Here is a 57,671-nt window from a genome sequence, read left to right as displayed (position 1 = left end):
GCTGATCCACTGTCAGGTCAAAGGGGCGGGTAAAGCGATAAATCTGCAGGTTTTTAAACCACATGGCGTCCTCGGTCTCATAGATTGTCCGGCGGGCATTGTACTAGAGAGGCGCTTTGTGATCAGCCAATCATTCTCGTAAAAAAAGGACGATCGAGTTCACAGGGAGTCATGTTCGTCCCCAACCCTGTCATCAAAGTCCCCTAGACTGCGGGTGTTCAGATTGTTAACAAGGATGCAAATATGTTGAGGCCGAGTCAGTCAGAGGACATGGAAGAGATCGTCGAAATCTGGTTGCTGGCCTCCCTGCAGGCTCACGATTTCGTCGATGCCTCCTGCTGGTGGCAGGCCCAGGAAGATCTGCGCACCCGCTATCTCGACCACGCCCGCATCTGGGTATTTGAGGAGCGCGGCGAGCTGCTCGGCTTCATGGCACTGGTGGATGACTATCTTGCCGCCCTGTTCGTGCGCCCCGACCGGCAGGGACGCGGCGTGGGCCATGCCCTGCTGCAGGAGGCCAAGTTGCAGGGGGCCAGGCTGCATGCGCGGGTGTTCGTGGAAAACGATCAGGCGGTGCGCTTCTACCGCCGCCACGGCTTCGTGATCCAGGGGGAGGAGTTCGATCCCCTCACCGGCCATCCCCAGTACAAGATGTGTTGCGAGCCCGCCTGAATCTGACGCCACCGGCCTGTTTTGCTTGAAAAAAGGGTGGCGTATCCTCATCTTGTCTGCATTGGGTGCCGTGGGCACCGCTCCTCCATTTCGAGCCGTTTTCTCATGAAGATCCTGCACACAGCCGACTGGCACCTTGGCCATCAACTCCATGGCCATGAACGCCGTTTCGAACACGACGCCTTTCTCGACTGGTTGACCGACACCATCAAGCAGCGGCAGATCGACGCCCTGCTGGTGGCGGGCGATCTGTTCGACACCGCCAACCCTCCCGCCAGCGCCTGGCAGCAGCTCTATCGCTTCCTGGCCAGGCTGCGGGCCGAGATGCCCCACCTCAACATGGTGCTGATCGGCGGCAACCACGACTCCCCCTCCAAGCTGGATGCCCCTCACGAACTGCTGCGCGCCTTTGATCTGCATCTGGTGGGCAGCATCAGCCGTGACAGTGAGGGCAAGCTTGAGACCGACCGCCTACTGGTGCCGCTGCAAGACAGGGAAGGCAAGGTGGCCGCCTGGTGCGCTGCCGTCCCCTTCCTGCGCAGCAGCGACCTGAGGGTTGAACAGCTTGAAGAGGGTCAGGATCGGCTGATTGAAGGGGTACGGCGGGTCTATGAAGAGGTATTGGCACAAGGTCGCGCGCGCTGCGAACCCGAGCAGGCACTGATCGCTATGGGCCACGCCTATCTGGCGGCAGGTCAGCTCTCCGAGCTTTCAGAGCGGCGGGTACTCGGCGGCAACCAGCATGCCCTGCCTGCCAATATTTTTGCCAGCGCCGACTACACGGCGCTCGGTCACCTCCATCTGGCCCAGAGCCCGGCCGAGGGTGTTCACTACAGCGGCTCGCCTTTGCCGCTCTCGTTGGCCGAGGCCAACTACAACCATCAGGTGCTGGAAGTGACGTTTGAGGGGGCCAAATTGGTGGGTCTGGAGCGGATCCCTGTGCCCCGCGCGGTGGAGATGATCCGCCTGCCCGAGAGCGAACTGGAAGGGGCGCTCAAGGCTATAGAGGCCTTGTCCCTGCCAGCGCTGCCCAGCGAGGCTCAACCCTTCCTCGAAGTACGACTGCTGCTGCCCAGACCCGAGGCCCGCATCCGCGAGCGCATCTTGGCGGCGCTAGCGGGCAAGCCGGTACGCCTGGCCCGTATCAGTACCCGCTATCTGGGCTCTGGCCAGGGGCTGGCCGATGGCCAGAACCAGCGCAGGCTGGATGAGCTCTCCCCCACTGAGGTGTTCAGGCTCTGCTATCAGCGCCAGTTTGACGGTGAACCCGAGGCCGAACTGGTCGCCTCGTTTGAAGAGATATTGCAACAGGTGAAGGAGTCCGGCGCATGAAGATCCTGTCCCTCAGCGGTGAGAACCTGGCCAGCCTGACCGGGGCCTTCACCATCGACTTTACCAAGGGGGCGCTCGGCGCCGCAGGGCTGTTTGCCATCACGGGCAACACGGGTGCCGGCAAGAGCACATTGCTCGATGCCATCTGTCTGGCGCTGTACGACGAGATGCCGCGCTTCATCGCCAATCGCAAGCACGTGGCCGAGGTGGGCCGAGCGGATGACGAGGAGAAGCTCAAAGCCAACGACGTGCGGGGCATCCTCAGTCGCGGCCACGCCAGCGGCTGTGCCGAGGTACGGTTTCGCGGCTGCGATGGCCGTATCTGGCTGGCCCGCTGGGCGGTGCGCCGGGCGCGCAACCGTTCCGAGGGGCGTTTTCAGGCCCAGGAGCGCAGCCTGACCGACGTGGCGTCGGGTCAGGTCTTCTCCGGCAGCAAGCGGGAGCTGCAGGATCGCATCGATGAACTGGTGGGGCTCTCCTGGGAGCAGTTTCGCCGCGCCGTTATCCTGCCCCAGGGGGAGTTTGCCGCGTTTCTCAAATCGAGTGCCGACGAGCGCTCCGCCCTGCTCGAACGGATGACAGGCACCGAGCTCTATTCCGCCATCTCTATCCAGACCCATGAACGGGCGCGGGAGGAGCAGCACAAATTGGCCGCCATCGGGCAACGGCTCGGCGACGTGGCGCTGATGGACGAGGCGACCCGCGAGCAGTGGGTCGCCCAGCAGTTGGCACTCTCCACCAGCCTCAAGCACGAGCAGCAGCAGCGCCAGCTGTTGCAGGACTTGCGGGACCTCAACGATCGCATCGCCGCCCAGTTGCTGGCCTGCGAGGAGGGGCAGACGGCACTGGCCGCTGCAGAAGCGGCTCATGCCCAGGGGGCTCCCGAACGGGAGGAGTTTGGCCGCGCTGAGCAGGCCCAGGTGGCCCGCGCCGATCACGATGAACTTGCTCGCCTCACCCTGGAAGTGCAGCAGCAAGAGCAGCTCATTGGCCAGCTGGGCCCCGAGCTCGAACAGGTCGAGCAGACCCAGCAGCAGGCCGCGCTGCGCGAGCAACAACTGCTTGCCGACAAGATAGCCGCCGAGCGCGAATGGGGGGCGCTGCAACCCGAACTCAAGCGGGCGCAGGAGCTCGATACCCGCATCAGGGAGAAGAGCAGCCAGTTGCAGGAAGTTCAGCAGCAGGGGGCGCAGGCCCGCGCGCTGCAAGTCGCTCTGCAACAGGAGTGGCAACAGCAGGCGAGCCGGGTGCAGGCGCTCGAGGTGCGGCGTCAGCAATGGGCGCTCTGGCTCGAGGAGCGCAAGACGCTGGCCCCCCTGGCACGCCAGTGGCAACCCCTGCTGGCGGCCATGCAGGATTGGGCCGAGGGTCGGGATCAACTGCAACATCTGCTGCAAAGCCGTGAGCACAAGAGCCATGCCCTGCGGGATCTCAACAGCCGGCTGGAGCAGGGACAGCAGGAGCGGGACTACTGGCAGCAGGAGCGCGCCCGGCTGCAACAGCAGCACGACCAGTTGCAGGCGCAGGAGTGGGATGGTCAGGTCGCCAAGGCGCAGGAGCAGCGTCAGACCCAGACCGAACAGCTGGCACGGGTGCGCCAATTGCTGGAGCTGGCGGAGGCAGGCCGTAATCACAGCGAGCAACAGGAGCGCTTGTTGCAAGAGATGGCACTGCTCGAGCAACATCTGCACCGATTGGCCATCCAGCACGAGGAGCTGGTACCTGCGCTGGAGCGACTCGGGCTTCAGCGTGACGAGGCGCGTCATGCGCTGGATCAGGCCCGTGCCGTCGCCAGCTTCGAGCAGTATCGCCACGTGCTCAGCGATGGCATGCCTTGCCCGCTGTGTGGCGCAGAGGAGCATCCCTATCGCCAGAGTCAGCCGCAGGTGGCCGGTATCCTGGCCCAGCTGGCCGAGCGTGCCCGCCAGCTGGAGCTGGAGTGGGAGCGGCTCAATCATCAACATATTCAGGGAGAGAGCGAGCGCGTCGAGCTGACTCGTCAGCTGGTTGCCCGCCAGCAACACCAACCCGAGCTGGAGGCAAGAGCCGAACAGCTGACCCAGCGCTGGTTGCAGTGGGGTGGTGAGACCTTGTTGGGCCACGGTCTGCCCTTGCGGCAAAGCCCCGCGGAGTGGGCAGATCTGCTGGCGCATCTCTTGGCACAGGGGGAGGCGCTGGAGCTGGGTCTGGTGGCCGGACAGCGACAGCTGCAACAGGCCCAGCAAGGTCAGCAGATGCTGATGGGGCTGCGCAATCAGCTGACTCAGCTCACAACCCGTCATCAGCAGTTTGAGCAGCAGTGGCAGGAGGCCGAGCGGCAGAAGATAGAGTGGGAGGCCGAGCTCAAAGCGCTGGCCGAGCAGGAAGTCACGCTGCGCCAGCGCCTGGTTCAGGGTGAAACCCGGCTCGATGAACAGATGGGGGCCGAACCCTGGCGTCAATGGCTCGGCAGTCGGCAGTGGCTCGAATGGCAGCAGACCTGTGAGGCCTATCTGCACGGACAGCGCGAGTGGGAGCAGCTGGGCAGCGAACTTGCCAGCCTGACCCCGGCGCTCAGTGCGCAGGAGGCAAGGGTTCAGAGCCAGAATGAACAGCTGCACAAGCTGGAGCGCGACTACAAGGAGGCCGAGCAACAGCGCCAGGGACTGCTGGTCAGCCGCGAGGCGTGTCTTGGGGGACGTGCCATCGCCGAGGTCGAGGGCGAGTGGCAGCAGCGACTTTCACGGGGAGCCAATCAACTCGAAGAGGCGGTGGGCGCACTGCGGGCCGCAAGGGAGCGACAGACAGAGCTCAAGACACGGTTGACCCATCTTGAGCAGGACAAACAGGTGAGCAGTCGCCGCCGCCGCGAGGTACTGGGGCGCTGGGCTGCCCATGCTACCAGGCTCGGGATTGCCGAATATGATCTGCGCCGATTGCTGGCCATCCATCCGGAGGAGCTCAAGGCCCGCCGCACAGCCCTGCAGGGGCTGGATGATGCCCTAGCCGAGGCGCGCACCCGGCTGGCCGAACGCCAACGGGCGCTGGCGCTGGAGGAGGTGAAACGGGAGCGTTATCGTGAGCATCACGGTGACCTGACGGCGCTCTCCACCGAGGCCCTTGCCGAGCGTCTTGGCGCTTGCGAGGCCCATTGTCGCGAGCTGGAGGAGCAGCTATTCCAGTGCAAGAGTACCTTGGCCCAGGCCGAGGCGGCGGCCCTCAAGGCTGGCTCCTTGCAAGAGGAGCTGAGTCGCCAGCAGGCGGTGACGGATCACTGGCAGCAGCTGTCCGAGCTTATCGGTTCCGCCAGCGGCGCCAAGCTGCGCACCTTCGCCCAGAGCCTCACCCTGGAGCGTCTGCTGTTGGAGGCCAATGCCCAGCTCGGCGAGCTATCGCCGCGCTATCGACTGGAGCGGGTACCCGGCACGGATCTGGCGCTGCAGGTGGTGGATCTCGACATGGGGGACGAGGTGCGCTCTGTGGACTCCCTCTCCGGCGGCGAGAGCTTCCTGGTATCGCTGGCGCTGGCGCTAGCGCTCTCCAGCCTATCGTCGCGCCAGACCCAGGTCGAGTCGCTGTTTATCGATGAGGGCTTCGGCACCCTGGATCCGGACAGCCTAGATCTCGCGCTCTCCAGCCTCGACTCCCTGCAGGCGGCCGGCCGCCAGATAGGCATCATCTCCCATGTGCAGACCCTGGTGGAGCGGATCGGTGTGCAAATTCGGGTCGAGGCCCTCGGTGGTGGTGAGAGTCGGGTGGTGTTGCCCTGATGGTGGCGTTTCAGCCATGGCAAAAGGCCCCTGTCAAAGGGGCCTTTTTGTTGGCGTGTTCAAGGCGGGTGCTTATTTTCGCTCGGGCAACATATTGGTCAAGGTGTTGTCCTTGAGCACATGATGGTGATAGATGGCTGCCGCCGCATGCAGGGCGATCAGCGCATAGCCTATGTTGGCCAGCGTTTCGTGCAGATCCTTGATCGTCCCCTTCAGACCATCATCCGGCGCGAGCAGGGCGGGCAGCTCAAATCCGAAGAAGGGGATGGGCTTGCCGCCTGCGCTGAGGAGCAACCAACCCAGCAGCGGAGCAAGGATGAGAAAACCGTACAGTGCCAGATGAGCGAGGTGACCCAGTGTTCGCATCAGGGGTGACAGGGTGGGCACTATGCGGGGTGACGGGCTGCTAAAGCGCACCAGCAGCCGTACGACGACCAGCGCCAGGATCAACAAGCCCACCATGAAGTGCCACTCCTTCATCAGGTCACGACCGGCCGAGCCCTTGGGGAAAATATCCCTGAACTCCATCAATGCGTAGACGGCCATCATCAATAGCAGGGTTAACCAGTGCAGCCCGATACTCAGGCTGCCATAACGCTGTTCGGTATTTTTCAACATGCTCGTGTCCTTCTCGGGGCGCTCATTGCATCACGTTTATCTCGTTGGGCGGGCTTGGGATGGCCGGACCTTGGTGTATCCCTTTCCATGTTACTAGGCTTGTCCGGGTAAATATTGATCCAGATAACCTTTTAACAATGAATGCTCATTTCTCTAGCTATCGTCTCACCTTTCATCACGGGGCTATGCTTTTTGTAACGCAGCCATTGTGGTGGTGTCGAGAAGGGTGAACTCATGAAAAATCTTGGTTTTGGGGCTGTACTCCTGTTCATGCTGGGGACCACGCTGTTGGGTATGACAGGGGTCGGCAATACGCGTCTTGCTGCGGCAGAGCCTGAGCACACTGCCCGCTTCTCGGCATATCTTGGCCTGTTGCCGGGTCTTATTGATTCCAACGGGACCGGTCCTTTCGTCGATCTGGTCAAGGCTATCGCCGATCTGGATGACGGGGTCGAGGTGAGTGTGGAGGTATATCCCATGCCCCGGGCGACCCGCAGCGTGGTGGTGGGGGAAGCGGACTTCAATCTGCCCGCACTGCGTAACCCCTATATTGATGAATCCATGCTCCCCTATCGCTTCAGTTCTGTGACTTTTGGCAAGGTAACTCATGTGCTCTACAGCAGCAGTGCTACGCCCGTTACACCCGCTATGGTGTTCGGTTATGAGTACACCAAGCGCGATCTGCTCATCGAGGGGGTGAGCGACTTCTGGCCCTTCTCGGTCAAGCGTTCCCTCTCAATCGAGCAGTCCCTTGGCAAACTGAGCAGGGGCCGTATCGACGCCTTTCTCTGGGCGCAGGAGGAGGCCGATTTTGCATTGAGGAAGATGGGGCTGACCAATATCCACCGCGTCTATTTCGGCGAGTTCGACGATGTGTTTATTATCCCGAAAGGAGAGAAGGGGGATAGGGTGGACCGTTTCCTGACACAGTCCATCGGCAAGCTCAAGGCCTCCGGTCAGCTGGACAAGATCTACTCTGCCATCCACGGCCCCTATCAGGAGTGGCAACCGGGAGAGAACACTGCGACCAAGGTGGTCCGAGAGGCTCAATAAGCGGATTTACCCAGCCTGCGGACTCACTTACTGTTGAGCGAAATATTGGTAAGGGAAATACCTTGAACATATCCGAGTCAGCGATATTGAGCGAACTGCAGCAGATCCTGTTTCGATCCTTTGATGTGATCCCGATACCGATCCTCATTTCAGAGGCGGTCTGTGGTGATACTCTTGGCACAATACCAACAACCCTGTCGAACATTCCCATCAGGCACCATAGATTCGTGAATCAGGCCTTCTCGGCGCAGCTGGGTTACACCCTGGCCGATTTGCCGGATATGACAGCCTGGTTCGCGACTGTCTATCACGATGAGCAGACCAGAACTCAAGCCATCCAGGACTGGAATCAGGTTGTCATGACCAGTCTGGCCAACGGCTCTGCCGTGGCGGAGATGTCTACCCGGATCTACTGCAAGAATGGCCAGCGCCGCTGGTTTACCATCACAGCCCAATTGACGGCCGATGCCATGCCAGGCTGGCACATAGTGACGTTTCGCGACATTCACGATCTGCACTGCATGATAGAGGAGATCAGTCGCCTCTCCTGTACCGACCCACTGACAGAACTCAGCAACCGGCGCGGAGCCGAGCAGCAGCTGCAGGCGCACTGGCTGCAGGGGCGACCTTTGTCAGTGATTCTATGCGATGTTGATCACTTCAAGCAGGTCAACGATCGATATGGTCATCCCGCCGGGGATGCGGCCTTGTGTGGGGTTGCCCGCATCATGGAGGAGCAGTTGCAGGGAAAGGAGTGTCTGGCGCGCTGGGGAGGGGAGGAGTTCCTGCTGATCCTGCCGGGAGCGGATGCCTCCCGGGCGGTCTCGCTAGCCGAGCAACTGCGACAGCAGTTGTCTGCCAGTCAGATCAATTGGCACCATCACCATTTCTCACTAACGATGAGTTTTGGCTGCGCCACGCTGACGACGGGACAAAGCCTCGACAACCTGTTGCTGGTGGCGGACAGGGCGCTGTATCAGGCGAAGGCGCAGGGGCGAAACCGGGTGTTGTTTGGCAAGGAGTAGTCGGTATTCACTGCCATTTTTTCATAAAAAAACCGAAGCACATGGCTTCGGTTTTTCGTTGCAGCGACTGGCTTGAGCCAGCCGTGCATTATTTTTTGATGCGGATCACCGGGGTCTCGCCCACAGTCACGGCACCTGTCATCTTGATCAGTTCTTTGATCTCATCCATGTTGGAGATGACAACCGGCGTCAGGGTAGACTTGGCTTTCGCTTCCAGAATGGCCAGATCGAACTCGATGATAGTGTCGCCGCGCTTGACCTTTTGACCTTCCTGAGCGATGCGGGTGAAGCCTTCGCCTTTCAGTTCAACGGTATCGATACCGAAGTGAACGAACAGCTCGATACCAGAGTCGGATTCCAGCGAGAACGCGTGGTTGGTCTCGAAGATCTTGCCGATGGTACCATCGCACGGTGCAACCATCTTGTTGCCAGCCGGCTTGATGGCGATACCGTCGCCGACGATCTTCTCGGCGAAGACAACGTCAGGCACATCTTCGATCGGTACGATTTCACCTGACAGCGGGGCAAAAATTTCGATGCCACCTGTATCAGAGCTATCGTCGGAAACCAGTTTCTTCAGTTTATCAAACAGACCCATAGTAAAAGCTCCTAGAGATGATTGTCGCTGTTTGCAGCCGATCTTAGCAGACTGCCTTCTGCTTAATAAAGTTATCTACACAGGCTTCGATTTCGGCGGCGGTTGCATAGCTCAGAGCCTGGTCAGCCATTGCCTTCACATCTTCGAAGTTGGTGTTGCGGATAAGCTTCTTGATACGCGGTACAGAGATGGAGCTCATGGAGAACTCATCCAGACCCATACCCAGCAGCAGCAGTGTGGCGCGTTCGTCACCAGCCAGCTCACCACACATACCGGTCCACTTGCCATTGTCATGGGAAGCGTCGATAACCATCTTGATCAGCGTCAGGACGGAGGGTGACAGCGGGTTGTACATGGCGGAGATCATCTCGTTACCACGGTCGACTGCCAGGGTGTACTGGGTCAGGTCGTTGGTACCGATACTGAAGAAATCCACTTCTTTAGCCAGATGATGAGCCATCACGGCCGCAGCCGGAGTCTCGATCATGATACCCACTTCGATGGATTCATCAAAGGCTTTGCCTTCGGTGCGCAGTTCGGCTTTCAGCGTCTCTACGGTGGCCTTGAGGCTGCGGAACTCTTCGACGGAGATGATCATCGGGAACATGATGCGCAGTTTGCCAAAGGCAGAGGCACGCAAAATGGCCCGCAGCTGGGCATGCATGATGTCTTCGCGATCGAAGAAAATACGCACGGCACGCCAGCCCAGGAAGGGGTTCATCTCTTTCGGGAAATTCATGTACGGCAGTTCTTTGTCGCCGCCAATGTCCATGGTACGGACAATGATCGGCTGATCCGGCATGGCCTCTGCCACTTCTTTGTAGGCCTTGAACTGCTCGTCTTCGGTCGGCAGCGCATCGCGATCCATGAACAGGAACTCGGTACGGTACAGACCCACGCCTTCGGCGCCATTGCGGATGGCACCTTCGGTATCCTTGACGGTACCTATGTTGGCGCAGACTTCGACCTGGTGACCATCCAGGGTGATGGCAGGCAGGTCTTTCAGCTTGGCCAGCTCATCTTTCTCAGCCTGGAACTGGGCCTGGAATTGCTTGGCTTCGTTCAGCTGTTCAGCGGTCGGGTTGATGATGATCTGGTTGTTGATCGCATCCAGTATCAGCATCTCGCCATTGTTGACGCGCTCTGTGATGTCGTTGGTGCCCACTATGGCCGGCAGCTCCAGGGAGCGCGCCATGATGGAGGTGTGAGAGGTACGGCCACCGATATCGGTAACGAAACCCAACACATATTTCAGGTTGATCTGGGCAGTTTCGGACGGAGTCAGGTCTTTGGCGACCAGGATGACTTCTTCGTCTATGGTGCTCAGATTGACAACGGCGATGCCCAGCACGTTCTTCACCAGACGGGTGCCGATGTCACGGAAGTCGGTGGCGCGCTCGCGCAGGTAGGGATCGTCCAGATCGGCCATCATCTTGGCGTATTGCTCGATGACCTCGTAGACGGCCTTATCAGCGGTGGCCTTGTTGTCTTTGATGAAGGATCTGATATCCCCTTCCAGCTCCTCATCTTCGAGCAGCATGATGTGGCCTTCGAAGATGGCCTCTTTTTCCTCACCGAAGGTGCGACCAGCCATGGCTTTGATGGCTTCCAGCTGTGCAGCTGACTTGGTGCGGGCTTCGAGGAAGCGGTTGATCTCGGCGTCAATCTGGTCAGCAGAAATCTTGCCCTGATTGATAACGATTTCATCTTCTTTAAGAAGAAGCGCCTTACCGAATGCGATACCGGGGGACGCAAGAATGCCAGATATCATAATCCTTCCTATTAAAACGACTGTGGGGGAGGAATAAAGCTGGATTACTCCAGCTCGTCCATCAGGGCAACCAGCTTCTCAACGGCTTTCTGAGCGTCCGGGCCGTCGGCCTGGATGGTCACGTTGGTGCCTTTGGTCAGGCCCAGGGTCTGCAGCTTGAACAGGCTCTTGGCGCTGGCGGATTTGCCACCGGAGACCACAGTGATCTCGCTTTGGAATTCTTTGGCTTCTTTCACGAACTGAGCTGCCGGACGGGTGTGCAGGCCGTTTTCAGCAGTGATAACAACAGACTTCTCGTACATGGTTTCACCCCATATTATTGATATTTTTTGGAGAGATGGATGCTTTTGACGCTTCCTTGTCTCACCGTGTCAGTATGGATATGTTGTAAAGTAACGAAATCAGACCTGCAATGGTTTAATCCAGGTCAATTTTCTGTGCAGTATTCGGTGTTTGCCGCTACTCTTTTCCGTTATCGCGCTACAAGCCGCAGAAATACTGGCTTGAAATTATTTTATAACGAAAAATAACACTTTGTTACTTTGTGATACCTAGTCGGCAAACACCTCGTGACGCCGCACAGGATATGAAATTTATCACAGGATGTCTGCTTTTTTTGTCACTCGTTTGTTTGTTATTTTACCCCAAAAAATAAGGGGCCGAGTGGCGCTGCCAAGTGCTCAGTTTAGCTCATAAAGAAACGGCGCTCCTGGGAGCGCCGTTGTTTTGAAATTATCCGATCACTTACTGCTGCAACTCCTGCTCGCTGAACACGCCGGCAAACAGCGCGCTGGAGAGATAACGCTCGGCGGCGCTCGGCAGTATGACGACGATTGTCTTGTCGGCAAATTCCGGCAGCTCGGCCAGACGGGCGGCAGCCACGACGGCTGCCCCGGAGCTGATACCGGCCAGAATGCCTTCCTCTTCCATCAGACGGCGCGCCATCTCGATGGCATCATCGCTGCTCACCTGTTCGACGCGGTCCAGCAGGGTCAGGTCCAGGTTGCCCGGGATGAAGCCGGCACCAATGCCCTGGATCTTGTGGGGACCCGGTTTGATTTCGAGACCGGCCAGACGCTGGCTGATCACCGGTGATTCGCTTGGCTCGACGGCCACCGAGATCACGGCCTTGCCTTTGGTCTGCTTCAGGTAGCGGGAGACACCGGTAATGGTGCCACCTGTACCTACACCAGCCACGAATACATCTACCTGACCGTCGGTGGCATCCCAAATCTCGGGGCCAGTGGTCTTCTCGTGGATTTCCGGGTTGGCGGGGTTTTCAAACTGTTGCAGCAAAACATATCTGCCCGGCTCGGATTCGAGGATCTCGTTGGCCTTGGCGATAGCGCCTTTCATGCCAAGAGGGCCTTCGGTCAGCACCAGATTGGCACCGAGCGCCTTGAGCAGCTTGCGGCGCTCCAGGCTCATGGTGGCCGGCATGGTCAGGGTGATGGGATAGCCACGGGCGGCGGCCACAAATGCCAGAGCAATACCTGTGTTACCACTGGTGGGCTCGATGATCTCCTTGCCCTGGGTCAGTACGCCGCGCTTCTCGGCATCCCAGATCAGGTTGGCACCGATTCGGCACTTGACGCTGAAGCTCGGGTTGCGGCTTTCAATCTTGGCCAGTACGCGGCCCTTGGTAACACGGTTGAGTCGAACCAGCGGGGTGTGACCTATGGTCTGGCTGTTGTCCTCAAAAATTTTGCTCATGGTGCTATCCCTGTTTGTTACGGCGATGAAACAAGATTACCCTGTGGTTTCTGAATGAGAAGTGACGATTTGTTATAACAATATGTTATTACAAGATATAGAGCTTATTCTTTCTTACTGAGGCCTCGATCTCAAAAAGGTCTCTTATCGTCAAAGGAATGGACGTTATGGGATTTGCAGGAAGCGATCGCTATCTCGCCTCAGAGGCGCTGAAGATGGCGGTCAATGCGGCTATAGTGCTGGAAAAACCTTTACTTATCAAAGGTGAACCTGGCACTGGCAAGACAGAGCTGGCCGAGGCCGTGGCCAGTTCACTCGGCACTCACCTCATTGCCTGGCACATTAAATCCACCACCAAAGCCCAGCAGGGGCTCTACGAATATGATGCAGTGGCCCGGCTGCGCGATTCCCAGCTAGGGGATCCGCGAGTGGGAGATATCAGTCATTACATTCGCCAGGGCAAGCTGTGGCAGGCTTTTACCGCTGATGAGCGGCCCGTACTGCTTATCGACGAGATAGACAAGGCGGACATCGAATTCCCCAACGACCTGCTGCTGGAGCTGGATCGGATGGAGTTTGACGTCTACGAGACCGGCGAGCGGATCAAGGCCCGCCGGCGCCCCGTTGTCATCATCACCTCCAACAACGAAAAAGAGCTGCCGGATGCCTTCTTGCGTCGCTGCTTTTTTCACTACATTCGCTTTCCCGACAAGGCCGAGATGCAGGCCATCGTCAACCTGCACTATCCGAACCTGAAAGCGGCGTTGCTGGATGAGGCCATGACGCTTTTCTTCGAACTGCGGGAAGTGGAAGGGCTGCGCAAGAAGCCCTCTACCTCGGAGCTGCTGGACTGGATCCGGCTGCTGCTGGCCGATGATATCTCTCCCGAGGCAATGCGCACCCGCGAACCGGGCAAGCTGGTCCCGGCGCTATACGGCGCCCTGCTGAAGACGGAGCAGGACTTGCACCTGTTCGAGAAGCTGGCCTTCCTGGCCCGTCGCGGCAACTGACACCATGCTGATCGACTTTTTCAGCCAGCTGCGTCGCCACAAGATCCCCTGCAGTTTGCGCGAATTGCTGGACTTGCACGCCGCGCTGGCAGCCCGGCTGGTCAGTGTCGACATGGACGACTTCTATCAGCTCTCCCGCTGCCTGCTGGTCAAGGACGAGGCTCATTTTGATCGCTTCGACCGCGCCTTTGCCGAGTATTACGACGGTCTGCAGGCCAGCCCCTTGCTGCCCGACGCCTTACCTGATGAGTGGCTACGCAAGGAGTTCGAACGCTTGTTAAGTGCCGAAGAAAAAGCGCTGCTGCACTCTCTGGGTGGGCTCGACAAGCTGCTTGAGACCCTCAACCAGCGATTGGCGGAACAAAAAGAGCGCCATGCCGGCGGCAACAAGTGGGTGGGAACTGGCGGCAGCAGTCCGTTCGGTCACGGCGGATTTCATCCGGAAGGGATCCGCATGGGAGGAGAGGGCCAGCATGGCAAGGCGGTCAAGGTGTGGGAAGCCCGCCACTATCGCAACTTCAGCGACGACTCGCCCCTGGGCCAGCGTGCCATCCAGTTGGCCCTGCGCAAACTCAGACGCTGGGTGCGCAAGGGTAATCCTGACGAGCTGGATCTCGACGACACCATCAAGAGCACAGCTCGTCAGGGCTGGCTGGATGTGAAGCTGAGGCCCGAGCGCCACAATGGTGTCAAACTGCTGGTCTTCTTCGATGTGGGTGGCTCCATGGATGCCCACGTGGCCGAGGTGCAGCGGCTCTTCTCGGCGCTACGCCACGAGTTCAAGCATCTGGAGTATTTCTACTTTCACAACTGTCTCTACGACTTCGTCTGGCAAGACAACGCCCGTCGCTTCGAGGAGCGGTTCGACACCCTGAGATTGTTGCGCACCTACGGCAGCGACTACAGGGTGATTTTTGTGGGGGACGCCAAGATGGGTCCCTACGAGATCAGCTGGCCCGGCGGTGCCGTTGAGTACTGGAACGAGGAGGCGGGTCAGGTATGGCTCGCTCGCCTGCAGCAACACTTTCCCAGACTGGTGTGGATCAATCCCATCCCCAGGCGCGAGTGGCTCTGGCATCCCTCCATCAAGTTGATGAATGACGTGGTTGGCGGGCATATGCATCCGCTGACGCTGGCTGGTCTCGCCGCGGCGATCGATCAGTTGTAATGACCTCTCTACCCAAATAAACCAACAAGCCGGGATTGCACCCGGCCAGGAGCAAAGATGACTTCTATCGTGATCAGTGGATCAGGCCTCTATACCCCGCCTTTTGCCGTCAGCAATGAAGCGTTGGTGACCGCCTTCAACCAGTATGTGGACCTCTACAACGAGGAAAATGCCTCCGCCATCGATGCGGGTCAGCTGTCCGCCAAGCAGCACTCGAGCTGCGAATTCATCGAGAAGGCGTCCGGCATCAAGAGTCGCTATCTGGTGAGCAAGGAGGGGGTGCTGGACCCTGACATCATGCAGCCCTTGCTTCCCGAGCGGGCCGACGATCAGCCCTCCATCATGGTGGAGATGGCGGTCGCTGCCGCCGAGCAGGCGCTGATTGCCGCCGGCCGGGAGCCGGGTGAGATTGATCTGGTGATAGTGGCGGCTTCCAACATGCCAAGGCCCTATCCGGCGCTCTCCATCGAGTTGCAACACTATCTGGGGGCGAGCGGCATGGCCTTTGACATGAACGTGGCCTGCTCATCCGCTACCTTTGGCATCAAGACGGCGGCGGACATGCTGGCGGCAGGCACCGCCAAACTGGCGCTGGTAGTGAACCCGGAGATCTGCTCCGGGCACCTCAACTTTCGTGACAGGGACAGCCACTTCATCTTCGGCGATGCCTGTACCGCCGTGCTGCTGGAGCGGGAGGCCGATTGCAAGGTGGCCAACCCCTGGCAACTGGTGGCCAGCAAGCTGGTGACCCAGTACTCCAACAATATCCGCAACAACTTCGGCTTTTTGAACCGGCTCAGTCCGCGTACCCGTCATGGGGATGACAAACTGTTTCGCCAGCAGGGGCGCAAGGTGTTCAAGGAGGTGCTGCCGCTGGTGTGCGATCAGATTGTCAGTCAGCTGGATGAGCAGGGCTGGACGGCGGACTCCTTGAGCCGACTCTGGCTGCATCAGGCCAACCTCACCATGAACCAGTTTATCGGCCGCAAGCTGTTGGGCCACGATGCCAGCCAGCAGGAGGCGCCGGTCATTCTTGATAGCTATGGTAATACCAGCTCGGCGGGTTCCATCATCGCGTTTCATCTGTACAATCGCGACCTTCCTGCGGGGGCCCGTGGTGTACTCTGCTCGTTTGGCGCTGGCTATTCGATAGGGAGTCTGCTGCTGCGGCGCCGGTGAGGGGCGGGGGCATATCCCCTCCGTCATAACAATAAACAGCGGTCAGGGTGAAATCATGCAGAAAATCACGGGGCGCTGCGCCCTGCATTACGGGGTGACACTGTCACTCTTTTGCCTCTATGGGTGGCAGGTCTGTCCGTTTCTGGAAAGCCTGACCCTGCCTCGGCTGCTGGGGCCTGCCTTGCTGGTCTTCGCCATCATGTTCGCCGTGCGCGATCGGGTGTTGCACCGGCTGGCCCTGCCTGGCAGCGGGCTTGGCAGCTTCGGGCTGGAAGTGGGCTTCTACCTGCTTGGGGCGTTGCTGCTCTCGGGCTACAACGGCTTCATGCATGACTTCCCGCTGGAGAGTCACCTCAAGATCCTGTTGGGGATGACCACCCTGGGCTTTCTGGTGGCGGCGGACTTGTCGCTGGTGCGGGACTGGAACCTGGCCAAACTACGGGAGTATCAGGGCTCGCTGGTGCTGACCCGGCCGCTGGCCATGCCGGTTTCCCGCAAGTTCACTCTGTTTACTTTCACCACGCTCGCACTGTTGGGGGGTGTCTTTTTCCTACTGTTCAACAAGGACCTGGAGTGGTTGGCGACGGTGGACAGAGGCATGTCGCGGCTCGATGCCCAACACTACATATTGCTGGAAATCGCCTTCGTGATGGCGGTGACCTTCGGTTACCTCTGGCTGATTATTCGTGGCTATGGCCGTAATCTGACCCTCTCCCTGATGCACCAGACGCGCGCCATGGCGCAGGTGCAGTGTGGCGATCTGGATGCGCGGGTGCCGGTGACCCGGGATGATGAATTCGGCCTGATTGCCGCCAGCACCAACCAGATGATCGGCGAGCTGAAAGCACGCAGCGATGAGCTCAACCTGACCCGGGATGTGGCTATCCTCGGCCTTGCCTCGCTGGCAGAGACCCGGGACAACGAGACGGGCGCCCACATCATCCGTACCCAGCACTACGTCAAGGTGCTGGCCGAGTACCTGAGTCGCCACGACGGAGAGCGTTATCCACTGGATGACACCACCATAGACCTGCTATTCAAGTCGGCGCCGTTGCACGATGTGGGAAAGGTAGGCATTCCAGATGCCATCCTGCTCAAGCCGGGCAAGCTGACCGATGAAGAGTTCGCCATCATGAAGCGCCATCCCCAGATAGGGGCGGATGCGCTGGCCAGCGCCGAGGCTCAGCTTGGTTCTAACTCCTTTCTGCGGCTGGCGCGCGAAATTTCCCTCACCCACCACGAGAAGTGGGATGGCAGCGGTTACCCGGCCGGCCTGGCCGGAGAGCTTATCCCGCTATCTGGCCGCTTGATGGCGGTGGCGGATGTCTACGATGCCCTCATCTCGAAACGGGTCTACAAGCCCGCCTTCACCCATGAAGAGGCGAAAGCCATCATAGTGCAAGGGCGCGACAGCCATTTTGATCCTGGTATGGTCGATGCCTTCCTTGCCTGCGAGGGAGCCTTCAGGCAGATCGCCGCCGAACACAGGGATCAAGAGTGACAAAAAACACATCAGGGTGTTTTTTACTCAAATAGCGCCGAGATCAAGCAAATTCTATGGCGAGCACCTGGCAGCCGGGCTCTGTGATGCGAAAGCGTACGTTGAGATCAAACAGCCTGACGCCGTACTCCTTTTCGTCCGGCTTGCCTTTCTTGTAGGCGGGGCGAGGGTCCTGTGCCAGCACTTCGCTCACCAGCAGACGAAGCTCGGGGTGAGCCTTGAGCCAGGGTTGCAGCTGCAGCTCCGCTTCGGGGGTGAAGCTGACCACGAGAGGCGGGGTGGGGGCTTCGGGGGCAAAGCCGCCACGGGCGTCCGGCAGACTGTCGGCATAGGGAATATAGGGCTTGATATCGACGACAGGAGTGCCATCCAACAGATCCACGGCGCCGAGTTCCAGCCACAGTTTGCCACGCTCGCGACCAACGCCGTGCAGCTCGACTACTGAGAGACCCAGCGGGTTGGGGCGGAAGGTGGAGCGGGTGGCAAAGACTCCGACCCGTTCGTTGCCGCCCAGGCGCGGCGGACGTACCGTCGGGTGCCAGCCCTGATCCATGGTCTGGTGAAACACGAAGCTGAGCCACAGATGGGAGAACTGCTCTATGCCGCGCAGCACGTCCGGCTGATCGTAAGGAGGCAGCAGTTCGAGGCGGGCGCGGGCCGATTTGACCAGACCGGGCTGGCGGGGGATGGCGAACTTCTCCTTGTAGGGAGAGTGGATGATCCCGAGGGTGTCGATTTCGAACTTCATGGCGGATCCTGACTGAAAACTTCGGCAATTTAGCACAGGCAGCCTCAAAACGCAGGTTCTGCCTCGCTACGCTCATTTCCCGCGTCCTGTCGTGATCCCCGTCCCATACCGGCACTCTGGGAGCTGTACCCCGGCACCAACTTGCGTAGGGTGAGGGCAGATGGAGCAGGGGATGGTATTCGCGCTCTGCTCTGTGGCGAAGGCGTTCAGATGGCGCCGGATTGGAGATACATGGATGAAATTGCTGATTATCGGTGGCACCGGCTTTCTGGGCCGCCACCTCACCACGCTGGCGTTGGACTGGGGGCACGAGGTGACGCTATTTAACCGGGGCCGGTATCAGTACCCGGACTGGCGTGACCTGGTTCAGCTCAACGGGGACAGGGACAAGGATCTGAGCCCCCTGCAAAGCCAAGGGGGGCGCTGGGATCTGGTCATAGACACCTGCTGCTACCGTCCCGAGCAGGCGGTGAGCCTCTCGGCAGCCCTGCTCGGGCGCTGCGAGCGGCTGATCTTCATTTCCACCATCAGCGTCTATCGCGACTTCGCCAGCCGGGGCATGGATGAATCGGCGCCGTTGCACGAGATTGCCGAGGGGGAATTGCCCACCGATTACGGTCCGTTGAAGGTGTTGTGCGAAGCTGCGTATCGGGATCATTGGGGCGAGCGGCTCTGCATCCTGCGTCCCGGAGTCCTGTGCGGTCCCCATGATCACACGGGTCGTTTGGCCTGGTGGGTGAAACGGGTGCAGCAAGGGGGGCCCTGGTTGCTGCCGGGGGACGGGCAGGATCGACTGCAATACCTGGATGTGCGCGACTGCGCCGAATTTGTGCTGCGCGCTGCCGAGCAGCAGCTGGGTGGCTGTTTCAATCTGCTCAAACCAGGTATTGCGCTGGTGGACTGGCTGGATCGCATCACCGCCAGGCTGGCGCCCGCCACACAATGGCAAGCACAGTGGCGCCCCTGGCCCGAGTTGCTGGCGGCCGGTGTCGAGCCCTGGCAGAGCTACCCGACCCTGTTGCCCAACGAGTTGGCTGAGTATGCCGGCTATGGCCGCATCAGTGCCGAGGCTGCAATAGTGAAGGGGCTCAACTTTCGGCCGCTGGAGGAGACGGTCGCCGATCTGATGCAATGGTTGATGGACAACGAGGGAGCCGTGGTGGCTGGTATGACTGCGGAGCAGGAGGCTGCGCTGCGTCGGCGCCTGCTGGTTGGCAGCCTGCAGTAGGGCTTATCCTGTCTGAATGGTGATTGAAGTGAAAGAGGGCGTCCGTCGGGACGCCCTCTTTCACTATCCAGCGGTGCCCTCTAGCGTAACTTGGCGCCGCAATTGACCAGCAGCTCTTGCAATATGCTGCGATGACAGCGAGACGCCTGCTCGCAGTAACAGCCCACCGACAGATTGGTGGTATGGGAGAGGGCAGCCAGCAGCGCCAGATCGTGGCGGGCACAGGGGGTGGCCATCTCGGCCTTGTACTGCTTGCAGAAAACGGCCCAGAGGGCAGGCGTATCGGCGGCCTGGCCCAGCTTCATGGTGTCGCTGCTGGGCGCCAGATTGGGAAACCAGACGTCATACCAATCCTGACTGGCAAATGCGTGCTTGGGCACACCACGGGGCGGGCGCCGCACTGTGCCGATGCGCAACCCTTCACCTTCAAGACGAGGACTGCCGAGCCGGACTATGGCCAGGGCCATGGGGTGTCCTTACTTCTCTTGCGCCACTTTGAGCGCCTGCCCGTAGCAGATCACCTGTTTCAGGCAGCCCGGGGTGTCACTGAACTCGGCGCATTTGTCGAAGGTGACGCCATTGCCACCCATGTCGGCCACGCGGCGACGCGCCAGGGTACGAGCCTCACCTGCGTTGGGTACCGGCTGCTTGGCATCGCTCTGGCAAGATTCCCCCTCGACGGTGCCGAGGTAGAGGTAGTTGAGGTCAGCCAGCTGGTTCTGTTCATAGATCTGAACGCCGCCCGGCTTGAAATACTCGTCGAAGTTTTCCTTGTCCAGATTGCTGTTGAAGGAGAAGTCGGCGCAACCGGAGGCAATCAGGGGCATCATCAGGATCAGGCGTTTCATATCAGCATCTTTTTGAACTGTGAGGGCGGACATTATAGGGGCCAGTCGCTGCCTGCGACCAGCCCCAATTTTAGCTGTGAAGACGAGGTGTGACGGGGAGCAGACAGGCTTCGCCGGCCTGTCTTAAAGGAGGGAGGTGTCCGCAGGCGTATCCTCCCTCTTTCATTCTCAAGCCGGTGTCAGCCGCTCATAGAGGCTGCGATAGTAGTCGTCAGCCAGCAGATCATGATGAGGCGCACACAGCCGGATCTGCCCCTCTTCCATCAGGGCAATACGGTCCATCTGCTCCAGCCCCAGCAAGCGGTGGGAGATGAGCAGCAGGGTGCGATCCGCCCCCAGCTTGAACAGCAGATCCATGATCTCCCGCTCGGTCTGGCTGTCGAGGCCCTCGGTCGGTTCATCCAGCAGCCAGAGCGGTGCATCGTGCAACAGGGCGCGGGCGATACCGATACGGCGTCGTTCGCCACCCGAGAGGGGGCGACCGCCATCTCCGAGCCAGGCATTCAACCCGGTATCACTGTGGCCCGCCTCATCCTCCAGCAGATGTGCCAGACCGACCTGACTCAGCACCTCGGTCAGCTGCGCATCGCCGGCCCCGGGGGCGGCCAGTTTCAGGTTGTCGCGCAAGGTGGCGGCAAACAGATGAACCCGCTGGCTCACCACAGAGAGAGACGCGCGCAGCGCCCCTTCGCTGTAGTCCGTCAACGGCTTGCCATCGAGCAGTATCTTGCCCGCCTGCGGGCTCCATTCACGGGTCAGCAATCCCATCAGGGTGGACTTGCCGCAGCCGGTCTGGCCCAGAAGAGTCAGTTTTTCACCCGCCTGCAGTTGCAGGGTACAGCCACGCAGCACGGGATGCGGGTTGCCGGGATAGCCGAAATAGAGATCGCTTATCTGCAAGACGCCCTCTTTGGCATGCTGCTGTTCGTTCCCCCACTCGGGGGCCTTGGCCTCCTGCAGGATCTCGTTGAGGCGGCGAGCCGAAGTGAGGCTGGTGGAGAGGTGCTGGAAAGCCCCCGCCAGCGGCAGCAGGGCCTCGAAACTCGCCAGGGTGGCGAACACCATCAGCGCGGTAATGGGGTCAGGTGCCGCACCCGCCACGCCGTGACCGGCCAGCCAGAGCATCAGGGTGAGTGTCCAGCCGCTCAAGAGCTGCACGCTGGCATTGGCCAGTCCGCTCACCCTGGCCATACGGGCCTGGGCCGTCAGCAGGGCCTGTTCCGCCTGTTGCAGCTCGCTGAGCGCCTTGGGGGCTGCGGCAAACATCTGCAGTTCGGCCTGACCGTCCAGATAGTCCACCATGCGGGTGCGCATGGACGATTTCTCGGCGATAAGCCGACGACCGGGCTGGCGACCGAGGTAGTAGAAGACCAGCGGCAGGGCAATCATGCCAAACAGCAGTATGGCGCCCAGCGTCAGGGCGAGGCCGCCATCGAAGAAGGAGAGGAATATGACCAGTCCGGTGCAGCTGAGCAGGGCTGCGCCTATGGGAGTGACCAGCCGCAGATAGACGTGATCCATCGCATCGATGTCGGCCACCAGCCGGTTGAGCAGATCCGCCTGACGAAAACCGGCCAGGGTGCCGGTGGAGAGTGGCGAGAGCTTTTGCCAGAACCAGACTCGCAGCCGGGTCAGTACCCGGAAGGTAGCGTCATGGCTCACCACCCGCTCACCCCAACGACCTGCGGTGCGGATGATGGAGAAGAAACGCACCCCGCCAGCCGGTGTCATGTAGTTGAAGGTATCGCGGCTGGCGACCGCCATTCCCGCCACTGCCGCGGCGGAAAGGAACCAGCCGGAGAGGGACAAGAGCCCCATCCCCGCCACCAGAGTGACCAGTGCCAGCAGCAGGCCCAGCGAGAGACTCAGCCAGTGCTGACGATAGAGGCGCAGAAACGGCAATAGATCAGTCATCGAGAGAACTCCCGGAACGATGGGACAACAGATGGGTGAAAGCCCCCCGGGCCTGGCTCAGTTGCTGGAAGCTGCCTTGCTCCACCAGTTGGCCACGGGCCAGCACCAAGATGTTATCCATCTTGGTGAGTTCATCCAGGCGGTGAGTGATCATCAGCAGGGTTTGACCTGCCGTCGCCTGTTCCAGCGTGGTCATGATGGCGCGCTCCGAGTGGCGATCCAGGCTGGCGGTGGGTTCATCCAGTACCATCAGCTGGGTCGATTTGAGCAGGGTGCGAGCCAGGGCGAGACGCTGTGCCTGACCGACCGAGAGACCGCCGGCCTGATCACCGACCGGATAGTCGAGTCCCTTCTCCATGGCAAACTCCCAGGCCTGAGCCCGCTTGAGGGCATCTTCCAGCTCGGCGTCGCTGGCAGATGGCTTGGCCAGCAGCAGGTTGTCGCGCAAGGAGGCGTGAAACAGCTGGGGATTCTGGGAGAGCCAGCCCAGTTGCAGTCGCCACTGACTCATGTCGAGACTGGCAAGCTCCTGCCCGTTGACCTTGAGCTCACCACGATAGGGAGCAAAGCCGAGCAGGGCATTGACCAGCGAGCTCTTGCCCGCGCCGCTGATCCCGATCAGTGCCGTGCGTGAACCGGCTGCCAGCGTGAAGTCGATGGGGCCGACCAGCACCTTGCCTTCGGCGCTCAGCACCTCCAGGGCACGGGCTTCTACCTTGACGGGGCTGTCGGCATGAAAGGAGGCATTGCCGGAGGCGGGCTCGCTGACCTCGGCTTCGAGGAACTCCAGCAACTGTTCGGCCGCACCTATGGCTTGCGCCTTGGCATGGTAGTGAGCGCCCAGCTCGCGCAGCGGAGCATAGAACTCGGGGGCGAGGAACAGCACGAACAGGCCGGTAAACAGGGTGACCTTGGTGCCATAGTGGCCAAAATTCAGATGATCTATGTAGGAAAAGCCAAAATAGACCGCGACCAGCGCCACCGAGAGGGCGGCGAAGAACTCCAGTACGGCGGTACTCAGAAACGCCAGACGGAGCACCTCCATGGTTCGCTCGCGAAAATCTTCCGACGCGTCGCGAATGGCGTCACCCTCAGCTCGGGTGCGCATGAAAAGTTGCAGGGTACGCAAGCCCTTGAGGCGATCGAGAAAGTGGCCGGAGAGGCGAGCCAGTGCCTGGAAGTTGCGGCGGTTGGCATCGGCGGCGCCCACACCCACCAGGATCATGAAGAAGGGAATGAGGGGGGCTGTGCCCAGCAGGATCAGGCCAGCCGCCCAGTTGACCGGGAACACGGCCACCAGGATCACCAGCGGAATAAAGACGGCAATGGCCATCTGCGGCAGATAGCGGGAGAAGAAATCCTGCATATTTTCAATCTGTTCCAGCAAGAGGCTGGCCCAGCTACCGGCAGGGCGGCGCTGTATATAGGCAGGACCGAGACGGCTGAGGCGAGTGAGCACCAGCTCGCGAATGGCCTGGCGCACAGCGCTGCCCGCCTTGAAACTGGCAACCTCGCGGCCATAGGCCAAAGCGGCCTTGATCAGGGTGACCAGCAGCAGGGTAATAAAGAGAGGAATGGATTGCTCCGGGGTTGCCCCCTCGATGATGAAGCCATGCAACAGGGTCGCCAGCAGCCAGGCCTGGGCGACCATCAAGATGCCCTGACCAAGGCCAAAGCCGATGGAGAGACCGATCCAGCGTCGGCCGTGGCTCGATTGGTTGCGCAACCAGCCATAAAGACGTTTTTGAGTTTTTTTATCCATTACCACCATCCTCGCGTCGAGTGGCGCAAGACTATCCTCGCCCCTCAGGCTTGGCAACCTTGTAAATTTCTGGTGTTGAAAATGTTTGATTGAAAAAACACCTTGCTGCTCATTAGTTGGTCGAACAGCTTGATTTATGGTAAAAAACACCATTGCGGTGATTGCGCTCAGCGGCAAAATGCATATAGTAGAGGCCCTGACGCGGGTGTAGTTCAATGGTAGAACGGTAGCTTCCCAAGCTGCATACGTGGGTTCGATTCCCATCACCCGCTCCAAATTCAGATGCAAAGCCTGCATCAATGCGGTAACTGCACAAGCCCACAGGCTGATTGCAAGGGGTTGAACTCCTGTTTCGCACTTGATTTTGATGTCCTGCGGGCATCGTATAATGGCTATTACCTCAGCCTTCCAAGCTGATGATGCGGGTTCGATTCCCGCTGCCCGCTCCAACTTTCATGCAAAAAGCCCACTCCTGCGAGTGGGCTTTTTGTTTTGTGTTTGCGCTGGATGATGGCAAACATCAGGCAGAGAAAAGGCGCCATGGGCGCCTCGTAAACTCACTCTGCAATGACGAAACGGGCTTATTCCTGCTCCAGCTCGCCACAGAAACGGTAGCCTTCGCCATGGATGGTGGCGATGATTTCAGGTGTGTCGTTGACGCTCTCGAAGTGCTTGCGAATGCGGCGGATGGTGACATCCACAGTGCGGTCATGGGGCTTGAGCTCACGGCCTGTCATCTTCTTGAGCAGTTCTGCACGGGTCTGGATCTGGCCCGGGTTTTCGCAGAAGTGCAGCATGGCACGGAATTCTGAACGGGGCAGCTTGAACATGTCGCCAGCCGGGCTGACCAGTGCGCGGCTGTTGATGTCCAGTGCCCAGCCGTTGAACAGGTAGCGCTCAACCAGCTTCTTCTCTTCGCCGCCAGCGGCCACATTCATGGTGCGGCTCAGCAGGTTGCGGGCACGAATGGTCAATTCACGGGGATTGAACGGCTTGGTGATGTAATCATCGGCGCCGATTTCCAGACCCAGGATCTTGTCCACTTCATTGTCACGACCGGTCAGGAACATCAGGGCGATGTTGTCATCTTCACGCAGCTCGCGCGCCAGCAGCAGGCCATTTTTGCCTGGCAGGTTGATGTCCATGATCACCAGATTGATGGTGTGGGCAGTGAGGGCTTGATGCATCTCGTCGCCATTATTGGCCTCGAGTACAACGTAGCCTTCGGCCTCGAAGATGCTTTTCAGGGTATTGCGGGTGACCAGTTCGTCTTCGACGATCAGAATGTGTGGTGTTTGCATGAGTATTCCCAGATTCTTATCAGTTAGTTATCTAAATTTTAACACTCTTTGGCGTTACCCGACCGGTCCTGAAAATTTATTACGTCATCCTGGGTATGAATGTCAGGTCGGATTATCGCGAATTTGGCATCAGCGTCGGCAAACATCCCTGTGCCACACGTGGGCTCTCAACAAGTCTGATCGAGAGAAGCCTGGAAAGGTAGTCCATTACAAAAGTGGCTGCATTTTATCAGTTAACAGGCGCATAACAACACTCTTTGCCGTCAGATAGCAACTTTTTAACTCTGGATTGATATAGGTCAAACCCTGAGTTCACAGCATGATACTTGGGGTTACCCCCATTTTCGCCCTTATAAAATGTAATGGAATGTAACATGTGGTTGACATGATTTTGTGGGAAAACTACAAAAAAATTTGTTTTATTGCACCATTTTTGGCACCTCAATGGCCTGTTTACGCCATTGTGACGGCCTGGAATCCTGCCAGCCGCGAGGTAGGAATGCGTCGCAATACCCACCGTCAGCGCGCCCTGTGGCGGGCCATCGCCGCGTCTCCCACCATGATGGCGCTGGGGCCATTGTGGGGCAGTGCTCCTGATGCAAGTTGGCGTGAATCATCGCTGGCGCTGGCTTCTTCTCTTGGTGAGGCCATCGATTTGGCAGCTCGTTTCGGCCAGAACGCCATCTATTGGGTGGAGCAGGGCGAGCTCTGGTTGCAGCCCGTGCTGATGAAAGGCGAACCACTCCATTTGGGCAAAATTGAATCCCACTGGATTGTCAGATCAACGGCTTGATGAAAGAATGAGCGAATTCATGTCCATGGAAGGAAGCTTATGATGCTGGATCTACTACCCGACCTCTGCGATCAACACGGTGATGCCCTGCAAGTCGCCGATCCACTGTTTCACGATTTTGGTGGCAAGCCGCTGTTTTATGGCCAGGCGGTCACGCTTTCCTGTTATGAAGACAACAGCCTGGTGCGAGAGCTGGTCAACCGTCCCGGTCAGGGGAGGGTGATGGTGATTGATGGCGGCGGCTCGTTGCGCCGTGCTTTGCTCGGCGATCAGCTGGCCATCAAGGCGGCGGAGCAGGGTTGGGAGGGAATAGTGATCTTTGGCGCTGTGCGCGATGTGGGGACACTGGCAACCCTGGCGCTGGGAGTCAAGGCGTTGGCAGCTTGCCCGGTCAAAACAGAGAAGCTGGGTCAGGGAGAGCTGGATGCCGTGGTGTCGTTTGCCGGTGTGACCATACATCCGGGTGACTATGTTTACGCCGACCTCAACGGCGTACTGGTCAGTGCCGCCCGGCTTATTTGAGCGGTCAGAAGTTGAAGCCTACGCCCAGACTGAGGGAGTGCTCAGTACTGAATGCACTCACGCCGTAGTTGGCCGTGATGGCAAGCTGCGGTGTGAGCAGCAGGCTGGTGTTGAGCTCCAGCAGTGTGCTGGCCTTGTGCACTTCCAGCTGTTTGAGCTGGCTGCCGATGTTCAATGTGGGGGAGAACTGGTAGCGCACCCCCGAGCTCAGGTTGTAGCCGGACTGTTCGCTGTGCGGGCCTATGGCCGGGCCTGCTTCCATGTAGAGACTGACGTCATCCATGATCGGATATTGATAGCCGGTGTTGATGAGCCAGAGGTCGAAACTGTCGCTGTGATGAGTCTGGCTGTCGAGCAGCACGCCTGAGTAGCTTTTGACGTAGAGCTGGCTGTCAGCCTCGCTCTTGAGGAAATCCCAGTCGGCGGCCTGAGCGCTGAGGCTTAAGCATGAAACCAGTGTGACGATGAGTGATTTAACCATTCTTTTCCCCTCCCTGGGTCCGGAACAGGAATACAAGCATGGCACATGCCAGTTGGTAGTAAAGGGAACGGAGATCACAATAAAAGAGTTTTAATCTGCCTCGGTCTCGTGATAAACAGGCCACCATCATCACGTTCCTTCCCCTATTTCGCTTATATCAAGAGGTGAACCCATGAACAAGAAACTGACCCTGCTGGCCGCATTGGCTCTGGGAGGCTGCGCCATGACCACTGGTTCCAATCTGGCTGCGCTGCAAGCGTCCACCTGGCAACTGCAAGGTGCGAGCGATGATACCTTCACCCTGCAAGTAGCGGGTGACAAGGTGGCGGGCAAGGGCGGCTGCAACCGCTATTTTGGCGGTATCACCCAGCAGGGTGACGGCGTCTTGACGCTGGGTGCCATGGGCTCGACCCGCATGATGTGTCCGGGTGATCTGGCGGGCAAAGAGATGATCTATCTGCAGCAACTGGAGAAGGTGGCGACCTTCAAGGTCAGCGGCAAGCAGCTGGTGCTGAGCGATGCCAACAAGGTTGCACTGCTCACTTTCGATGCCATGCCTGCGGCCAAATAACTGATATTTCTGTCAGGGGTTGTCGTAGCGTGAGCCGGCAGCTGCCATCAAAAAGGGACGCCGCGGCGTCCCTTTTTCAATACTGCGCCATAGCGTTGTGGCAAGACTCCCGGTTCTGCCGTCGCAATATGCATTGCATCTCAAGTTGGCAGCAAGGCGAGGCTCGCCTCTTCATCCCCCTCGCTGGAACTTGAAGCGCTTCTTGCGTCGATAGGGATAGACATCCTCGAACACCCCCACCTTGATGTTGCTCTGCAGCATCTTCCAGTAGTTGGCGTCGAACATCTCCTTGTGCAGCTGCATCATGATCTCCCGCACCTGGGGCTTTTGCAGCAGGAAGGTGGCGAACTCCTCGGGGAAGATGTCGTTGGGGGCCACCGAGTACCAGGGCTCGGCGCTCCATTCATCTTCCGGGTAGCGGGGTGGCGGGATCTGGCGGAAGTTGCACTCCGTCATGTAGCAGATCTCGTCGTAGTCGTAGAAGACCACCCGGCCGTGACGGGTGACGCCGAAGTTCTTGAACAGCATGTCGCCGGGGAAGATGTTGGCCGCCGCCAGCTGCTTGATGGCGTTGCCGTACTCCTCCAGCGCGAGCCGGGTCTGCTGCTCGTCCGCCTTGTCCAGATAGAGGTTGAGCGGGATCATCTTGCGCTCTGTGTAGAGGTGCTTGATCACCAGCTTGTCACTGGTGATGGTGAGCGCGGAGGGGGCCACCGTCTTTAGCTCTGCCAGGAGCTCGGGCGAGATGCGATCCAGGGGAAACTCGAAGTTGGTGAACTCCTGGGTATCGGCCATGCGGCCCACCCGATCGTGCTGTTTTACCAGTCTGTATTTCGCCCGCACCTGCTCGTGACTCACATCCTTGGGGGGGGTGAACTCGTCTTTTATCACCTTGAACACAACGTCGTAGGAGGGGAGGGTGAACACGCTCATCACCATCCCCTTGATGCCGGGGGCGATGACAAATTGTTCCCGGCTCTGGGCCAGGTGTTGCTGGTAGTGACGATAGAGCTCAGTCTTGCCGTGCTTCTGGCAGCCGATGGCGTTGTAGATCTCATAGTCGGGCTTGTGGGGCATGATCTGGCGCAGAAACACCACAAACAGCGCCGGCACTGGGGCGTAGACCATGAAGTAGGCACGGGCGAAGCCGAACACGATGGAGGCCAGCTCCGGCTCGAAGATGACGGTATCCACATAGATGCCCTGGCCTGTGCTGAGCAGCGGCAGAATGAAGGGGAACATCTGCCCCTTCACCCGAATAAGTCCCACCAGATAGGCGCCCTTGTTGCGGTAGAACACCTCTTTGAGCAGCTCGATGGCGAAGGGCTCTTCATGCAGGATATGCGGGCCGTTCTCGGCAAGATGGCGGTGGATGTCGACAATGTCGCGCTGCTTGTCCTCATAGGGGAGGGTGAAGCTGTAATCCCCCAGCATCTGGCTCAGGGTCTGGGGCAGATGGGTGAGGTCAGTGCGATAGACCCGCAGCAGGGCGCTCAAGTCGGGATGCTCCCCCCGGCTGCGAAAGGGGTGGATATAGAGGTTCTCGTCGCGAATGTTGCGATGGCGGAAGATGCGGCGATAGACGGAGTTGAAGAAGGACTCCGCCACCTCGAAGTTGTCACAACGGGGCAGCAGATCACTGAAGGCGCCTTTTACCCGTTTGAGCAGTTCCTGAGTGGCGTGATGCTCCCCCATCATCTGCTTGATCAGGGCCGTGGTGGCGCCGACGTGGTGATCATAGAGGCGAATGCGCTCGCGTCCGGCGAGCTGTACTCCCAGCCAGTCACTGTTTTCGAAGCGGCTCTTGCTGCCCTGGGTTATCTCGAGAAACCGGCTGTAAAACGACTCGAAGCGTTGCAAGATCGTCTCGGCGACGGCCTGTTCCAATGGCTGCTGCATCTCTCTCTTCCTTGTGATGTGTCGGCCGGTATGGCGGCTGAGTCCGGGGCTGGTCTGTCGTCCTGTCCTTGCCCTGCAAGCGCTCAATCGCTCACGGCATTCATGCCGAGAATGGCTGGCAGTTTGTTCACACGTCTGGCCACTATGGCAACATTCAAACATCTGTTCAAGTGGCAATTTTGGGGGATAAACGGTAGATTGCGCCCCTGTTTTGCCGACGGTTTGCAGCCTGTTTCAGATGTCGGCCCAGCCCAAGAGGAAACCCAATGAAGCTCTATTTTGTACTGGTGGCACCTGCCCGGGCACCCAATGTCGGGGCCGCTGCCCGCGCCATGAAAACCATGGGCTTCGATGCCATGCGACTGGTGGCGAGCCAGGTACACGAAGAGGAAGAGGCGAGTTGGGTGGCCCATGGTGCGCAGGAAATTTTGACCAACGCCGAAGCATTCGACACCCTGCCGGAGGCGCTAGCCGACATGGATCTGGTGATCGCCACCACGGCCCGTCAGCGTGGCCGCTACCAGCACTACCTCACCCCGGGGGAAATTCGCGATCAAATCCGTGCCAAGCCGTCTCTCAACAAAGTCGCCATCGTGTTTGGCTGTGAAGAGTCGGGCCTTTCCAATGAACAGCTGGCCCATGCGGATTTGCTGAGCTATCTGCCCCTCAAGGTGAGCTACCCGTCCCTGAACCTGGGGCAGGCGATCATGCTATATGCCTACGAGATGAGCCAGTTGCTGGATGAGCCACAAGCAGTAGCAGAAAATTTTGATAGCGTCGGACAGGTTCGCGTACTGAAACACAAAACAGCAGAAATACTTGGTGAACTCGGAGTTTCGCAGGATGAAAAACTACATCAATGGGTGATGGACCGGGTGCCCATGCTGCCACAGCGGGATTTGAACATGCTGCATCTGCTCTGCAAAGACCTTGCTCGCCGATTTGGCAAAGAGGTTTAAGTTGACAGCCCGGCGCTCGGCGCGGTATTGCTAAAAGCCAGCTTCGTTCAAGAGTGTTCGTCATGCAGTCATTCACCAACGTCATCACCACCACCATTATTACCGGTACCACCACAGGTGGCACTGGGGCCGGTTGATGCGCTGACGAACAAGCACAGAAATCAGAAAAGGCCCGTACCCACCCAGTACGGGCCTTTTTGTTGGATTGGTTTTTAGATTGAATTTCATAGATTTACAGGGAGAGAAAGCGATGAGAGTGTTGAAGTTTGGCGGGTCGTCACTGGCCGATGCAGAGCGTTTTTTACGGGTAGCGGATATCGCGGTCAATACCCACGGCCAATCCCAGGTTGCCCTGGTGCTGTCGGCACCGGCCAAGGTGACCAACCACCTGGTCGCCCTGGTGGAGCAGACCAGTCGCGGCATGGATGCCAGTTCCACCCTGTTTGAAATCAACGGCATCTTCTCCCGCCTGCTGGCCGGGTTGAAGGCCGCCTATCCGGCTCTCGATGACAAGGCGCTGCTGGCCCGTCTCACTGCCGAGCTGGATCAGGTGGAGCGGCTGATGCAGGGCATTCGTCTGCTGGGCCTCTGCCCGGACAACGTGCAGGCCCGCATCCTGAGCCGTGGCGAGAACCTCTCCATCGCTTTCATGCACGAGTTACTGCGAGTGCGTGGCCTCGAGCTGGACATCATAGTGCCGGAGCAACTGCTGGTCACCGACGGCGGCTATCTGGAAGCCCATGTCGACATCGAAGCCTCCCGCCTGCGCTTTGCCGCCAAGGGGCTGCGTCCAGTGGTAGAGGGGCAGGGCCCCGCTGTAAAAGAGTCATGTCTCTACCTGATGCCGGGCTTTACCGGCGGCAGCGACAAAGGCGAAACCGTGCTGCTGGGTCGCAATGGTTCGGATTATTCAGCCGCCGTTCTGGCCGCCTGTGTCGATGCAGAATGCTGCGAGATCTGGACCGACGTGGAAGGTTGCTACAACTGCGACCCCCGTCTGGTGCCGGATGCCTACCTGCTCAAAACCCTCTCCTATAAAGAGGCGATGGAGCTCTCCTACTTCGGTGCCAAGGTGCTGCACCCGAAAACCATCGCCCCCGTGGCCCAGTTCCACATTCCCTGCCTCATCAAGAACAGCTTCAACCCGCAGGGGCCAGGCACCTTGATCGGCGTCGAGCAGGGGGATGACGACCTGAAAGTGAAGGCCATCTCGGATCTCTCCGGCATGTGCATGTTCAACGTCTCCGGCCCCGGCATGAAGGGCATGGTGGGCATGGCCGGCCGCATCTTCTCCGCCGTCTCCCGCGCCGGGGTCAGTATCGTCCTGATCACCCAGTCCTCCTCCGAGTACAGCGTCAGCTTCTGTATCCACAGCTATGACCAGGAGAAGACCCGCAAGGTGCTGGAGCGCGAGTTCGAGCTCGAATTCAAAAACCAGCTGCTGGAGCCACTGGATATCATCAGCGATCTGGCGATCATCTCCCTCATCGGTGACGGCATGCGTACCAGCAAGGGGATGGCGGCCCGCTTCTTCACCTCGCTGGCGCAAGCCTCCATCAATATCGTCGCCATTGCCCAAGGCTCGAGCGAGCGCTCCATCTCCGCCGTGGTACGGGATCGCAAGGTGGCGGAAGCCATCAAGGCCTGCCACCAGAACTTCTTCGGCAGCCAGCAGTTCATCGATCTCTTCGTGGTCGGCGTCGGCGGCGTCGGTGCTGCCCTGGTGGATCAGATTGCCCGCCAGCAGCCGGTCTTGGCCGAGCAGGGCACCGGCCTGCGGGTGGTCGGCATCGCCAACAGCCGCCAGATGGCGGTCAACAAGGATGGGCTGAGCCTCGCCAACTGGCGTGAGCAGCTGGTGGAAGCCCGTGACAGCTTCAGCCTGGAAGCGGTGAAGAAGCTGGTGGAAGAGAGCCACCTCATCAACCCGGTGATCGTCGATTGCACCTCGAGCGAGGCGGTCGCCGTCCAGTATGCGGACTTCCTGGCCGCCGGTTTCCACGTGGTCACTCCGAACAAGAAGGCCAACACAGGGTCGCTGGATTACTACAAGGCGCTGCGCCGCACCGCCCGCCAGACCCGCCGCAAGTTCCTCTACGAGACCAACGTGGGCGCGGGCCTGCCGGTCATCGAGAACCTGCAGAACCTGATCAAGGCCGGTGACAAGCTGCGCGCCTTCGACGGCGTCCTGTCCGGGTCGCTCTCCTTTATCTTCGGCAAGCTGGATGAGGGGATGGCTTTCTCCGAGGCGACCAAGATTGCCCGTGGCAACGGCTTCACCGAGCCGGATCCCCGCGACGATCTGAACGGCATGGACGTGGCGCGCAAGCTGCTCATCCTGGCCCGCGAGGCCGGCATGGCGCTGGAGCTTTCCGATGTGGAAGTGGAGCAGGCGCTGCCACCTGGCTTCGATGTGAGCGGCGATGTGGAGTCCTTTATGGCCCGTCTGCCCGAAGCCGATGGCTGGTTCCGCGATCAGTTCGCCCTGGCTCAGAGCGAGGGCAAGGTGCTGCGCTACGTGGGCTCCATCGAAGGAGGCAAGTGCAAGGTCGCCATCAAGGCGGTCGGTGGTGACGAGCCGCTGTTCAAGGTCAAAGACGGGGAGAACGCGCTCGCCTTCTTCTCCACCTACTACCAGCCGATCCCGCTGGTGCTGCGCGGCTATGGCGCCGGTACCGAAGTGACTGCGGCGGGCGTCTTTGCCGACGTGCTGCGCACCCAGAACTGGAAGCAGGAGCTGTAAGCATGAGTTCAGACATGTACCAGAGCAGTAGCGTCGTCGCCTACGCCCCCGCCTCCAGCGCCAACCTGAGCGTGGGCTTTGACGTACTGGGGGCGGCGCTCGCCCCCGTGGATGGCTCTCTGCTCGGCGATCGGGTGCAGGTAAAAGCCGCTGACGTGCCTTTTGCGCTCTCCTCTGTGGGCCGCTACGCCCACAAGCTGCCGGACGATCCGAAAAAGAATATCCTCCATGACTGCTGGGTGGCCTATGGCGAGGCGTTGGAGAAGCGTGGCCTGACCATGCAGCCGCTCGAAATGGTGCTGGAGAAGAACCTGCCGGTGGGCTCGGGTCTGGGTTCCAGCGCCTGCAGCGTGGTGGCCGCGCTGGAGGGGCTCAACGCCTTCCACGGCGCCCCGCTTAATGAGCATGACATGTTGCTGCTGATGGGGGAGATGGAAGGGCGCATCTCCGGCTCCGTCCACTACGACAACGTGGCTCCCTGTTATCTCGGCGGCATGCAGCTGGTGCTGGAAGAGCACGGCGTCATCAGTCAGGGCATTCCGGTGTTCGAGCAGTGGTACTGGGTGGTCTGCTACCCGGGCACTGTGGTCTCTACCGCTGCCGCCCGCGCCATACTGCCTGCGCAATATCGCCGTCAGGATTGCCTCACCTACGGTCGTCGGCTGGCTGCCTTTGTCCACGCCAGCTACACCGGGCAAGAAGGGTTGGCCGCGAGCGTGCTCAAAGACGTGATTGCCGAACCCTACCGCGCGGCGCTCATTGAAGGTTTCAACGAGGTGCGGGCCCAGGCGGCCCAGAACGGGGCCTTGGCCACCGGCATCTCCGGCTCGGGCCCCAGCGTCTTCGTGGTGATGAAGGATCTGGCTCAGGCCGAGCGCATGAAGGATTGGATGGACGCACATTTTGTGCAGAACGAAGATGGATTTGCCCGGGTCTGCAAACTGGACATGGCCGGGGCACGGGTAACAGGAAGCGAGCTATGAATCTTTACAATATCAAGGACAAGAGTGAACAGGTGAGCTTCGCGCAGGCGGTGCGTCAGGGGCTGGGTCGCGATCAGGGGCTCTTCTTCCCCGAAGTGATTGCGCCGCTGGCCGATGTGGATGCCCTGCTGGACTTGCCGCTGGCCGAACGCTCCGCCCGCATCATCAGCCACCTGCTGGGGGACGAAGTGCCCGCGGCCAAGGTAAGCGAGCTGATTAACGCCGCCTTCACCTTCCCGGCGCCGCTGGTGAAGCTCAAGGACAACACCTATGCCCTTGAGCTGTTCCATGGCCCGACCCTGGCGTTCAAGGATTTCGGCGGCCGCTTTATGGCCCAGTGCCTCGCGGCCTTTAGAACCAACGACAAAATCACTATCCTCACCGCCACCTCCGGCGACACCGGCGCAGCCGTGGCCCACGCCTTCTACGGGCTGGAGGGGATCGAGGTGGTGATCCTCTATCCCAAGGGCAAGATAAGCCCGCTGCAGGAGAAGCTCTTCTGCACCCTCGGCGGCAATATCCGCACCATCGCCATCGACGGCGACTTCGATGCCTGTCAGGCGCTGGTAAAACAAGCCTTTGACGACGAGGCGCTGAAAAAGGCCATTGGCCTCAACTCAGCCAACTCCATCAATATCAGCCGCCTGCTGGCGCAGGTTTGCTACTACTTCGAAGCGGTGGCCCAGCTGCCCAAAGCCGATCGCGCCAAGGCGGTCATCAGCGTGCCGTCCGGCAACTTTGGCAACCTCACCGCAGGCTTAATCGCCAAGGCGCTGGGGCTGCCGGTGAAGCGCTTTATCGCCGCCACCAACGCCAACGATACCGTGCCGCGCTATCTGAAAACCGGTCAGTGGGAGCCGCACCAGACAGTGGCAACTCTGTCGAATGCCATGGATGTCAGCCGCCCCAACAACTGGCCACGGGTAGAAGAGCTCTGCCGTCGCAAGGGCTGGGCACTGGAAACTCTGGGTTCCGGCATGCGTGACGATGCGCAGACTCGTGATGCGCTGAAACGGCTGCACCAGCTGGATTATCTGTGCGAACCCCACGGGGCGATTGCCTGGGATCTGCTGGGGGAACAGCTGGCCGAGGACGAAGTAGGGGTCTTCCTCTGCACCGCCCATCCCGCCAAGTTCAAGGAGTCGGTGGACGAGATCCTGGGACTGGATGTGCCGCTGCCAGGCCCGCTTGCCAAGCACGCCGAACTGCCGCTGCTCTCCGTTAATTTGCCTGCGGAGTTTGCCCGCCTAAGGGCCTTCCTGCTCGGTTAAGTTGATTGCCAATCCCCCGACTTCGGGGGATTTTCTATCTGTTGTTTTCTATCCGTGACAGGGCGGGCAAGCCGCCCCATATAAGGAGTGAAGATGAGTCAGCATCCCCTTCGTACCCTTATCGAGACCTGCGACGCCGCCATCTCCCGGCGCGATTTCGACGCCCTGATGGCCTTCTACGCCGAAGATGCCGCCCTGGTGGTAAAGCCCGGCATGGTGGTGCGTGGCATCCCCGCCATCCGCCGCGCCTTCGGGGCCATCTCGGACCATTTTCAGGGCCGGCTCCAGGTCACCCAGGGTGCAATGAAGGTGATAGAAGGGGCCGATAATGCCTTGGTGATCATGGAAACCCGGCTGCGTTATCCCGATGGTGAGGGAGGGGTTATCGATGAAACCCGCCGCGCCACCTATGTGTTTCGCAAAGAAACCGATGGACAGTGGCGCTGCACCATAGACAACTCCTACGGCACTGCATTGCTGGCGGCGGTGGACCCCGCGCCTTCTGCCTGAACGCTACCAAGCGCTATCGCAGAGTGGGGGCTGGTACAAGCCCCCGAATGGCAGAAAATCAATAAGCTGCTGATATAGAAACACTTGTTAGACGTTACTGTGGTGCGGCGCCGGTTTGTTGCAGGTTCTCTCCGCCATAGTGGCTGCGCGCAGAAGAATAAGAATCATGGGAAAAACCCGCTGATGGGGAGTCCCTTGACCAGCTGGTCGGTGGCTGTTAATCAGGGTGCTGCATGAAGCCATCATGGACGAACAAGGCCGGGACCCTGTTCAGGGTTGGTGGCCGATGGCCGGATAATCACGAATCAGGGAGCAAACCATCATGTGGCCGTACCGAAAAATAGTGACTCAGTCCCTCAAAACCCCTTTGGTGATCGCCAGGATCATTTTCTACTTCGCCTTGCTCATGCTGCTACCGCTGCCTTTTATGGTGACTGCAGACTCTGTTCTGGTGGCAAGTGGGCGTGTTTATTACTTCCTCTTCTCGCTGCCCATTGCCATGGTGCTGATGCTCATCTCTAGCCTGATGGCCATCATGATCGCGAAAGTGGAAGCGCTGAATAACCGTTGATGGTGAGAAGCCAATCCCTGCTCGCCGATGCAGATAGTGACTCGTCAAACAGGATAAACAGGAAACAAAAAATCCCCGAGCGCAGGGGATTTTTATTGCGCGAGCAGGCCGCGCTGCGTCAGAACCGGGAGGCTAGAAACCTTATGGTTACCGGTTTGTTGTACCTGGATTTTCTGACTGTCTGTTAGTGGTGAGCGCCGACAGGTCTACTCGACGGCCGTTTTTTCACAGCTGGGGTTGCCCAGATCGTCGTGAACACTGCAATCCCAGTTATGCGCGCCATCGCTGAGCTGGTCGTATACCACCTTGGCTGCGGCCAGATTGACCTCTTCCAGTTCGGTCGGCTTGATGTTCACATACCAAACGCGTGTGCCATCGGTGACGAAGTTCTCCTGCAGCGGTTTGATTAGGTCGCTGTCGACCCCTTTTGGCAGGGGCGCGATCCGCTTGTTGCCGCTATAGAAGCCGTCTTTGGTTACGGCCGAAGAGAAGTTCAGGCAGTGGAAGCTGGAGGCATCCACCTCTTGTTGGGTTTCCCCCTCGAAATAGAGGGTGTCATCGATCTTGGCCCACCCTTGACAGGTATCGTACAGCGCGACTTTGCCCTTGTGGGGGATGACTTTGGTTTGTTCGGCCACATAGTAGTAGTGACGCAGATCGGCGGCCTGACCATGGGCCGTCTTCAGGTGTTTGGGATCTGCCCCCTCGAGTACTTCGCCGGTGACGAGAAATACATGGCGCCCGTCACTCGCGAAAGGGTGGTCGAGCAATGCAAACGCGGCTGTATTGACCGGCACCTTGATTTGCTCGCAATAGGCATAGGTCTGTTGCCCGCTCAGCAGGAAGCTGCCAAGCGCCTTGGCTGTGTTGATATCAAAGCTTGCGGGCAATCGCTGGTCGTTACAGAAATAACGACCTTGTGAGAGGGCAATGCTGAAATCATCGTTGCGATATGTGACATCAAAGTCTGTCGGCAACGCATCTGCAAGGGGTTTGCCTGGCAGGTTGCCATAGGGTTTGAAGACTACCTTGTCTGCTTCAAGTTGATAGGGAGCAGTGACTTCGGCATTGGTCACTAGCGGCAGACAGCACACCAGCAGGGCGCAGTAGCGAACGTTCATAAGGACTCACTGTTTATTGAATAGGTGGGTGATGATGCAAAACGGCAGCCTGGGTCTCGAGAAAACAGCACGCCTCCAAAGTGGTGCCGTTTGGAATCATACGTAAGGTGATTTCCATATGGCAAGCATAAAGCAGCATCAAGGCAACCTACCCGGGAGGCGGGGGGGCTTTGCGATTTTCAAATTGGGACACCGACTTTCAAATTGGGACACCCACCTTTTTGACAGCGGCGCACTGCTGTACTTGGCTTGAGATGAGAGGTCACAGTCGGGGGGAGGAGCCATGACTATTGCCCGTTCACGTCAAATCAGTCTGCAGGATACGCCTTACTACCATGTGGTCAGCCGCTGTGTGCGGCGGGCTTTTCTGTGCGGGGAAGATGCCCATTCCGGTCAGAGTTACGAGCACAGGCGCCAGTGGGTAGTCGACAAGTTGGGTCAACTGTCGCGGCTATTCGCCATCAGCGTCTGTGCTTATGCGGTGATGAGCAACCACTATCACTTAGTGCTCAAGGTGGAGCAAGATACCGCCTCCAGTTGGAGCGAGCGGGAGGTGGCCGAGCGCTGGGCTGCCCTGTTCCAATGGCCGCTGCTGGTACGGCGCTGGTACCAAGGGGAATCCTTGATTGAGCCCGAACTTATGGTGGTGCAGCAACTGATAGAGGAATGGCGGGAGCGGCTTCATTCCATCAGCTGGTTTGTGCGGCTGCTCAATGAAACCCTGGCACGGCAGGCCAATCGGGAAGATGGCTGCAAGGGCCATTTCTGGGAAGGGCGCTTCAAAAGCCAGGCCCTGCTCACCGAGTCAGCCCTTCTGGCCTGCATGGCGTATGTGGACCTCAACCCGATACGGGCTGGATTGGCCGACCGGCCCGAGCAGAGTGATTACACCAGTATCAAACAGCGTCTCGAGAAAGATCCCGGCACCGATGTTTTGCCACCACTATTGCTGCCGTTTGCCAGTAAGTGCGAACCTGACGGCCTGCCCTATGCCTTTTCTGACTATCTGATGCTGGTTGACTGGACCGGCCGTGCAATTCGGACCGACAAGCGGGGGTTATATTCCGGCCCACCTGGCCCCAATCTTGGCGCGGTTGGGCCTTGATGGTGCCCGATGGCTGAAACAGGTGACACTGTTTAGGCGGCAAGGGATCAGAGTTGTGGGAGACAAGGCGCATTGTCGGCAGTTCGCCCGCCACTGTGGTCAACAACGATGTCACCAGCCACCGTACTAATCCGTTAGACCCTGCCTTCTCCCCGTTTTTGGCATATGTTCCGGTGTCAGGCATTGCCATGTTTGCACAAGCTGTTTGTCAGATAAAAACCGCTCGATTGCCCAATTTTTACTGTTTTCTTGGGGTCAGTATTCATGATTGCAGAGATAGGCAGCCGAGCAGTGGCTGGCTTAGAAAGGTGGGTGTCCTAGATTTCCTGCGGGAAGATGAAGATGATGCAGCATTTCATTTATTGATCTTGCCCAAGAAACGCACATGTCCTTCTTTTTTCCTTGGATTTATTCTCTAAGATAGCCGTTTGAAGATGGTCTCCTTGGTAACACGGATGTATCATGCCAGATCTGTGTAGATTAAAAGTTGCAAACCATAGACTGTCAGTCAGTGGGGTTTGCCAATGTATTCAGCATTGGCGGTAGGCGCGTAATGGATTGATCTAAAAATTTTTTTGAATTTGGTTATCAGGGGTTAACGGAGTGATAGGGAAGGTGCGACTAATGAATTAGTGCCGTCTTCCATCTACTTAGTGTTAGTTACACATGATTAATAAGGCTTAAGATGAAGAATAAAGTTGTAATTTCACTGGCTATTCTATTTGGTTTGAATGTAAGTTCTGTTTTAGCCGAAGGAATCATGATTCCTGGTGGGTGGGAAACCACAATGAGTATGATTGCTGAAAACCCGAGCACTGGAGAGAAGAAGAATATTGGTGAATCTAAAGCTTCAACATGTCTTAGTAAAGAGTTTTTGGCTTCAGATCCATATTTGACAGCAACGTTGGATCAGGGAAAATTAAAAGGGAGAGGCGTCGATTGCAGTGTTGAAAACTATGAGCGTGAGGGGGCTATGGCTCACTGGATGATGGCGTGTACTACCAATGATGGAAAATCATTCACGATGAAATTTAATGTGAAACTGTCTGCCAAACAGGTAATAGCCACTGTAAATCAGGTCATAACACAAGGATCTCAGTCAGCATATATTAATTCATCGGTGAAACATACGTATATTGGAGAATGTACCGATGATATGCCAAGGTTGTGAGAAATTGCTGCTAACAAAAAATCACTCTGACAAACTTTCGAAATATTCGTTTGTGCTATACATGGCACAAACCTCACACAGCTAAAATCTGTTGATGATTTTCGGCAAATCGCATTATGTTGTTGAATGAGTAGATCAGCAATTTGTGATTGGTGTTGATATTGGCTGTACAGATCTGGTTGTCATATGACACCGGCCTCAAACCGGTGTCATGTTTACGTTGCTTTAGTGGGAAGGTAAATTGAGACTCTTACCTTTTTGACACCATAATATTCGCCTGTTCAGGTCTTACTACGTCTGAACACGTGGCCCGCTAGGTAAAAGTCGCCTTCTTGCCCGATCTTTAGTAGGTTCTTGGTGGAGTGGTGTGTTATGAGAGACATAGCTAGGTAATTGCTGGCTCAGAAAGATAGAGCCCTAGATTTCTAAGTCTAATCTGTACATAAATTTAATTACCATATTGATTTTCCCATATGCCTGTGACATCGTAGCAGGGGGGGCTCTACCTTAATATTATTGATTGCTATCTTTTCTAAAAAGTTATTTCTCTCATCGAGAACCTTCTCTAAATGTTCCATATTGTTTTTATATCGCCAGTGGTTTTATAAAGAAAAAACCAATTGTTTTTATATCTTCGCGTTGAACTGACAGCATTTTGCAAATGCCATAAGGCATAGTTAGTCATAATTTTTCACAATTAATTAAGGGTGCAGAGTAAAATGGTTGACATGTATATCTGTACTTGAAATGTCAAAGTTTTTAAATGTGCATACATGTTCACCATTGATGTACTTATAGCATTCATTTAATAAATTATGGAATTCATGATTTCTTTTGATAAATCATATCCATTAAAAAGTTTTTAGAGAGAAAACGACTTAAAAAATACATGTTTTAGCTCTCAGAATTATTTTTTAATAGTCTTTAAGAATTTTTATTTTTTAACTTAATTTATTTAAAATGCTAGGTCATTAATTAGGTCAGTTTCATTACCCTTAGGGGACGTATGGGTGTCGCTCACTTCTCGGATTCCGGCGTGCTAGTCAAAAAGTGACGTAAGTGTCAGTAATGACAGATTTTTTGCGCTGGTTCAACAAATCGAACTGCGCGGGCACTGGATTCCCATGACCCTTGATTTTCTTGGGGTTGGCAGGCGCGGCAGGGAGGAAAGGGGGTGGACTTGCCGTTAAGGAAGGGCTGGCTGGGGGCAATTCCGCTCTGCCAATCGGCGTTATAGTGCGGGCGATGGTTGCCCTGTGCTCCGTGTCCCAAGCTGGCGAGGCGGGGGATCTGCGGCAACAATCAGCAGTTGCAACCACATCACAATAAGGAACGTCATATGAAGCATATTGCCATCCTGTTCAGCCTGTTTTGTACCGGCGCGCTGCTGACCAGCACTGCCTTTGCCCAGGACTCTGCCCAGTTGCAGTGCGAGGCGCAGGCCGCAGCGAAAAAGCTTAACGGCGCCGCCAAGACCAGCTTTGTTGGCAAGTGTGTGAAAGATGCCGCGGGCGCCGCGACCGGCGAGTGCGAGAAGGCTGCCGCCGACAAGAAGCTGGCCGGAGCGGCCAAGAACAGCTTTATCCAGAAGTGCGTGAAGACGGGCGCGGCGATGGATCCGGCGGCCAAGTGCGAGAAGGCGGCGGCTGACAAGAAGCTGGCTGGCGCTGCCAAGAACAGCTTTGTCCAGAAATGCGTGAAGGATAGCGCCACCAAGTAAGGCATTTTCTCATCCGGTGTGTTTGCGGGGGGCCATCAGGCCCCCCGCGCTTTTTGGGGCGCACTGATGGCGCAACGCACAAGCCTTGTATCGGGGCGGTAATAGCGACACTATTGACTCCTTTTGTGGGCACCACAGAGGCGCAGCCATGACCTGTCGTTACCGGACAAGGCGTTGGTGAGCCGTATTTGTGCGGGAGTACGCGGGATAAAAAGGAGCAGAGCAGCATGATGGAAGGGACGGAATGGCGCTGGCTCAATGAGCCAGCCGAGTGGCACCAGACAGACGACGGTTTGCAGGTAGTGACAGACCGGCAGACCGATTTTTGGCGCAGCACCTGGTATGGCTTCGAGCGCCACAGCGGGCATCTCTATGGTTGCGAGGTGGCGGGTGAGTTTACCTTTCAGGTCTGCGTCGAGGGGGAGTTCACCACCCTCTACGATCAGGCGGGGCTGATGCTGCTGCAAGACGAGGCGCACTGGCTGAAAGCGGGGATCGAGTACAACGATGCCCAGCCGATGATCGGCAGCGTGCTGACCAATCCGCGCTCTGACTGGGCCACCGGTATTTTTACCGGCAATCCGCGCCGCTTCTGGCTGCGGCTGACCCGGCTGGCCGATTGCCTGCGTTTGCAATATTCGACCGATGGCAAGGTGTGGCCGCTGCTGCGCCTTGCCCCGTTCCCGCCAAGCGAGCGCTGCTTTGTCGGGGTGATGTGCTGCACCCCAGAGCGGCAGGGGCTGGCGGTGCGCTTTTCTGATCTGCGCCTCACGCCGCCCCTTGGCAAGGCACTGCATGACCTGAGCTAGGCCAGCGTTTGTTGGCGCAGTGAAAGCGTCAACCGGCAGAACCAACGATGTCATTGACCCGTTGCGCCAGTCGCAGGGGCTATCGAGCGGGAGGGCAGTTGCCCTCCTGCTTTTTTATGCCGGTTGCCAAGCGGAATGGCGGGTGACTGTGATGGGCAAGCCGTAGCAAGCCACGTCGAAAAGCATGCAGCACGCAACGCAGCAGACAACAAGTTGCCGGAACTGGGATCTCGATCGGGGCAACAGGACTTTTGTCCTGCAAGGGGAGGCCGGGCGGGGGCTAGGATGCGCTCATCCACACGAGTCAAACTGGAGCACAACAATAATGACCGCTCATATCAATGCCAACCCGGGCGATTTCGCCGAGACCGTCATCATGCCGGGGGATCCGCTGCGGGCCCGCTATATCGCCGAGACCTTTCTGACCGATGCGCGCGAGGTGACCAATGTGCGCAACATGCTGGGCTACACCGGCTACTACAACGGCCAGCGCATCTCTGTGATGGGCCACGGCATGGGGATCCCCTCCATGGTGCTCTACGCCCACGAGCTGGTGAACGACTTCGGGGTCAAGCGCATCATCCGTATCGGCAGTCTGGGGGCGACCCAGCGTCACGTGCAGATGCGTGACGTTATTCTGGCGCAGGCGGCGGGCACCGACTCCCCCACCAATGCCAAGCGCAGCGCCGGTTACCAGATGGCGACTTCGGCCGATTTTGCCCTGCTGCACAAGGCGTTTATCAAGGCGCAGGAGAAGGCCATTCCGGTCAAGGTGGGCAATATCTTCACCGGTGACCTCTATTACGATCCGGACGAAAACCTCATTCCTGCGCTGGAGAAGTTCGGCGTGCTCGGCATCGACATGGAGGTGGCCGGTCTCTACGGGCTGGCCCATCAGCAGGGGATAGAGGCGCTCGCCATCCTGACGGTCTCTGACCACTGCTTGACCGGTGAAGAGACTACCGCGGAGGAGCGGCAGCTCTCCTTCAACCAGATGATCGAGCTGGCGCTGCACACAGCGCTGTAAGCGCAGCTGCGCCGCCAACCCTGCACGCACCCTGACCCCTATGAGAGATCCAATATGAACAATAAGCTCTCCCTCACTGCCATCAGCTTCCTGGCCAACTTCGTGATGGCCGGTTTTGCGACCCAGTTCGGCATGCTGATCGAACCCATCGCCGCCAAGTTCGGCGCCGACGTCAATCAGGTGGCATCCATCTTCTCCCTGCTCAACGGCGGGGCGCTGGCGGGCACCATTGCCGCCTTCTTCCTCATCGAGAAGGTGGGTCTCAAGCGGATGACGCTGCTCTGCTACGGCCTGATAGCGCTGGCGGCGGCATCGCTCCATCTGACCGGCTCGCTCTATGTGGTGATGGCGGCCATGACGGTGATTGGTCTGTGTGGCGGGGTGGGGCTCTGCATTGCGGGAACCCTGGTGGTCAGTGTCTGGAAGGAGCGGATGCAGAGCACCATGCTGGTGGTGCAGGATGCCACCTTCAACGTGGCCGGGGTGGTTTTCCCGCTCATCACCACTTACACCCTGACCCACGCCATGGCGTGGAGCTGGAGCTATCTGGCGGTGGGCGTGGTGGCGCTGGCCACCATGCTGGTGGCTGTGCTGACCAATTTTCGCAGCTGCGAGGCGGGGGGCGAGAGCGCCGGCAACGAGCACTCGGAGTGGAACCTTGGCATCATCAGCGGCGGCTTGGGGCTCTTTCTCGGCATGTTGGCGCTTTACACCTTCCTCACCTGGGCGCCCATGTTCGTGAAGAACAAGTTCGGCATCCCCTTCGAGGAGGCGGGCAACATCATCACCCAGTACTGGACGGCGGCCCTGCTCGGCGCCCTGGTGTCGACCGCTATCGTGACCCGCATTCCGATCCGCACCTTCCTCTTGGTGATCATCACCCTGGCGATGGGGATGACGACCTTGATCGTTACCACCGACAACCTGAGCCAGCTGCCTTACCTCACCTATGGTTACGGCTTTGTCTGCGCCGCGCTCTACAACGCCTTTATCGCCTACGGGGTGTCGTTTGTGCGCCAGGCATCGAGCAAGAACGTCTCCTACATCCTTATCAGCGGCAGCGCGGGGGCCATGTTCAGCCCGGCTATCAGCGCCCTGTTGGAGCAGGTGATCGGCTTGCAGGCGGTGATGTACTCCATCCCGCTGATCTACGGCCTGATCCTTGCCATGCTGGTGGCGTCGCTGCGCATCGCCCGGCCTCAACCCTGTCTGGCCTGAGTTGGAGAATGAATAAAAAGAGGGGCGGTATAAACCGCCCCTCTTTTTATTTTGTGTTGGGCTGGGTGGTTATGGCTGTTCGAGAAACCCCTTGAGCCCCGCCAGATCGCGGATCTGCAATCCTTGCTCGCCGCGCGCCACCAATCCCTTGTCCATCAGCTCCTTCACCGCCCGTCGGTAGACGCGGTCAGTGGTGCCGAAACGCTCCGCTTCCTGATATCCCTTGCTGAAACCGCTCACCGGATTGTCATGACAGTGGCTGTGATAGAGGTCGAGGGCGATGTTGTAGCTGATGGGGTAGAGCATGCGGCAGGTGAAGATATCCACAGTGTCCTGATAGTCGATGGCAATGGCCGTGGCGAAGAAGAGCGCCACCTTGGGGTGGGCGACCAGCGCCTGCTCCAGCCGTTCGCCGTCGATGCGAGCTACTTCGAGCGGCTCCTCGGCCATGATGTCGAGCTGGCAGCGGTAGCCGGTGAAGAACTCCATCTCGCCAAACAGCTGGTTGTCGCACTCCAAAGTGCCGAGCTGAAAGCGGCGGCCGTTCATGGCGGTGTGGCCCATGGCGATGCGGCCGCTCGGCACCAGCACCAGATCCCGCAACGGCTCCCCCTGGCGCATCAAGGGCTCCCCCTCGGAAATAAGGCGCCGCTCCGTGATGCAGGATTCGACCACCTGTTTGATCAGATCGTGGCTGGCCTGCCAGTGGGGCTGAAAGCGGCCCTTGAGAAGGGGTTTGAGTTGCATGAAGTGCGTGCGCCTGCTGAAAACAAGTGGCTATTACAGCACGTTAGCCAGGCCCGATTCCAGCGCTGCCAAACAGACCCGGCCCCTGCTCAACGAGATAAGCCTATTCACTGCTGTTGTCGACGACGACTCTGGCGCGTCCCGCCTCCTTGGCCTGGTAGAGCTGGCGATCTGCGGCCTCAAGCAACTGCTGTGGTGAACTTGCCAGAGTGGGTATGCGGGTGACGACGCCCAGGGAGATGGTGACCACTTTGGCTACGTCCGAGGCGAGGTGCTCGATGGCCAGCTCGCGCACGGCGGCGCACATGCTTTCGGCGATATGGACTGCACTGGCCAAGGGGGTGTTGGGCAGTATGCAGGCAAACTCCTCGCCGCCGTAGCGAGCCACCAGATCGTGTGGCCTGCCCACCCGTTCGGCCAGTACTGATGCGATGGCTTGCAGACATTGATCTCCGGCCTGATGGCCATAGTGGTCGTTGTAGCGTTTGAAATAATCGACATCGAGCATGATGAGGGAGAGTGGAGTGCGGTCACGACAACCCTGGCGCCACTGCAGGGCTAGACCATCATCGAACTGGCGCCGGTTTGGTATGCCGGTGAGGCCGTCCAGCATGGCGAGATTGCGTAGCAAGTCCCCCTGCATTTTCAGGGTCAGGTGGGCCTTGACTCTGGCCCTGACGATGTTGGGGCTGATGGGCTTGCTGATGAAATCAACTGCACCGAGTGCCAGACCATACTCCTCATCGGTCTCTTCCTGCTGGGCCGTGATGAAAATAATGGGAATGCTCTGGGTATCGGGATCCTCCTTGAGTCGGAGGCAGACTTCGTGACCGCTCAGACCTGCCATGATGACATCCAGCAGTATGAGGTCTGGCATCAGGTTGTGACAAAGTGCGATGGCCTGTTCCCCGCTGGTTGCCATGAAGACGTCGCACTCCTCGCGAAAGAGTTGGTGCAGTAACCGTATGTTGATCGCCTGATCATCAACAATCAGCAACTTGGGGCGGCGGGTGATGGGCAAGTTCCAGGGCATCAGTGCGGGCTCCGTGGCTGAAGATTCAACAGTGTGTGCCCTAGGGTGAGGGCAGCGGTGAAGTCCAGATTGTCGATCAGGGTGGCGAATTGACTGAATGTGGTGCCCAGATGCGGTGGCGTCTTGCGCCCGAGCGCGTCAGCCAACTCGACAGCCTCCAGATTGCCACTCTCCAGCAAGCTCATGATCTCCTGCATGGCTGCCTGCCACTCGGCGAGTGGCAGGGCATCAGCCTGTGTCTGGAGGGGGCGCAGCAGCGGGGAGGTGAAGGTCCGGTTCAGCCGTTCAGTGCTGAGCCAGGCGGTCTCTTGCAACTGAATGAACCAGCTTTCGTCGTTCAAGATTTGCCTGGCCTGCTGCTCGTCTGCGTGCAGCAGGGTTTGCTCCCGTTCTCTGGCCTGGGCAGCCAGTCTGCTGGCCCCCATGGTACTGGCACTGCCCTTGATGGCATGCAGGGTGGCGCAAACCTCTTTGACTTGTCCGGTCGTAATGGCCTGGTTCAAGGCGACCAGCTGTTCCGCCAGGTCCGGACCGAACAGGCTCAGGATCCGGTGCAGCAGTTCGATATCGTCATCGAAGCGCTGGCGTATGATGGACTCGGCCTCTAACAGGGCCTCACCCGTATCGGGTGTTTCTACCAAGGTCGGGGACTGTGTGGCGGTCGCTACCCTGCCGGTTTGTACCAGCAAGGTCGAGACCAGCGGTTCCAGGGCGATGGGTTTACCCACGTGTTCATTCATGCCGGCGGCCAGGCAGAGTTGGCGATCCGTTTCCGATACATTGGCGGTCATGGCGATGATGGGCAGATTGGCAAACTGTGGATGGGCACGGATCTGACGTGTCGCTTCCAGTCCGTCGATATCCGGCATTTGCATATCGATCAGCACGGCGTCAAAAGCAGGGTTTTGCTGCAATACCATGGTCACGCCATCCCGCCCGCACTCGGCAAGTTGTACCCGGGCACCCTCGCAGCCAAGCAGCTCGAAGGCAACCTGGCGATTGAGAATATTGTCTTCCACCACCAGCAAGTGAAGGCCGCTCAGCCGCCGGGTATGCTGCATTGGCCCGCTTGGGGTGGTGTCGCGCCCATGGATCGCCTGATAAATGGTGTCTGCCAGCTGTTTTGGCGTCACCGGTTTGGTCAGCAGGCTGGTGAAGGGGGTAACACTTGACTGGTGAGACTCGGTAAGTATCTCGTGGCCATAGGCGGTGATCATGATGATCTTGGGCGCAGGAGGTAACGCTGCCTGCTGTTGGATCCGTGCGGCGGCGCTCAGTCCATCCATGTCCGGCATGCGCCAATCCATCAGGACAATGTCAAAGGGATGTCCCTGATCGTGAGCCTCGCTGACCCGCCGTATCGCATCTTCACCGGAGTGAACACACTCTGCCTGCCACCCCAATAACGACAGAGTGCGTTGCAGCAGCTCTGTTGCCATCTCACTGTCATCGGCAACCAGGATCTTCAACGAGGGGTCCAGACCGTGGCAGGCCTCTTTGATTGACTGGGATTCGGCCTGTGCCAGTGTGATGTCAAACCAGAAGTGACTGCCACGCCCCGGCTCGCTTTCGACCCGCAGCTCCCCCCCCATCAGTGTGATGAGGCGCTTGCAGATAACCAGCCCCAGTCCGGATCCGCCAAAACGGCGGCTGGTAGAGGTCTCGGCCTGGGTGAAGCTTTCAAAGATGCGCTCCAGCTGGTGGGGGCTGATCCCGATGCCACTGTCGGTCACTGCCATGCGCAGGGTCACAGTCTGCTCATGATGGGCCAGCAGCGCTACTTTGATGATCACATGCCCCTTGAGGGTGAACTTGAGGGCATTGCCCGCCAGGTTGGTCAGGACCTGTTGCAACCGCATGCTGTCACCAATGAGGTGGTTGGGCAGGCGGGGGTCGATATCAAACATGACGTCGATCTGCTTCTGACTTTGGTTGCCATCCAACACTATGGCCAGATCACGCATCAGGCTTTCGATGTCAAAGGCATGCAAATCGAGCTGCAACTTGCTGGCCTCGATCTTCGAGTAGTCGAGAATGTCGTTAAGTAGGCCCAGCAGGGATTTGGCTGCCGAGTGTGCCTTGACCACATAATCAAGTTGGCGAGAGGTCAGGTCTGTGTATTGGATCAGTTGCAACATACCCAGCACGGCATTGAGCGGAGTGCGTATCTCATGACTCATGTTGGCGAGGAAAGAAGACTTGGTCTGACTGGCCGCATCGGCCTGCTCCTTGGCATAGAGCAGGCGTGACTCCAGCTCGGTCTGGGCCGTAATATCTCGGTTGAAACCTATGACGCGAAGGGCCTTGCCCGTGCTGTCTCTCTCCACCTTTGCGCCAGCTTGTATCACACGCTGTTCACCACTGGATAATGTTACCCTGAACACGGGGTCATAAACCCCGGTCCCGGCCACGGCCCGTTGCAGGCTGTCGGTAGTGGCCGCCACATCGTCCGGATGTACCCGGCTCGCCCAGTGCTGATAATCGAGCCCCTCATTTCTGAGTGCCAACGGCAGGTCATAGATCTCGAACATGCGGTCGCTCCAGATCAGGGCGTTGGTCTCAAGATCCCAGGACCAGATCCCCAGTTCGGCCACCTCTGCAGCCATTTGCAACTGATCACGGGTCGACAGGATCTCCTTGCGTTGTGCCAACTGCTGGGTCATGTCGGTGATGATGCAGACGAACATGGTGGAACCCGCGGCTTGCATCATCCCAATTGACATTTGCAGGGGGAACTCGGAACCATTATGCCGCAGACCAATAAACTCCTTGCTCATGATGCTGGCCAGATTGATCTGAGTGAATGAATGAAAAAATGGGACATCTGTCTCGGCGTTATCCGTTGCTTTCAACAAGTCTTCAATCCGCTTGCCCTGGGCTTCTTGTGACTGATAGCCGAAGGTGCTCTGTCCGGCTGGGTTGAGGGACTGAATGATGCCCTCTTGATCTATGGTCATGATGGGGTTGACCGCCGTATCCAGGATGGCTCTCGTGATTTCAAGGCTCTCTGCCAGCTTTTTCTCGGCTGCCTTGCTCTGGGTTATATCCAGCCCTATGCCCAGATAGCCACGGCTTTCGCCCTGTGCATCGCGGATGGCCGTGATCACCAGGGTTACGGGGAAACGTGTGCCATTCTTGCGCACATAGGTCCACTCCCGGCTCTCGGCCCCATCCCGCTCAGGTTTATAGATGAACACTTGGAAGCCGCCGATTTGCTGGCCATACTCACTGCTCAGTTCGGTACCGCGTGCCATCACCTCATCACGAACGTGAAAAATGCCCGGTGTCTGCGTACCGACGACCTCGTCGGCACGGTAGCCAAGGAGTCTTTCTGCCCCTTCATTGAATAGTGTGATGGTGCCCTCAAGGTCGGTCGCTATGATGGAGATGGCAGAGGCTGAACGCAGCACATTGCTCAATAACACATTGATCTTGCTCAGTTCAGCCGTACGCTCCGCGACCTGATTCTCCAGATTGGCATTGAGCACCAGTATTTGCTCCTCTGCCTTCTTCTGCGCCGTGATGTCCCTGATGGTTTCTGAGATACCGACTATCTTGCCCCGGTTGTCATAAATGGGGGAGATGGAGATGGACAGATCCAGCATGTGTCCGTCTTTGTGCTGACGGCGGGTGTGGAAGCTGGGGATCTTTTGCCCCTGCCTAATGCTTGCCAGAAGGACTTTCTCGTTGGCGTCATCATCACTGGTACCGAACAGTTCAGTACTGCTGTGCTCTAGGGCCTCCTCGGCCGAGTAACCAAACAGATCTTCTGCCCCCTTGTTCCAGCTCACGAGGATGCCATTCAGTGTCTTGGCGATGATGCCATCGCTGGCGCTGGCAACAATGGCTGCCAACTTGGCCTGGTTTTCAATGACCCTGAGGCGCTGTTGCTGACCAATAGCCCGCATGCGGAAGACCAGCATGGTCAGCAGGGTGATGATGCCGCCGGTGAACAATATGATTAACGGTGAGGTCTGCTGGAGTCGGGTCAGATAGAGGGGGTGAGCATTGAGGGAAATCAGCCAGAGGCGGCCATAAATGTTCCGCTCGGTGGTGTGTGTCATGACGATATGATGAGGATTGTTTGATTCTTGGGTGAGGGCGCTGGTGTAGAAGGGCTTTGCCTGTTGCGTTGCAGTGATATCACTGAGGCTGATGTGAAAGGTGTCGCTTTCCAGATGCAAGGCGCCTAGCACCTCCTCTGTCAGTAGAGGGGCGTAACTCCAGCCAAACCCTGCTTTTTCCCGCTCATTGCTGGTGGCGGGTGTGGTCACGGTGCGATAGATAGGCATCATGATCAGAAAGGACTGCAATGGCTTGCCCGTGGCTTGAATCAAGGTAATAGGGGCGGTCAGTCTGACTTCACCACTGCGAATGGCAGAGAGTGCGGCCTCGCGACGTGACGTTTCGGAGGCAATGTCCAGTCCGATTGCCGCCTGATTACGGGATTCCGGCTCTATGTATTGGATGATGAAATGCTCACCGTGATAGGCCGACAGCTGTTGAATGGTGAAACCTGGCCGCCCATCCTTCTGGACGTAGTTGATGAAGTTATCGAGGTCGGCATTGCTGACCCGTCTGATAAACCCGAAGCCGCGAGCGCCGGGAAATTCTTTGTCCACGTCTCGGGTCAGGCTATAGCGAACGAAGTCCTGATGACTGAAGTCATGTTCGCCAGCGGTTAAAATCGCACCACGTACCCCCCTCAGCCCATATTGATAAAGCTCTATCCGGGTCTTTATGGTGTCAGCGATGTCTTCCGTGGTGGCGGCGATGGCCACCTGAGCCTGCTTGTCATTGTTGTATTGGAGGAGAATTGCGCCAAGCAGGGAGAGCAGAAGGCCGAGGCATAAGATCAGGATCGCACTCCTGTTCAAGATAAAAAAGGGGTGGTGATTGCTCACGTGGAAGCCTCCCTGCTTCACTGGAACGCACCAGACATGTGCGCTCGGCCTTGTCAGCCAGAGTAACGTTAACTCATTGGAAGTAAAACTTAATATCCAGCATTTAGAGACAAGGGCGCGGAGAGTGGTGCCCGTGTCTGGTTAGAAGATGGTATCAAATGGGTTTCAACATAGCTTAATACCAATCGCCACCTTCCGCTCAGAGCAGAGGTTGCTGAGAAGCGGCCTGCATCCGGTCATGCAAACCGGTAAGAGCCCATATAGAGGCTGCCGCCATCCCAGCTGTCGTGCAGCTTGTGGGGCTTGTCCTGGCCGGCGGCCCCCAGGGCCACAAACAGCGGGCGCAGGTGATCGTCATGGGGGTGTGCTTCCACAGCTCCCGGGGCGCGCGTTCTGTACTCTTCCAGCGCGGGCCTGTCACCCTCGCTCATGGTCTGCTCCAGCCAGTTCACAAAATCGCTGGCCCAGCCCGGCACCGGTGAGTTGTCCGGCCCGAGGGCCCGCAGGTTGTGGGTAATGGCGCCGGAGGCCAGTATGCCTATCCCCTGTTCGCGCAGGCTTTGCAGCGCTTCCCCCAGTTGCCAGAGCTGGGCCGGGCTGAAACTGGCCGGGATGGAGATCTGCACCAGGGGGATCTCGCTTGCCGGATCCATCAGGGAGAGCGGCGACCAGACGCCGTGATCCAGCTCGCGGCGCACCTGTGTAGCCGGCAAGCCCGCCAGCATCAGCTGATCGCCCACCGCCTCTTGCAACCACAGCGGACTCGTTGCCGGCCAGCGAATATGGTAGAGCGGCTCCGGAAAACCGTAGAAGTCATACATGAGCGCCGGATTGGGCTCGACGTTGATCTGCAGGTCGGTGCGGCTGAACCAGTGTGCCGAGATCACCACCAGTCCCTTGATATCGCCAAGGCGCAATGTTTTCAGGAAGTGGGTGGCCGGCTGGTCGCGCAGAACCAGATCCGGAGCGCCGTGAGAGATAAACCAGACGGGGGCGATAGACATGACAAGACTCCATATAAGCTGTGTCGGTACGCATTGCGTACCCGAAACCGGGGTCAGGGCGTCGGGCCACTGACGATGGGGTCATTATCAGCCCAGGAAGTAAGGTTAACAATCCAGCGATATGTATAAGCACTGTTCACCATTGGTTGATAGTAACTGTGATTGGTGTGACAGGGCTGGGCCGCAGACAAGCAGAAACAACAAGGCCAGCGCAGTGCGCTGGCCTTGGCATAGGAAGCTGTCGAGGGACGGACTTACTGGATGTCCAGCAGCTCAACGTCAAAGATCAGCACGGGCGCTCAGTGGTATCTTGCCAGCGGCGCGATTGGCATAGGCCTGCTTATTGAATACCCAGCAGCTCAACGTCAAAGATCAGCACGGGCGCTCAGTGGGATCTTGCCAGCGGTGCGATTGGCATAAGCCTGCTTATTGGATACCCAGCAGCTCAACGTTGAAGATCAGCACGGGCGCTCAGTGGGATCTTGCCAGCGGCGCGATTGCTATAAGCCTGCTTATTGAATACCCAGAAGCTCAACGTCAAAGATCAGCACGGATCCCGGCGGTATTTTGCCAGCGGCACGGTCGCCATAAGCCAGATTGGCGGGGATGTAGAAGCGGGTCTTCTCACCTTCCACCATCAGCTGTACCCCTTCGGTCCAGCCAGCAATCACCTGATTGAGGCCAAATTCGATGGGCTCGCCGCGGGCGACCGAGCTGTCGAAGACGGTGCCGTCCAGCAGCTTGCCCTCGTAGTGCACCTTCACTTTGCTGGTGGCGGTGGGGTGAACCGTGCCAGTGCCCGGGGTTAGTACCTCGTATTGCAGACCGGAGGCCGTGGTGGTCACCAGAGGTTTGTCTTTGTTGCCGGCGAGGAACTCGGCGCCCTTGCGCACATTTTCCACCGCTTGTTTTTTGTTGTTGCTGCTGGAGTAGAAGTAGTAGGCGACACCGGCAATCAGCAGCGCGATCAAAATGAATTTCATCAGTTTTTCCTTAAAGGCAATGAAGGCGGCATCTTATCCCAGTCGGGGAGGGAGGGCGAGCCGGGACGCAGGAGGATGTGATGGGGCAGACAGACGACGAGGGGGCCAGGATCCAGCCCCCTCGCCTCATTAGGGCGGATTACTTAGCCGCCACCATCATGAGGGCGGGCAGGGCGAAGAAGAGCCCGGCCACATAACCCAGTGCCAGCAGCTTGTTTTCGCTACCGACCCGGGCCAGCCCCTCGGCGGCCTTGATGGGCAATTCCCGCAGGAAGGGCACGCCATAGATGAGCACAACGGCAAACAGGTTGAACAGCACATGCACCAGGGCTATGGTCAGCGCCAGCTTGGCACCGGCACCGCTGATGGCGGTGGCCGCCAGCAGGGCCGTGATGGTGGTGCCGATATTTGCCCCCAGGGTGAAGGGGTAGAGCTGGCGGGTGGTGAACAGGCCGCTGCCAGCCAGGGGTATCATCAGGCTGGTGGTGGTGGAGGAGGACTGCACCATGACGGTGACCAGGGTACCGGAGGCGATACCGGTCAGCGGGCCACGACCCAGTGCCTTGTGCAGCAGCTCCTTGGCGCGACCTACCAAGACCTGTTGCAGTACCTTGCCCAGATAGGTAACGCAGGCGAGGATCAGCAGTATGCCGATGACGATGGTGGCAATGGCGGCACCCTTGCCCGGCAAGAAGGCGACCGCGCTGTCGATAAGGTTGAGTGCAGGGGCAGTGAGGGGTTTCATAAAGTCCACCCCTTTCATCGACAAGTCGGCGGAGCCCACCAGCAGCGTAGCCAGCCACTCGGCGCTCTTTTGCAGCAGACCGAACATCAGCTCAAGCGGCAGGAAGATAAACACAGCCAGCAGGTTGAAGAAGTCGTGCACGGTCGCAGCGGCAAAGGCGCGGCGAAACTCGGCCCTGTCCCTGATATGACCCAATGAGACTATGGTGTTGGTGATGGTGGTGCCGAGGTTGGCTCCCATTATCATGGGGATGGCCATGCCGATGGGCAGGCCGCCCGCCACCAGACCGACGATCACCGAGGTGACAGTGCTGGAGGATTGCACCAGAGCCGTCGCCAGTATGCCGAGCAGCAAGGCGACAAAGGGATTGTTTGCGAAGGCGAAGATCTGGGCTGCGCCCTCTGCGCCGCCGGAGAAGCCCTTGAAGCCGTGGGAAACGGCGCCAACGGCAACCAGAATGATGTAGACCAGTGCGATAACCGTGACCCAGTTGAACAGCGATCTGAAGTGGGATGCTCGCTGTTGTGGCAAGGATTGCGTCTGTTGCATGTAGCCTCTTGAGGACGGTGATACCGTTCGGGGTTGAAGTAGACCTGCGCATTTAATCAAGGCTCTATGACAGAAATATTACAAAGTGACACTTTTATGATGGTTTGATGACAAGGCTGCGCAGAGGGCAGGATAGCAAGAAGGGGAGCCATGGCTCCCCTTCTGCTTTTTGCTGTGTGGCGCGATCCCTTATTGGGAGTCGGCAGTCTCTTCGTACTGACGGAAGGGAATGCGGAACACCGCCAGACGCAGGAACAGATAGGTGACACCGAGACCCGCCCAGATCAGGCCCAGCTCCAGGGAGCTCTGCTCCAGGTTGATCCAGAGCGCACCGATAGTGGCGGCGCCGAGCAGCGGCAGCAGCAGGTAGAGCAGGTGATCCTTGATGCTCTTGTTGCGCTTCTCGCGTACCCAGAACTGGCCTATGACCGACAGGTTGACGAAGGTGAAGGCCACCAGGGCACCGAAGTTCACCAGCGCCAGCGCTGTGTCGAGATCAAACGACACGGCGGAGAGAGCGAGACAGCCCACCATCAGCACGTTGATGGCCGGCGTCCGGTATTTCGGATGGATGTAACCAAATACCCGCTCCGGGATCATGCGATCGCGCCCCATGACGTAGAGGATGCGGGACACGCCTGCGTGCGCCGCCATGCCGGAGGCCAGTACCGCCACTGTGGTGCACACCAGCACCACGCTCTGGAAGAAGGCGCCGCCGACGTAGAGGGCAATCTCGGGCAGCACGGCATCGGGCTCCTTGAAGCGGGCCAGATCCGGGAAGTAGAGCTGCAGGCAGTAGGAGACCACCACGAAGATGACGCCGCCGATGAGCGCTGTCAGCACTATGGCGCGCGGTATCACCTTGCCGGCGTTCGGGGTCTCTTCCGACAGCGAACTCAGGCCGTCGAAGCCGAGGAAGGAGAAGCAGAGGATGGTCGCACCGGTAAAGAGCGGCACCACGCTGGCGGATTCGAAGTGGAACGGCCGGCTGCTCATCAGGGTCGCTGCGCCCTCACCCTGGTAGATGCCCCAGCCCATCAGACCGATGAAGAGGGTGATGATGGCCAGCTGGATCACCACTATCAGGCCATTGAAGTTGGCCACCAGGTTGATGCCGCGCAGGTTGAGGAAGGTCATCACTGTCACCAGACCGAAGATGAAGACCCAGGGATCGACACCCGGGAACATGGCGGTCAGGTAGATCTTGGCCAAGAGGATGTTGATCATCGGCATGAACATGTAGTCGAGCAGGGAGGACCAGCCCACCATGAAACCGATGTAGGGGTTGAACACCTTCTGGGCATAGGTATAGGCAGAGCCCGCAGAGGGGAACTTGCGCACCAGATGGCCGTAGCTGAACGCGGTCAGCAGTATGCCGCCCAGTGCCAGCAGATAGGCGGTGGCGACCCGACCCTCGGTGATGTCACCGACGATGGCGAAGGTATCGAACACGGCCATGGGGGTCAGATAGGCGAGGCCCATCACCACCACCTGCCACATGCTGAGGGTTTTTTTCAGACGAACGGGTTGCTGGCTCATTCAGGCTTCCTCCTTGCACGGGCGGCAGGAAGTGGAATGGCTTGAGGCCATGGGACCGGGTTCTCGCGTACTCACAACATCGGTATGCAAACCACAGACGTTGGTCGCGCGGCGACCAAAGCAGGTTCCGGTGGCGACCGGAGACAAAGCAAACAAGAGCCCCATGTTTTTCCTCATTGCGGCATTAGGTTCATCTGAACCTTGATATCATTTCCGGAAGTTGTCCGGCCTCGAGTGGTAATAAAATTTTTCAAAATGAAAAATAACCGATGTGGGATCACATCGGTTATGAAAGCGGCGGGATTTTGCCCCAGATGGGGGGGGAAGACAAGCCACTAAAGGCATTCCGGGCAAGAGAATTATCAATGACCTGTTTTATATCAATGAATGGCGCCGTCACCCGTTCGGGGGAGATCGGCGCCAGCCCAGTGTTGGCAAGGCTTGCGGCTCAATAGGTCGGCAAGGATACGCGCCAGAAGGTGGTACGCAAAAACAGATAAATTCCCCCTATGGCAGCCCAGATAATGCCGAGGATAAGAGAGGTTAGTTCGAGATTGAGCCAGAGAATCGCGACAGTCCCCGCCCCGCACAGGGGCAGCACCAGATATTGCAGGTGATCCTTAAGGGTTTTGTTGCGCCCCTGACGCACGTAATAGCAGGCGATCACCGACAGATTGACCACGGTAAAGGCCACCAGGGCACCAAAGTTGATCAGGGCCAGGGCGATTTCCAGATCGAAGCTGATGGCCGACAGCGCCAGTATGCCCACCAGCAGGATGTTGAACACCGGGGTCTGCCACTTGGGGTGGATATAGCCGAAGGTGCGCTGGGGCAGCACCTTGTCCCGCCCCATCACGTAGAGGATGCGGGAGACACCGGCGTGGGAGGAGAGTCCCGACGCCAGCACGGCCACGCAGGCACAGACCAGCACCACGCTCTGGAACAGCTTGCCGCCCACATAGAGGGCAATCTCGGGCAGCACGGCATCCGGCTCCTTGAAGCGGGAGGCATCCGGGAAGTAGAGCTGCAGGGCATAGGCCACCACCACGAAGATGAGGCCCCCCAGCAAGGCCGTCAGGAAGATGGCTTTCGGGATCACCTTGCCGGCGTTGGGGGTCTCTTCACTGAGGGCGCTCAGGCTGTCGAATCCCAGAAAAGAGAAACAGAGGATGGTGGCGCCGGTCAGCAGTGGCAACACCTCTGTGTTGGTGCTGTAGATGGGCTGCAGGCTGACGGTGCCGACCCCTTCACCCTGGGCGATGCCGTATCCGATCAGGGCCAGAAACACCACCATGATGGCGATCTGGATCAAGATGATAACGCCGTTGAGGTTGGCCACCAGATCGATGCCGCGCAGGTTGATGAGGGTCATCAGCGCCGTCATGGCGCAGATGAAGATCCAGGGTTCGATGCCGGGAAACAGGGCTGTCAGGTAGATCTTGGCCAGCAGCATGTTGATCATCGGCAGGAACATGTAGTCGAGCAGGGATGACCAGCCCACCA

47 protein-coding genes, 2 tRNA genes and 1 pseudogene (2 of these 50 only partly in view) are annotated in these 57,671 nt (G+C 58.4%); 27 read left to right on the top strand and 23 right to left on the bottom strand.

The annotated features are described in order from the left end of the window. Positions 1-64, bottom strand: partial view of a recombination-associated protein RdgC gene (gene rdgC / locus GWQ31_RS04090; RefSeq protein WP_275908697.1) — the start only. It extends 848 nt beyond the left edge of the window; only the first 64 of its 912 coding nucleotides appear in the window; the start codon lies at positions 62-64; the stop codon falls past the left edge of the window. Positions 65-243: 179 nt separating this feature from the next. On the opposite strand from rdgC, the gene GWQ31_RS04085 reads away from it, so the two are divergent. From GWQ31_RS04085 to GWQ31_RS04075, 3 genes are all read left to right on the top strand, one after another. Next, complete coding sequence (locus tag GWQ31_RS04085) at positions 244-672, top strand: GNAT family N-acetyltransferase (RefSeq protein ID WP_042870995.1); 429 nt, start codon at positions 244-246, stop codon at positions 670-672. A gap of 105 nt (positions 673-777) precedes the next feature. Beyond that, the gene (locus tag GWQ31_RS04080; protein WP_275908696.1) at positions 778-2,004 is read left to right on the top strand and encodes an exonuclease SbcCD subunit D C-terminal domain-containing protein; all 1,227 of its coding nucleotides are present in this window, start codon (positions 778-780) and stop codon (positions 2,002-2,004) included. Next, the gene (locus GWQ31_RS04075) at positions 2,001-5,753 is read left to right on the top strand and encodes an AAA family ATPase (protein WP_275908695.1); all 3,753 of its coding nucleotides are present in this window, start codon (positions 2,001-2,003) and stop codon (positions 5,751-5,753) included. The genes GWQ31_RS04080 and GWQ31_RS04075 overlap by 4 nt, the downstream gene beginning before the upstream one ends. A gap of 72 nt (positions 5,754-5,825) precedes the next feature. On the opposite strand, the gene GWQ31_RS04070 is transcribed toward GWQ31_RS04075, so the two are convergent. Beyond that, on the bottom strand, positions 5,826-6,371 hold the full coding sequence (locus GWQ31_RS04070; RefSeq protein WP_111588146.1) for a cytochrome b: 546 nt from the start codon (positions 6,369-6,371) through the stop codon (positions 5,826-5,828). 234 nt (positions 6,372-6,605) lie between these two features. On the opposite strand from GWQ31_RS04070, the gene GWQ31_RS04065 reads away from it, so the two are divergent. Further along, positions 6,606-7,424: an ABC transporter substrate-binding protein gene (locus GWQ31_RS04065; RefSeq protein ID WP_275908694.1), complete on the top strand. Its 819-nt coding sequence runs from the start codon at positions 6,606-6,608 to the stop codon at positions 7,422-7,424. A gap of 62 nt (positions 7,425-7,486) precedes the next feature. Next, positions 7,487-8,449, top strand: coding sequence for a sensor domain-containing diguanylate cyclase (locus tag GWQ31_RS04060; RefSeq protein ID WP_275908693.1), 963 nt, complete (start codon positions 7,487-7,489; stop codon positions 8,447-8,449). An 88-nt stretch (positions 8,450-8,537) separates the two neighbouring features. Here GWQ31_RS04060 and crr read toward each other — a convergent pair whose 3' ends face one another. From crr to cysK, 4 genes are all read right to left on the bottom strand, one after another. Next, positions 8,538-9,047: a PTS glucose transporter subunit IIA gene (gene crr / locus GWQ31_RS04055; protein WP_005312365.1), complete on the bottom strand. Its 510-nt coding sequence runs from the start codon at positions 9,045-9,047 to the stop codon at positions 8,538-8,540. 43 nt (positions 9,048-9,090) lie between these two features. Further along, the gene (gene ptsI / locus GWQ31_RS04050) at positions 9,091-10,818 is read right to left on the bottom strand and encodes a phosphoenolpyruvate-protein phosphotransferase PtsI (RefSeq protein ID WP_265462491.1); all 1,728 of its coding nucleotides are present in this window, start codon (positions 10,816-10,818) and stop codon (positions 9,091-9,093) included. Positions 10,819-10,862: 44 nt separating this feature from the next. After that, positions 10,863-11,120, bottom strand: coding sequence for an HPr family phosphocarrier protein (locus tag GWQ31_RS04045; RefSeq protein WP_005303128.1), 258 nt, complete (start codon positions 11,118-11,120; stop codon positions 10,863-10,865). Between the two features lie 442 nt (positions 11,121-11,562). After that, entirely contained in the window at positions 11,563-12,531 is a 969-nt protein-coding gene (gene cysK / locus GWQ31_RS04040) for a cysteine synthase A (protein WP_005312371.1), read from the bottom strand. 167 nt (positions 12,532-12,698) lie between these two features. On the opposite strand from cysK, the gene GWQ31_RS04035 reads away from it, so the two are divergent. The 4 genes from GWQ31_RS04035 to GWQ31_RS04020 are packed head-to-tail and all read left to right on the top strand — an operon-like array spanning position 12,699 to position 17,389. After that, positions 12,699-13,541, top strand: a complete 843-nt coding sequence (locus GWQ31_RS04035; protein WP_265434721.1) for a MoxR family ATPase — start codon at positions 12,699-12,701, stop codon at positions 13,539-13,541. 4 nt (positions 13,542-13,545) lie between these two features. Next, on the top strand, positions 13,546-14,709 hold the full coding sequence (locus tag GWQ31_RS04030) for a VWA domain-containing protein (RefSeq protein WP_275908692.1): 1,164 nt from the start codon (positions 13,546-13,548) through the stop codon (positions 14,707-14,709). Positions 14,710-14,766: 57 nt separating this feature from the next. After that, positions 14,767-15,888: a beta-ketoacyl-ACP synthase III gene (locus GWQ31_RS04025; protein ID WP_111588141.1), complete on the top strand. Its 1,122-nt coding sequence runs from the start codon at positions 14,767-14,769 to the stop codon at positions 15,886-15,888. 55 nt (positions 15,889-15,943) lie between these two features. Beyond that, entirely contained in the window at positions 15,944-17,389 is a 1,446-nt protein-coding gene (locus GWQ31_RS04020) for an HD domain-containing phosphohydrolase (RefSeq protein WP_275908691.1), read from the top strand. Between the two features lie 43 nt (positions 17,390-17,432). Here GWQ31_RS04020 and tsaA read toward each other — a convergent pair whose 3' ends face one another. After that, the gene (gene tsaA / locus GWQ31_RS04015; RefSeq protein ID WP_275908690.1) at positions 17,433-18,137 is read right to left on the bottom strand and encodes a tRNA (N6-threonylcarbamoyladenosine(37)-N6)-methyltransferase TrmO; all 705 of its coding nucleotides are present in this window, start codon (positions 18,135-18,137) and stop codon (positions 17,433-17,435) included. Between the two features lie 235 nt (positions 18,138-18,372). Between tsaA and GWQ31_RS04010 the strand changes: the two genes are divergently transcribed. Further along, complete coding sequence (locus tag GWQ31_RS04010) at positions 18,373-19,365, top strand: NAD-dependent epimerase/dehydratase family protein (protein WP_275908689.1); 993 nt, start codon at positions 18,373-18,375, stop codon at positions 19,363-19,365. Between the two features lie 80 nt (positions 19,366-19,445). Here GWQ31_RS04010 and GWQ31_RS04005 read toward each other — a convergent pair whose 3' ends face one another. The 4 genes from GWQ31_RS04005 to cydD all read right to left on the bottom strand — a co-directional run bounded on the left by GWQ31_RS04005 (position 19,446) and on the right by cydD (position 23,889). Next, complete coding sequence (locus tag GWQ31_RS04005; protein WP_005312389.1) at positions 19,446-19,832, bottom strand: DUF488 family protein; 387 nt, start codon at positions 19,830-19,832, stop codon at positions 19,446-19,448. A gap of 9 nt (positions 19,833-19,841) precedes the next feature. Further along, positions 19,842-20,213, bottom strand: coding sequence for an Rcs stress response system protein RcsF (gene rcsF, locus GWQ31_RS04000; RefSeq protein ID WP_017412233.1), 372 nt, complete (start codon positions 20,211-20,213; stop codon positions 19,842-19,844). Between the two features lie 168 nt (positions 20,214-20,381). Further along, complete coding sequence (gene cydC, locus GWQ31_RS03995) at positions 20,382-22,127, bottom strand: cysteine/glutathione ABC transporter ATP-binding protein/permease CydC (protein WP_275908688.1); 1,746 nt, start codon at positions 22,125-22,127, stop codon at positions 20,382-20,384. Then, complete coding sequence (gene cydD / locus GWQ31_RS03990) at positions 22,120-23,889, bottom strand: cysteine/glutathione ABC transporter permease/ATP-binding protein CydD (protein WP_275908687.1); 1,770 nt, start codon at positions 23,887-23,889, stop codon at positions 22,120-22,122. The genes cydC and cydD overlap by 8 nt, the downstream gene beginning before the upstream one ends. Positions 23,890-24,090: 201 nt before the next feature. On the opposite strand from cydD, the gene GWQ31_RS03985 reads away from it, so the two are divergent. Continuing rightward, a tRNA-Gly gene (locus GWQ31_RS03985) sits at positions 24,091-24,164 on the top strand. A 99-nt stretch (positions 24,165-24,263) separates the two neighbouring features. Beyond that, positions 24,264-24,338: transfer RNA gene (locus GWQ31_RS03980), tRNA-Gly, on the top strand. 132 nt (positions 24,339-24,470) lie between these two features. On the opposite strand, the gene arcA is transcribed toward GWQ31_RS03980, so the two are convergent. Beyond that, the gene (arcA, locus tag GWQ31_RS03975) at positions 24,471-25,190 is read right to left on the bottom strand and encodes a two-component system response regulator ArcA (protein WP_005312398.1); all 720 of its coding nucleotides are present in this window, start codon (positions 25,188-25,190) and stop codon (positions 24,471-24,473) included. Between the two features lie 376 nt (positions 25,191-25,566). Between arcA and GWQ31_RS03970 the strand changes: the two genes are divergently transcribed. Together GWQ31_RS03970 and GWQ31_RS03965 are read left to right on the top strand one after the other, a co-directional pair. Continuing rightward, complete coding sequence (locus GWQ31_RS03970; RefSeq protein ID WP_275908686.1) at positions 25,567-25,983, top strand: DUF3293 domain-containing protein; 417 nt, start codon at positions 25,567-25,569, stop codon at positions 25,981-25,983. Between the two features lie 42 nt (positions 25,984-26,025). Further along, positions 26,026-26,505 carry a putative 4-hydroxy-4-methyl-2-oxoglutarate aldolase gene (locus GWQ31_RS03965; RefSeq protein WP_021139130.1) on the top strand — a complete coding sequence of 160 codons (480 nt, stop codon included), beginning with the start codon at positions 26,026-26,028 and terminating at the stop codon, positions 26,503-26,505. A 4-nt stretch (positions 26,506-26,509) separates the two neighbouring features. Here GWQ31_RS03965 and GWQ31_RS03960 read toward each other — a convergent pair whose 3' ends face one another. Then, positions 26,510-26,986, bottom strand: coding sequence for a hypothetical protein (locus GWQ31_RS03960; protein ID WP_265462481.1), 477 nt, complete (start codon positions 26,984-26,986; stop codon positions 26,510-26,512). Between the two features lie 172 nt (positions 26,987-27,158). Here GWQ31_RS03960 and GWQ31_RS03955 point away from each other — a divergent pair, with 172 nt between their 5' ends. Beyond that, the gene (locus GWQ31_RS03955; protein WP_005312410.1) at positions 27,159-27,557 is read left to right on the top strand and encodes an META domain-containing protein; all 399 of its coding nucleotides are present in this window, start codon (positions 27,159-27,161) and stop codon (positions 27,555-27,557) included. Positions 27,558-27,728: 171 nt separating this feature from the next. On the opposite strand, the gene aceK is transcribed toward GWQ31_RS03955, so the two are convergent. Beyond that, the gene (aceK, locus tag GWQ31_RS03950; protein WP_275908685.1) at positions 27,729-29,456 is read right to left on the bottom strand and encodes a bifunctional isocitrate dehydrogenase kinase/phosphatase; all 1,728 of its coding nucleotides are present in this window, start codon (positions 29,454-29,456) and stop codon (positions 27,729-27,731) included. Between the two features lie 266 nt (positions 29,457-29,722). Between aceK and GWQ31_RS03945 the strand changes: the two genes are divergently transcribed. From GWQ31_RS03945 to GWQ31_RS03920, 6 genes are all read left to right on the top strand, one after another. After that, entirely contained in the window at positions 29,723-30,415 is a 693-nt protein-coding gene (locus GWQ31_RS03945) for a tRNA/rRNA methyltransferase (RefSeq protein ID WP_275908684.1), read from the top strand. Positions 30,416-30,665: 250 nt separating this feature from the next. After that, positions 30,666-33,158, top strand: a complete 2,493-nt coding sequence (gene thrA / locus GWQ31_RS03940; RefSeq protein WP_275908683.1) for a bifunctional aspartate kinase/homoserine dehydrogenase I — start codon at positions 30,666-30,668, stop codon at positions 33,156-33,158. A gap of 2 nt (positions 33,159-33,160) precedes the next feature. Next, entirely contained in the window at positions 33,161-34,141 is a 981-nt protein-coding gene (gene thrB, locus GWQ31_RS03935; protein WP_275908682.1) for a homoserine kinase, read from the top strand. Beyond that, complete coding sequence (gene thrC, locus GWQ31_RS03930) at positions 34,138-35,412, top strand: threonine synthase (protein ID WP_275908681.1); 1,275 nt, start codon at positions 34,138-34,140, stop codon at positions 35,410-35,412. The genes thrB and thrC overlap by 4 nt, the downstream gene beginning before the upstream one ends. Before the next feature lie 93 nt (positions 35,413-35,505). After that, entirely contained in the window at positions 35,506-35,922 is a 417-nt protein-coding gene (locus GWQ31_RS03925; protein WP_275908680.1) for an SgcJ/EcaC family oxidoreductase, read from the top strand. A 322-nt stretch (positions 35,923-36,244) separates the two neighbouring features. Beyond that, a complete protein-coding gene (locus GWQ31_RS03920; protein WP_096118807.1) occupies positions 36,245-36,493 on the top strand; it encodes a hypothetical protein in 249 nt (82 codons plus the stop codon). Between the two features lie 206 nt (positions 36,494-36,699). On the opposite strand, the gene GWQ31_RS03915 is transcribed toward GWQ31_RS03920, so the two are convergent. Then, positions 36,700-37,614 (bottom strand): hypothetical protein, encoded by a 915-nt coding sequence (locus GWQ31_RS03915; RefSeq protein ID WP_275908679.1) that lies wholly within the window; start codon positions 37,612-37,614, stop codon positions 36,700-36,702. Positions 37,615-37,897: 283 nt separating this feature from the next. On the opposite strand from GWQ31_RS03915, the pseudogene GWQ31_RS03910 reads away from it, so the two are divergent. The 6 genes and pseudogenes from GWQ31_RS03910 (at position 37,898) to tsgA (ending at position 44,664) form a co-directional block, all read left to right on the top strand. Continuing rightward, positions 37,898-38,849 (top strand): annotated as a pseudogene (locus tag GWQ31_RS03910) (alpha-amylase family glycosyl hydrolase). Positions 38,850-39,404: 555 nt separating this feature from the next. Continuing rightward, entirely contained in the window at positions 39,405-39,890 is a 486-nt protein-coding gene (locus GWQ31_RS03905; protein WP_275908678.1) for a DUF3617 family protein, read from the top strand. Between the two features lie 1,339 nt (positions 39,891-41,229). Further along, positions 41,230-41,610 (top strand): hypothetical protein, encoded by a 381-nt coding sequence (locus GWQ31_RS03900; RefSeq protein WP_275908677.1) that lies wholly within the window; start codon positions 41,230-41,232, stop codon positions 41,608-41,610. Positions 41,611-41,837: 227 nt separating this feature from the next. Beyond that, complete coding sequence (locus tag GWQ31_RS03895) at positions 41,838-42,419, top strand: DUF1349 domain-containing protein (RefSeq protein WP_275908676.1); 582 nt, start codon at positions 41,838-41,840, stop codon at positions 42,417-42,419. Between the two features lie 325 nt (positions 42,420-42,744). Beyond that, on the top strand, positions 42,745-43,446 hold the full coding sequence (deoD, locus tag GWQ31_RS03890; protein ID WP_275908675.1) for a purine-nucleoside phosphorylase: 702 nt from the start codon (positions 42,745-42,747) through the stop codon (positions 43,444-43,446). Between the two features lie 54 nt (positions 43,447-43,500). Further along, positions 43,501-44,664: an MFS transporter TsgA gene (gene tsgA / locus GWQ31_RS03885; protein ID WP_275908674.1), complete on the top strand. Its 1,164-nt coding sequence runs from the start codon at positions 43,501-43,503 to the stop codon at positions 44,662-44,664. A 69-nt stretch (positions 44,665-44,733) separates the two neighbouring features. On the opposite strand, the gene GWQ31_RS03880 is transcribed toward tsgA, so the two are convergent. The 8 genes from GWQ31_RS03880 to GWQ31_RS03845 all read right to left on the bottom strand — a co-directional run. Then, positions 44,734-45,411 carry a Crp/Fnr family transcriptional regulator gene (locus GWQ31_RS03880; protein WP_275908673.1) on the bottom strand — a complete coding sequence of 226 codons (678 nt, stop codon included), beginning with the start codon at positions 45,409-45,411 and terminating at the stop codon, positions 44,734-44,736. A 103-nt stretch (positions 45,412-45,514) separates the two neighbouring features. Continuing rightward, positions 45,515-46,447 (bottom strand): diguanylate cyclase, encoded by a 933-nt coding sequence (locus GWQ31_RS03875; protein ID WP_345893580.1) that lies wholly within the window; start codon positions 46,445-46,447, stop codon positions 45,515-45,517. After that, a complete protein-coding gene (locus GWQ31_RS03870) occupies positions 46,444-51,348 on the bottom strand; it encodes a PAS domain S-box protein (RefSeq protein WP_275908671.1) in 4,905 nt (1,634 codons plus the stop codon). Before GWQ31_RS03870 ends, GWQ31_RS03875 begins: the two co-directional genes overlap by 4 nt. 236 nt (positions 51,349-51,584) lie before the next feature. Next, complete coding sequence (locus tag GWQ31_RS03865; RefSeq protein WP_241278401.1) at positions 51,585-52,352, bottom strand: class III extradiol ring-cleavage dioxygenase; 768 nt, start codon at positions 52,350-52,352, stop codon at positions 51,585-51,587. Between the two features lie 512 nt (positions 52,353-52,864). Beyond that, complete coding sequence (locus tag GWQ31_RS03860; protein ID WP_169046537.1) at positions 52,865-53,335, bottom strand: FKBP-type peptidyl-prolyl cis-trans isomerase; 471 nt, start codon at positions 53,333-53,335, stop codon at positions 52,865-52,867. A 139-nt stretch (positions 53,336-53,474) separates the two neighbouring features. Continuing rightward, positions 53,475-54,629, bottom strand: a complete 1,155-nt coding sequence (locus GWQ31_RS03855) for a Na/Pi symporter (protein WP_169046536.1) — start codon at positions 54,627-54,629, stop codon at positions 53,475-53,477. A gap of 189 nt (positions 54,630-54,818) precedes the next feature. Beyond that, entirely contained in the window at positions 54,819-56,168 is a 1,350-nt protein-coding gene (locus GWQ31_RS03850; protein ID WP_125606471.1) for an APC family permease, read from the bottom strand. A gap of 448 nt (positions 56,169-56,616) precedes the next feature. After that, positions 56,617-57,671 carry the 3' portion of an APC family permease gene (locus GWQ31_RS03845; RefSeq protein WP_113720154.1) on the bottom strand. It continues 271 nt past the right edge of the window, so the window shows 1,055 of its 1,326 coding nt (coding positions 272-1,326); the start codon falls outside the window, past its right edge; the stop codon is at positions 56,617-56,619.

This window comes from Aeromonas sp. 2MA4, assembly GCF_029237305.1.
GTDB classification, from domain to species: Bacteria; Pseudomonadota; Gammaproteobacteria; order Enterobacterales; family Aeromonadaceae; genus Aeromonas; species Aeromonas salmonicida.
This window is presented reverse-complemented; position numbering and strand designations above follow the sequence as displayed.

Excerpts from the sequence above, each read along its gene's own strand:
- thrA (WP_275908683.1), top strand. The coding sequence starts at position 30,666 with ATGAGAGTGTTGAAGTTTGGCGGGTCGTCACTGGCCGATGCAGAGCGT.
- GWQ31_RS04010 (WP_275908689.1), top strand. The coding sequence starts at position 18,373 with ATGAAATTGCTGATTATCGGTGGCACCGGCTTTCTGGGCCGCCACCTC.
- GWQ31_RS04085 (WP_042870995.1), top strand. The coding sequence starts at position 244 with ATGTTGAGGCCGAGTCAGTCAGAGGACATGGAAGAGATCGTCGAAATC.
- GWQ31_RS03965 (WP_021139130.1), top strand. The coding sequence starts at position 26,026 with ATGCTGGATCTACTACCCGACCTCTGCGATCAACACGGTGATGCCCTG.
- rcsF (WP_017412233.1), bottom strand. The coding sequence starts at position 20,213 with ATGAAACGCCTGATCCTGATGATGCCCCTGATTGCCTCCGGTTGCGCC.
- tsaA (WP_275908690.1), bottom strand. The coding sequence starts at position 18,137 with ATGAAGTTCGAAATCGACACCCTCGGGATCATCCACTCTCCCTACAAG.
- arcA (WP_005312398.1), bottom strand. The coding sequence starts at position 25,190 with ATGCAAACACCACACATTCTGATCGTCGAAGACGAACTGGTCACCCGC.
- thrB (WP_275908682.1), top strand. The coding sequence starts at position 33,161 with ATGAGTTCAGACATGTACCAGAGCAGTAGCGTCGTCGCCTACGCCCCC.
- GWQ31_RS03905 (WP_275908678.1), top strand. The coding sequence starts at position 39,405 with ATGAAGAATAAAGTTGTAATTTCACTGGCTATTCTATTTGGTTTGAAT.
- GWQ31_RS04080 (WP_275908696.1), top strand. The coding sequence starts at position 778 with ATGAAGATCCTGCACACAGCCGACTGGCACCTTGGCCATCAACTCCAT.
- GWQ31_RS03960 (WP_265462481.1), bottom strand. The coding sequence starts at position 26,986 with ATGGTTAAATCACTCATCGTCACACTGGTTTCATGCTTAAGCCTCAGC.
- tsgA (WP_275908674.1), top strand. The coding sequence starts at position 43,501 with ATGAACAATAAGCTCTCCCTCACTGCCATCAGCTTCCTGGCCAACTTC.
- GWQ31_RS03915 (WP_275908679.1), bottom strand. The coding sequence starts at position 37,614 with ATGAACGTTCGCTACTGCGCCCTGCTGGTGTGCTGTCTGCCGCTAGTG.
- GWQ31_RS04045 (WP_005303128.1), bottom strand. The coding sequence starts at position 11,120 with ATGTACGAGAAGTCTGTTGTTATCACTGCTGAAAACGGCCTGCACACC.
- GWQ31_RS04035 (WP_265434721.1), top strand. The coding sequence starts at position 12,699 with ATGGGATTTGCAGGAAGCGATCGCTATCTCGCCTCAGAGGCGCTGAAG.
- aceK (WP_275908685.1), bottom strand. The coding sequence starts at position 29,456 with ATGCAGCAGCCATTGGAACAGGCCGTCGCCGAGACGATCTTGCAACGC.
- GWQ31_RS03880 (WP_275908673.1), bottom strand. The coding sequence starts at position 45,411 with ATGCAACTCAAACCCCTTCTCAAGGGCCGCTTTCAGCCCCACTGGCAG.
- GWQ31_RS03850 (WP_125606471.1), bottom strand. The coding sequence starts at position 56,168 with ATGAGCCAGCAACCCGTTCGTCTGAAAAAAACCCTCAGCATGTGGCAG.
- GWQ31_RS04065 (WP_275908694.1), top strand. The coding sequence starts at position 6,606 with ATGAAAAATCTTGGTTTTGGGGCTGTACTCCTGTTCATGCTGGGGACC.
- GWQ31_RS03865 (WP_241278401.1), bottom strand. The coding sequence starts at position 52,352 with ATGTCTATCGCCCCCGTCTGGTTTATCTCTCACGGCGCTCCGGATCTG.
- GWQ31_RS03860 (WP_169046537.1), bottom strand. The coding sequence starts at position 53,335 with ATGAAATTCATTTTGATCGCGCTGCTGATTGCCGGTGTCGCCTACTAC.
- GWQ31_RS03900 (WP_275908677.1), top strand. The coding sequence starts at position 41,230 with ATGAAGCATATTGCCATCCTGTTCAGCCTGTTTTGTACCGGCGCGCTG.
- GWQ31_RS04005 (WP_005312389.1), bottom strand. The coding sequence starts at position 19,832 with ATGGCCCTGGCCATAGTCCGGCTCGGCAGTCCTCGTCTTGAAGGTGAA.
- GWQ31_RS04030 (WP_275908692.1), top strand. The coding sequence starts at position 13,546 with ATGCTGATCGACTTTTTCAGCCAGCTGCGTCGCCACAAGATCCCCTGC.
- GWQ31_RS03920 (WP_096118807.1), top strand. The coding sequence starts at position 36,245 with ATGTGGCCGTACCGAAAAATAGTGACTCAGTCCCTCAAAACCCCTTTG.
- deoD (WP_275908675.1), top strand. The coding sequence starts at position 42,745 with ATGACCGCTCATATCAATGCCAACCCGGGCGATTTCGCCGAGACCGTC.
- cydD (WP_275908687.1), bottom strand. The coding sequence starts at position 23,889 with ATGGATAAAAAAACTCAAAAACGTCTTTATGGCTGGTTGCGCAACCAA.
- GWQ31_RS04070 (WP_111588146.1), bottom strand. The coding sequence starts at position 6,371 with ATGTTGAAAAATACCGAACAGCGTTATGGCAGCCTGAGTATCGGGCTG.
- cysK (WP_005312371.1), bottom strand. The coding sequence starts at position 12,531 with ATGAGCAAAATTTTTGAGGACAACAGCCAGACCATAGGTCACACCCCG.
- ptsI (WP_265462491.1), bottom strand. The coding sequence starts at position 10,818 with ATGATATCTGGCATTCTTGCGTCCCCCGGTATCGCATTCGGTAAGGCG.
- thrC (WP_275908681.1), top strand. The coding sequence starts at position 34,138 with ATGAATCTTTACAATATCAAGGACAAGAGTGAACAGGTGAGCTTCGCG.
- crr (WP_005312365.1), bottom strand. The coding sequence starts at position 9,047 with ATGGGTCTGTTTGATAAACTGAAGAAACTGGTTTCCGACGATAGCTCT.
- GWQ31_RS04025 (WP_111588141.1), top strand. The coding sequence starts at position 14,767 with ATGACTTCTATCGTGATCAGTGGATCAGGCCTCTATACCCCGCCTTTT.
- GWQ31_RS03855 (WP_169046536.1), bottom strand. The coding sequence starts at position 54,629 with ATGCAACAGACGCAATCCTTGCCACAACAGCGAGCATCCCACTTCAGA.
- GWQ31_RS03955 (WP_005312410.1), top strand. The coding sequence starts at position 27,159 with ATGAACAAGAAACTGACCCTGCTGGCCGCATTGGCTCTGGGAGGCTGC.
- cydC (WP_275908688.1), bottom strand. The coding sequence starts at position 22,127 with ATGACTGATCTATTGCCGTTTCTGCGCCTCTATCGTCAGCACTGGCTG.
- GWQ31_RS04075 (WP_275908695.1), top strand. The coding sequence starts at position 2,001 with ATGAAGATCCTGTCCCTCAGCGGTGAGAACCTGGCCAGCCTGACCGGG.
- GWQ31_RS03945 (WP_275908684.1), top strand. The coding sequence starts at position 29,723 with ATGAAGCTCTATTTTGTACTGGTGGCACCTGCCCGGGCACCCAATGTC.
- GWQ31_RS03895 (WP_275908676.1), top strand. The coding sequence starts at position 41,838 with ATGATGGAAGGGACGGAATGGCGCTGGCTCAATGAGCCAGCCGAGTGG.
- GWQ31_RS03925 (WP_275908680.1), top strand. The coding sequence starts at position 35,506 with ATGAGTCAGCATCCCCTTCGTACCCTTATCGAGACCTGCGACGCCGCC.
- GWQ31_RS04020 (WP_275908691.1), top strand. The coding sequence starts at position 15,944 with ATGCAGAAAATCACGGGGCGCTGCGCCCTGCATTACGGGGTGACACTG.